The sequence below is a fragment of the Bradyrhizobium cosmicum genome (assembly GCF_032290525.1).
Classification (GTDB): domain Bacteria; phylum Pseudomonadota; class Alphaproteobacteria; order Rhizobiales; family Xanthobacteraceae; genus Bradyrhizobium; species Bradyrhizobium cosmicum_A.
In genome coordinates this window covers 167855-223033 of sequence record NZ_JASXTA010000015.1, presented here as the reverse complement: position 1 = coordinate 223033, position 55179 = coordinate 167855, and the positions used below count along the sequence as shown (strand labels likewise).

Annotated in this window: 54 protein-coding genes (1 of these 54 running past the window's edge); 26 read left to right on the top strand and 28 right to left on the bottom strand. The window is 64.9% G+C overall.

All coding sequences use genetic code 11. The annotated features are described in order from the left end of the window. Positions 1–102 precede the first annotated feature (102 nt). Positions 103–1968 (top strand): DNA helicase RecQ, encoded by a 1866-nt coding sequence (gene recQ / locus QSV46_RS26040; RefSeq protein WP_314958191.1) that lies wholly within the window; start codon positions 103–105, stop codon positions 1966–1968. Between the two features lie 211 nt (positions 1969–2179). Here recQ and QSV46_RS26035 read toward each other — a convergent pair whose 3' ends face one another. Next, positions 2180–3193, bottom strand: a complete 1014-nt coding sequence (locus QSV46_RS26035) for a 1-aminocyclopropane-1-carboxylate deaminase (protein WP_314958190.1) — start codon at positions 3191–3193, stop codon at positions 2180–2182. A gap of 164 nt (positions 3194–3357) precedes the next feature. On the opposite strand from QSV46_RS26035, the gene QSV46_RS26030 reads away from it, so the two are divergent. Together QSV46_RS26030 and QSV46_RS26025 are read left to right on the top strand one after the other, a co-directional pair. After that, positions 3358–3822, top strand: coding sequence for an Lrp/AsnC family transcriptional regulator (locus QSV46_RS26030; RefSeq protein ID WP_314958211.1), 465 nt, complete (start codon positions 3358–3360; stop codon positions 3820–3822). 81 nt (positions 3823–3903) lie between these two features. Beyond that, entirely contained in the window at positions 3904–4464 is a 561-nt protein-coding gene (locus tag QSV46_RS26025) for a carboxymuconolactone decarboxylase family protein (protein ID WP_314958188.1), read from the top strand. A 13-nt stretch (positions 4465–4477) separates the two neighbouring features. Here QSV46_RS26025 and QSV46_RS26020 read toward each other — a convergent pair whose 3' ends face one another. Further along, positions 4478–6061 carry a diguanylate cyclase gene (locus QSV46_RS26020; protein ID WP_314958186.1) on the bottom strand — a complete coding sequence of 528 codons (1584 nt, stop codon included), beginning with the start codon at positions 6059–6061 and terminating at the stop codon, positions 4478–4480. 504 nt (positions 6062–6565) lie between these two features. Between QSV46_RS26020 and QSV46_RS26015 the strand changes: the two genes are divergently transcribed. After that, on the top strand, positions 6566–6814 hold the full coding sequence (locus tag QSV46_RS26015) for a hypothetical protein (protein ID WP_314958185.1): 249 nt from the start codon (positions 6566–6568) through the stop codon (positions 6812–6814). A gap of 9 nt (positions 6815–6823) precedes the next feature. Here QSV46_RS26015 and QSV46_RS26010 read toward each other — a convergent pair whose 3' ends face one another. Beyond that, entirely contained in the window at positions 6824–7759 is a 936-nt protein-coding gene (locus QSV46_RS26010; RefSeq protein WP_314958183.1) for an alpha/beta hydrolase, read from the bottom strand. 119 nt (positions 7760–7878) lie between these two features. Between QSV46_RS26010 and QSV46_RS26005 the strand changes: the two genes are divergently transcribed. Beyond that, positions 7879–8766 carry a branched-chain amino acid aminotransferase gene (locus tag QSV46_RS26005; RefSeq protein ID WP_314958181.1) on the top strand — a complete coding sequence of 296 codons (888 nt, stop codon included), beginning with the start codon at positions 7879–7881 and terminating at the stop codon, positions 8764–8766. Between the two features lie 30 nt (positions 8767–8796). Here QSV46_RS26005 and QSV46_RS26000 read toward each other — a convergent pair whose 3' ends face one another. Together QSV46_RS26000 and phaR are read right to left on the bottom strand one after the other, a co-directional pair. Continuing rightward, positions 8797–9414: a class I SAM-dependent methyltransferase gene (locus QSV46_RS26000; protein WP_314958179.1), complete on the bottom strand. Its 618-nt coding sequence runs from the start codon at positions 9412–9414 to the stop codon at positions 8797–8799. A 119-nt stretch (positions 9415–9533) separates the two neighbouring features. Further along, positions 9534–10133, bottom strand: a complete 600-nt coding sequence (gene phaR, locus QSV46_RS25995) for a polyhydroxyalkanoate synthesis repressor PhaR (RefSeq protein WP_314958178.1) — start codon at positions 10131–10133, stop codon at positions 9534–9536. A gap of 303 nt (positions 10134–10436) precedes the next feature. Between phaR and QSV46_RS25990 the strand changes: the two genes are divergently transcribed. The 3 genes from QSV46_RS25990 to QSV46_RS25980 all read left to right on the top strand — a co-directional run bounded on the left by QSV46_RS25990 (position 10437) and on the right by QSV46_RS25980 (position 13561). Next, positions 10437–11615 (top strand): acetyl-CoA C-acetyltransferase, encoded by a 1179-nt coding sequence (locus QSV46_RS25990; protein ID WP_314958176.1) that lies wholly within the window; start codon positions 10437–10439, stop codon positions 11613–11615. Between the two features lie 237 nt (positions 11616–11852). After that, positions 11853–12578: an acetoacetyl-CoA reductase gene (phbB, locus tag QSV46_RS25985; protein WP_314958175.1), complete on the top strand. Its 726-nt coding sequence runs from the start codon at positions 11853–11855 to the stop codon at positions 12576–12578. Positions 12579–12691: 113 nt separating this feature from the next. Then, the gene (locus QSV46_RS25980) at positions 12692–13561 is read left to right on the top strand and encodes a DMT family transporter (protein ID WP_314958174.1); all 870 of its coding nucleotides are present in this window, start codon (positions 12692–12694) and stop codon (positions 13559–13561) included. A 7-nt stretch (positions 13562–13568) separates the two neighbouring features. Here QSV46_RS25980 and QSV46_RS25975 read toward each other — a convergent pair whose 3' ends face one another. Then, complete coding sequence (locus tag QSV46_RS25975; RefSeq protein WP_314958172.1) at positions 13569–13991, bottom strand: cupin domain-containing protein; 423 nt, start codon at positions 13989–13991, stop codon at positions 13569–13571. 23 nt (positions 13992–14014) lie between these two features. Beyond that, complete coding sequence (gloB, locus tag QSV46_RS25970; RefSeq protein ID WP_314958171.1) at positions 14015–14782, bottom strand: hydroxyacylglutathione hydrolase; 768 nt, start codon at positions 14780–14782, stop codon at positions 14015–14017. A 108-nt stretch (positions 14783–14890) separates the two neighbouring features. Here gloB and QSV46_RS25965 point away from each other — a divergent pair, with 108 nt between their 5' ends. After that, the gene (locus tag QSV46_RS25965; RefSeq protein WP_314958170.1) at positions 14891–15634 is read left to right on the top strand and encodes a class I SAM-dependent methyltransferase; all 744 of its coding nucleotides are present in this window, start codon (positions 14891–14893) and stop codon (positions 15632–15634) included. A 55-nt stretch (positions 15635–15689) separates the two neighbouring features. Here the strand turns inward: QSV46_RS25965 and QSV46_RS25960 are convergent, their stop codons facing one another. The 6 genes from QSV46_RS25960 to QSV46_RS25935 form a co-directional block, all read right to left on the bottom strand. Continuing rightward, the gene (locus QSV46_RS25960) at positions 15690–16484 is read right to left on the bottom strand and encodes a DUF4167 domain-containing protein (RefSeq protein WP_314958168.1); all 795 of its coding nucleotides are present in this window, start codon (positions 16482–16484) and stop codon (positions 15690–15692) included. A 191-nt stretch (positions 16485–16675) separates the two neighbouring features. Then, a complete protein-coding gene (locus QSV46_RS25955; RefSeq protein ID WP_314958166.1) occupies positions 16676–16852 on the bottom strand; it encodes a hypothetical protein in 177 nt (58 codons plus the stop codon). Between the two features lie 94 nt (positions 16853–16946). Next, the gene (prmC, locus tag QSV46_RS25950) at positions 16947–17828 is read right to left on the bottom strand and encodes a peptide chain release factor N(5)-glutamine methyltransferase (protein ID WP_314958164.1); all 882 of its coding nucleotides are present in this window, start codon (positions 17826–17828) and stop codon (positions 16947–16949) included. A 7-nt stretch (positions 17829–17835) separates the two neighbouring features. Beyond that, positions 17836–18921 carry a peptide chain release factor 1 gene (gene prfA, locus QSV46_RS25945; protein ID WP_314958163.1) on the bottom strand — a complete coding sequence of 362 codons (1086 nt, stop codon included), beginning with the start codon at positions 18919–18921 and terminating at the stop codon, positions 17836–17838. A 55-nt stretch (positions 18922–18976) separates the two neighbouring features. After that, entirely contained in the window at positions 18977–21244 is a 2268-nt protein-coding gene (gene ptsP / locus QSV46_RS25940) for a phosphoenolpyruvate--protein phosphotransferase (RefSeq protein ID WP_314958162.1), read from the bottom strand. A 282-nt stretch (positions 21245–21526) separates the two neighbouring features. Next, positions 21527–22783, bottom strand: a complete 1257-nt coding sequence (locus QSV46_RS25935) for an aspartate kinase (RefSeq protein ID WP_314958161.1) — start codon at positions 22781–22783, stop codon at positions 21527–21529. 152 nt (positions 22784–22935) lie between these two features. Here QSV46_RS25935 and QSV46_RS25930 point away from each other — a divergent pair, with 152 nt between their 5' ends. The 3 genes from QSV46_RS25930 (at position 22936) to QSV46_RS25920 (ending at position 25197) form a co-directional block, all read left to right on the top strand. Further along, complete coding sequence (locus QSV46_RS25930; protein ID WP_314958160.1) at positions 22936–23403, top strand: PH domain-containing protein; 468 nt, start codon at positions 22936–22938, stop codon at positions 23401–23403. Between the two features lie 14 nt (positions 23404–23417). Beyond that, positions 23418–24191 carry a bifunctional 2-polyprenyl-6-hydroxyphenol methylase/3-demethylubiquinol 3-O-methyltransferase UbiG gene (ubiG, locus tag QSV46_RS25925; protein ID WP_314958158.1) on the top strand — a complete coding sequence of 258 codons (774 nt, stop codon included), beginning with the start codon at positions 23418–23420 and terminating at the stop codon, positions 24189–24191. Between the two features lie 106 nt (positions 24192–24297). Next, a complete protein-coding gene (locus QSV46_RS25920) occupies positions 24298–25197 on the top strand; it encodes an EamA family transporter (RefSeq protein WP_314958156.1) in 900 nt (299 codons plus the stop codon). On the opposite strand, the gene QSV46_RS25915 is transcribed toward QSV46_RS25920, so the two are convergent. Genes QSV46_RS25915 through QSV46_RS25900 form a run of 4 tightly spaced genes read right to left on the bottom strand, consistent with a single transcriptional unit; the run spans position 25194 to position 27668 of the window. Continuing rightward, the gene (locus QSV46_RS25915) at positions 25194–25676 is read right to left on the bottom strand and encodes a DUF1178 family protein (protein WP_314958155.1); all 483 of its coding nucleotides are present in this window, start codon (positions 25674–25676) and stop codon (positions 25194–25196) included. The genes QSV46_RS25920 and QSV46_RS25915 overlap by 4 nt on opposite strands. Next, entirely contained in the window at positions 25673–26551 is an 879-nt protein-coding gene (locus tag QSV46_RS25910; protein ID WP_314958154.1) for a carbon-nitrogen hydrolase family protein, read from the bottom strand. Before QSV46_RS25910 ends, QSV46_RS25915 begins: the two co-directional genes overlap by 4 nt. Beyond that, positions 26548–26823, bottom strand: a complete 276-nt coding sequence (gene grxC, locus QSV46_RS25905) for a glutaredoxin 3 (protein WP_314958152.1) — start codon at positions 26821–26823, stop codon at positions 26548–26550. Before grxC ends, QSV46_RS25910 begins: the two co-directional genes overlap by 4 nt. A gap of 47 nt (positions 26824–26870) precedes the next feature. Beyond that, positions 26871–27668, bottom strand: coding sequence for a ComF family protein (locus QSV46_RS25900; protein WP_314958210.1), 798 nt, complete (start codon positions 27666–27668; stop codon positions 26871–26873). Between the two features lie 64 nt (positions 27669–27732). Between QSV46_RS25900 and QSV46_RS25895 the strand changes: the two genes are divergently transcribed. Then, positions 27733–28581, top strand: coding sequence for a methyltransferase domain-containing protein (locus QSV46_RS25895; RefSeq protein ID WP_314958151.1), 849 nt, complete (start codon positions 27733–27735; stop codon positions 28579–28581). A 126-nt stretch (positions 28582–28707) separates the two neighbouring features. Here the strand turns inward: QSV46_RS25895 and QSV46_RS25890 are convergent, their stop codons facing one another. The 3 genes from QSV46_RS25890 to QSV46_RS25880 form a co-directional block, all read right to left on the bottom strand. Beyond that, positions 28708–29118 carry a (deoxy)nucleoside triphosphate pyrophosphohydrolase gene (locus QSV46_RS25890; protein ID WP_014439228.1) on the bottom strand — a complete coding sequence of 137 codons (411 nt, stop codon included), beginning with the start codon at positions 29116–29118 and terminating at the stop codon, positions 28708–28710. Between the two features lie 3 nt (positions 29119–29121). After that, on the bottom strand, positions 29122–30363 hold the full coding sequence (gene argJ / locus QSV46_RS25885) for a bifunctional glutamate N-acetyltransferase/amino-acid acetyltransferase ArgJ (protein ID WP_314958148.1): 1242 nt from the start codon (positions 30361–30363) through the stop codon (positions 29122–29124). A gap of 130 nt (positions 30364–30493) precedes the next feature. Further along, positions 30494–31402 (bottom strand): peptidylprolyl isomerase, encoded by a 909-nt coding sequence (locus QSV46_RS25880; protein ID WP_314958146.1) that lies wholly within the window; start codon positions 31400–31402, stop codon positions 30494–30496. A gap of 354 nt (positions 31403–31756) precedes the next feature. Between QSV46_RS25880 and secA the strand changes: the two genes are divergently transcribed. Beyond that, positions 31757–34597, top strand: coding sequence for a preprotein translocase subunit SecA (gene secA / locus QSV46_RS25875; RefSeq protein ID WP_314958144.1), 2841 nt, complete (start codon positions 31757–31759; stop codon positions 34595–34597). Between the two features lie 217 nt (positions 34598–34814). On the opposite strand, the gene QSV46_RS25870 is transcribed toward secA, so the two are convergent. Next, complete coding sequence (locus QSV46_RS25870; protein ID WP_314958142.1) at positions 34815–35249, bottom strand: MarR family winged helix-turn-helix transcriptional regulator; 435 nt, start codon at positions 35247–35249, stop codon at positions 34815–34817. Between the two features lie 179 nt (positions 35250–35428). Between QSV46_RS25870 and QSV46_RS25865 the strand changes: the two genes are divergently transcribed. The 7 genes from QSV46_RS25865 to QSV46_RS25835 all read left to right on the top strand — a co-directional run bounded on the left by QSV46_RS25865 (position 35429) and on the right by QSV46_RS25835 (position 42967). Further along, complete coding sequence (locus QSV46_RS25865; protein ID WP_314958141.1) at positions 35429–36613, top strand: substrate-binding domain-containing protein; 1185 nt, start codon at positions 35429–35431, stop codon at positions 36611–36613. A gap of 165 nt (positions 36614–36778) precedes the next feature. Next, entirely contained in the window at positions 36779–38293 is a 1515-nt protein-coding gene (locus QSV46_RS25860) for an amidase (RefSeq protein ID WP_314958139.1), read from the top strand. Between the two features lie 72 nt (positions 38294–38365). Further along, positions 38366–39223: a branched-chain amino acid ABC transporter permease gene (locus QSV46_RS25855; RefSeq protein ID WP_314958138.1), complete on the top strand. Its 858-nt coding sequence runs from the start codon at positions 38366–38368 to the stop codon at positions 39221–39223. Positions 39224–39227: 4 nt separating this feature from the next. Further along, complete coding sequence (locus tag QSV46_RS25850; RefSeq protein ID WP_314958136.1) at positions 39228–40445, top strand: substrate-binding protein; 1218 nt, start codon at positions 39228–39230, stop codon at positions 40443–40445. Positions 40446–40451: 6 nt separating this feature from the next. Further along, entirely contained in the window at positions 40452–41558 is a 1107-nt protein-coding gene (locus QSV46_RS25845) for a branched-chain amino acid ABC transporter permease (protein ID WP_314958134.1), read from the top strand. Beyond that, positions 41548–42279 (top strand): ABC transporter ATP-binding protein, encoded by a 732-nt coding sequence (locus tag QSV46_RS25840; RefSeq protein WP_314958132.1) that lies wholly within the window; start codon positions 41548–41550, stop codon positions 42277–42279. The genes QSV46_RS25845 and QSV46_RS25840 overlap by 11 nt, the downstream gene beginning before the upstream one ends. Continuing rightward, positions 42272–42967, top strand: a complete 696-nt coding sequence (locus tag QSV46_RS25835) for an ABC transporter ATP-binding protein (RefSeq protein WP_314958131.1) — start codon at positions 42272–42274, stop codon at positions 42965–42967. Before QSV46_RS25840 ends, QSV46_RS25835 begins: the two co-directional genes overlap by 8 nt. Before the next feature lie 240 nt (positions 42968–43207). Here QSV46_RS25835 and QSV46_RS25830 read toward each other — a convergent pair whose 3' ends face one another. The 4 genes from QSV46_RS25830 to QSV46_RS25815 form a co-directional block, all read right to left on the bottom strand. Further along, the gene (locus QSV46_RS25830) at positions 43208–44722 is read right to left on the bottom strand and encodes a murein L,D-transpeptidase family protein (RefSeq protein WP_314958130.1); all 1515 of its coding nucleotides are present in this window, start codon (positions 44720–44722) and stop codon (positions 43208–43210) included. Positions 44723–45248: 526 nt separating this feature from the next. After that, positions 45249–46211: an acetyl-CoA carboxylase carboxyltransferase subunit alpha gene (locus QSV46_RS25825; protein ID WP_314958129.1), complete on the bottom strand. Its 963-nt coding sequence runs from the start codon at positions 46209–46211 to the stop codon at positions 45249–45251. 313 nt (positions 46212–46524) lie between these two features. Next, positions 46525–47481: a site-specific tyrosine recombinase XerD gene (gene xerD / locus QSV46_RS25820; RefSeq protein WP_314958128.1), complete on the bottom strand. Its 957-nt coding sequence runs from the start codon at positions 47479–47481 to the stop codon at positions 46525–46527. 17 nt (positions 47482–47498) lie between these two features. Further along, positions 47499–47645: a hypothetical protein gene (locus QSV46_RS25815; RefSeq protein WP_035669499.1), complete on the bottom strand. Its 147-nt coding sequence runs from the start codon at positions 47643–47645 to the stop codon at positions 47499–47501. Between the two features lie 172 nt (positions 47646–47817). Between QSV46_RS25815 and QSV46_RS25810 the strand changes: the two genes are divergently transcribed. The 3 genes from QSV46_RS25810 (at position 47818) to QSV46_RS25800 (ending at position 50988) form a co-directional block, all read left to right on the top strand. Continuing rightward, positions 47818–48429 (top strand): shikimate kinase, encoded by a 612-nt coding sequence (locus QSV46_RS25810; RefSeq protein ID WP_314958120.1) that lies wholly within the window; start codon positions 47818–47820, stop codon positions 48427–48429. Then, positions 48426–49568, top strand: a complete 1143-nt coding sequence (aroB, locus tag QSV46_RS25805) for a 3-dehydroquinate synthase (protein ID WP_314958118.1) — start codon at positions 48426–48428, stop codon at positions 49566–49568. The genes QSV46_RS25810 and aroB overlap by 4 nt, the downstream gene beginning before the upstream one ends. Positions 49569–49635: 67 nt before the next feature. Next, positions 49636–50988 carry a hemolysin family protein gene (locus QSV46_RS25800; RefSeq protein WP_314958116.1) on the top strand — a complete coding sequence of 451 codons (1353 nt, stop codon included), beginning with the start codon at positions 49636–49638 and terminating at the stop codon, positions 50986–50988. A 27-nt stretch (positions 50989–51015) separates the two neighbouring features. Here the strand turns inward: QSV46_RS25800 and QSV46_RS25795 are convergent, their stop codons facing one another. Then, positions 51016–51285: a BolA family protein gene (locus QSV46_RS25795; RefSeq protein ID WP_314958208.1), complete on the bottom strand. Its 270-nt coding sequence runs from the start codon at positions 51283–51285 to the stop codon at positions 51016–51018. A 104-nt stretch (positions 51286–51389) separates the two neighbouring features. Here QSV46_RS25795 and QSV46_RS25790 point away from each other — a divergent pair, with 104 nt between their 5' ends. After that, positions 51390–52022: a J domain-containing protein gene (locus QSV46_RS25790; protein ID WP_314958115.1), complete on the top strand. Its 633-nt coding sequence runs from the start codon at positions 51390–51392 to the stop codon at positions 52020–52022. Positions 52023–52117: 95 nt separating this feature from the next. Here the strand turns inward: QSV46_RS25790 and QSV46_RS25785 are convergent, their stop codons facing one another. Next, positions 52118–53164 (bottom strand): sensor histidine kinase, encoded by a 1047-nt coding sequence (locus QSV46_RS25785; RefSeq protein WP_314958114.1) that lies wholly within the window; start codon positions 53162–53164, stop codon positions 52118–52120. A gap of 170 nt (positions 53165–53334) precedes the next feature. Beyond that, positions 53335–54429 carry a citrate synthase/methylcitrate synthase gene (locus QSV46_RS25780; protein ID WP_314958112.1) on the bottom strand — a complete coding sequence of 365 codons (1095 nt, stop codon included), beginning with the start codon at positions 54427–54429 and terminating at the stop codon, positions 53335–53337. Between the two features lie 76 nt (positions 54430–54505). Here QSV46_RS25780 and QSV46_RS25775 point away from each other — a divergent pair, with 76 nt between their 5' ends. Further along, positions 54506–55179: the 5' portion of a citrate synthase family protein gene (locus QSV46_RS25775; RefSeq protein ID WP_314958110.1), read on the top strand. The gene runs 553 nt beyond the window's last position; 674 of the gene's 1227 nt are visible here — the first part of the coding sequence; its start codon is at positions 54506–54508; its stop codon lies off the right edge, out of view.

Here is a 55179-nt window from a genome sequence, read left to right as displayed (position 1 = left end):
GAGGGAGAGAAAGCAGCGGTGCAAGTCTCCAAACGGTCTTGCCACGCCCGCGCCAGCATGCGACTGGCCTTGTGACGAATCCCACAGCCCTCCGACACGCCCATGAATGCCCCTTCCACTGCCCCGCTGCCTGCGCCGGCCAACGGCCGCGACGCGCTGTCGGTGTTGCATTCGGTGTTCGGCCTGCCGGGGTTCCGCGGCGCTCAAGGTGAGATCATCCGGCACGTCACGGACGGCGGCAATTGCCTGGTCTTGATGCCGACCGGCGGCGGCAAGTCGTTGTGCTATCAACTGCCGTCACTGCTGCGCGAGGGCTGCGGCATCGTGGTGTCGCCGCTGATCGCGCTGATGCGCGACCAGGTCGCCGGCCTGATCGAGGCCGGCGTCAACGCCGCGGCGCTGAACTCGTCGCTGACACCCCAGGAAGCTTCCGACATCGAGCGCCGCCTGGTCGCCGGCGATCTCGATCTGCTCTATGTCGCGCCGGAACGCCTGGTCACACCGCGCTGCCTGTCGATGTTGGCGCAGGCCAAGGTGGCGCTGTTCGCCATCGACGAGGCCCATTGCGTCTCGCAATGGGGCCACGATTTCCGACCTGAATATGTCGGCCTTTCCATCATCGCCGAACGCTTTCCGAACGTGCCGCGCATCGCGCTGACCGCGACGGCCGACGAGCTGACGCGCAAGGAGATCGTCGAGCGGCTGAAGCTTGCGGACAGCCCGCAATTCGTCTCCAGCTTCGACCGCCCCAACATCCGCTACGAGATCGTCGACAAGCGCAACGCGGTGTCGCAGCTCAAGGAATTCATCCGGGAGCGTCATGCCGGCGATGCCGGCGTGGTCTATTGCCTGTCGCGCAACCGCGTCGAGGAAGTCGCCGCCGCGCTTGACGATGCCGGCATCGCCGCGCTGCCGTATCACGCCGGGCTCGACAGCAGCGTACGTTCGCGCAACCAGGACCGTTTCCTCAACGAGGACGGCATCGTCATCGTCGCGACCATCGCCTTCGGCATGGGCATCGACAAGCCCGACGTGCGCTTCGTTGCCCATCTCGACCTGCCCAAGAGCATCGAGGCCTACTACCAGGAGACGGGGCGAGCGGGACGCGACGGCAGGCCGTCCGCGGCGTGGATGGCTTATGGGCTCTCTGACATCGTGCAACAGCGCCGGATGATCGACGAGTCCAGCGGCTCCGAGGAGTTCAAACGCATCTCGATCCGGAAACTCGACGCTCTGGTCGGGCTCGCCGAGACGGCACAGTGCCGGCGCAAACGGCTGTTAGGCTATTTCGGCGAGAGTGCGCACGGCGAGACCTGCGGCAATTGCGACAACTGCCTGACGCCGCCAAAGATGCGCGACGGCAAGGTGCTGGCGCAAAAGCTGCTCTCCTGCACTTATCGCACCGGGCAGCGTTTCGGCGCGATGCACCTGATCGACGTGCTGATCGGACGGCTGACCGAGAAGGTGACGCAGTTCGGCCATGACAAGCTGTCGGTGTTCGGCATCGGGCGCGAGCTCAACGAGAAGCAGTGGCGTACCGTGCTTCGGCAGCTGGTCGCGATGGGCTATCTGCAGAGCGACAGCGAGGCCTATGGCGCACTGAAGCTGACGGATGCCGCGCGCGGCGTGTTGCGCGGCGAGACCGAGGTGTGGTTGCGCGAGGAAGCGCCGGGCACGCGTGTTCGCGCGAGCCGGACAAAGTCCCGTCGTGGTGATCTCGCGCCGGCGACGAATGCGCCGCAAGGCGATGTCGATCCCGAATTGCGCGCGCGGTTGCGGTCCTGGCGTTCGGACATCGCACGCGAGCGCGGCGTGCCGGCCTATGTGGTGCTGCACGATGCCACCATCGACGGTATCGTCCGGGCCTGGCCGACCACGCTGGATGAACTCCGCAACGTCCCCGGCATCGGCGACAAGAAGCTGGAGCATTACGGCGACGAGTTGTTGCGGATCGTACGGGCGCGGTAGGGCGGCGATCTTTCCACGCAGTCATCCCGGACAAGCGCAGCGAAGCGGAGCGCAGATCCGGGATCCATACCGTGTGATTTATCGATTACGATCGGTAGGAGTACCGAACGGCAAGTCTTCGCCGAACATCTCCCTGTGGCTATGGGTCCCGGATCTGCGCTTACGCTTGTCCGGGACGACAGCGGAGTGGAGGCGCGTGGTGCGGCCTACCTCAACCGTTCCGGAACGCATACCCATAGCCGTTGAGCGCCGGCGCGCCGCCGAGATGGGCATAGAGAATCTTTGCGCCCTTCTCGAAATGGCCCTTCTGGGTCAGGTCGATCAGGCCCTGCATCGATTTGCCTTCATAGACGGGGTCGGTGATCATGGCTTCGAGGCGGGCGGTCAGGCGGATCGCTTCCTTGGTTTCTTCCGACGGCACGCCGTAGGCGGGATAGGCGTAGTCCTCGATCAGGACGACATCGTCGGCGACGAGGTCCTTGCCGAGCTCGACGAGCTTGGCCGTGTTCTGCGCGATCGAGAGCACCTGCGCCTTGGTCTGCGCCGGCGTGAACGAGGCGTCGATGCCGATCACCCTGCGGGCGCGGCCGTCGGCGGCGAAGCCGACCAGCATGCCGGCGTGGGTCGAGCCGGTCACGGTGCAGACGATGATGTAATCGAACTTGAAGCCGAGCTCGGCTTCCTGCTTGCGCACTTCCTCGGCGAAACCGACATAGCCGAGCCCGCCATATTTGTGCACGGACGCACCGGCGGGGATCGCGTAGGGCTTGCCGCCCGCCGCCTTCACTTCCTCGATCGCCTGCTCCCAGCTCTTGCGGATGCCGATATCGAAGCCGTCGTCGACCAGGCGGACGTCGGCGCCCATGATGCGCGAGAGCATGATGTTGCCGACGCGGTCATAGACGGCATCCTCGTGCGGCACCCAGGCTTCCTGCACCAGGCGGCACTTCATGCCGATCTTGGCCGCGACGGCGGCGATCATGCGGGTGTGGTTGGACTGCACGCCGCCGATCGAGACCAGCGTGTCGGCGTTGGAGGCGATCGCATCGGGAATAATGTATTCGAGCTTGCGCAACTTGTTGCCGCCATAGGCGAGGCCGGAATTGCAGTCCTCGCGCTTGGCATAGATCTCGACATTGCCGCCGAGATGTTTTGACAGCCGCTCCAGCTTCTCGATGGGCGTCGGGCCAAAGGTCAGCGGATAGCGCGCGAATTTTTCCAGCATGGTCAGGTCATCCCGATTGGCGGTTGGTGTCCGGCACTTGGCTAGCATCGATGCGAAAAAATGTGCTCTCAAATATTGCGGGTATGCTGCGCGCTTTCTTGCGCTGATCGGGTCTATCTCTCATAATTCTTCCAATATTTGCCACGTGCATGAAAGTTTCTTCCATGGCCGCCCGGCTCGACCGCATCGACCTTAAGATATTGAGATTGCTTCAGAATAGCGGCCGACTCAGCAATGCTGAGCTGGCCGGAACGGTCGCTATCAGCCCTGCTACCTGCCACCGCCGCACCCAGCGCCTGTTCGAAGACGGGTTCATCGCCAGTGTGCGCGCGATGGTCGCCCCCAAGAAGGTGGCGAAGGGGACGCTGGTCATGGTCGGCGTCGTGCTGGATCGCTCGACGCCGGAGAGCTTTGCCATCTTCGAGCAGGCGATCACCAAACTGAAATTCGTGCTCGACTGCCACCTCGTCGCCGGCGACTTCGACTACTTCCTGAAGATCCGCGTCGGCGACATGGAGGATTTCAACCGCATCCATGGCGAGCAGCTGATCGCGCTGCCCGGCGTCCGCCAGACCCGCACCTTCTTCGTGATGAAGGAAGTCATCGACAACGCGCCGCTGGAGTTTTGAGCAAGTCCGTCACGGCAACTTCACTTGCCTTGCGAGCGCATGCAGGTGACGGTTGCGTCTTCTCAACGAGGAGATCCTGCCGTGCGCCTTCCCATTCTCGATCCGAAAGATCTGACCGAAGAACAGAAGCCGCTCTATGACGACATGCGAGCCGGCATCAAGGACCACTTCAAGGGCTTTGTGAACATGCGCGACGACGGCGCGCTGCTCGGGCCCTGGAATCCCTGGCTCCGCGAGCCGCGTTTCGGCAAGCCGGTATGGGAACTGGTCAAGGCGATCGCATCGAACCCGCTGCTGCCGGCGCCGGTGCGCGAGGTCGCGATCCTCGTCACCGGCTCGCATTTCCGCTCCGGCTACGAGCTCTACGCCCATGTGCTGGTGGCCGAGCAGCGCGGGCTCTCCGACGAGAAGCTCGCGACCATCGTGGCCGGACAGCGGCCGGTGGATCTCACCAAGCAGGAGGCCGTCGCCTACGACGTGGCCTCGGCGCTGGTGAGCGGCGGCGTGCTGCCTGAGCTGACCTATCGGGCGGCCGTGAAGGAGTTCGGCGAGCACGGCGCGGCCGAGCTGTCCTATCTCGTCGGCGTCTATTGCATGGTCTCTGTGACGCTCAATACCTTCGACGTGCCGGTGCCGGAATAGACGTACGGAGCGATCACTCCGCCGCCTTGTTCAGGGGCGGCGGGGGCGACCAGGCGACGCAGCGGTTGCGGCCTTCGGCTTTGGCCTGGTAGAGCGCGTGATCGGCCGCGCTCATCAAGGCGTCGATGCCGGACATGCTGACGCTTGCTTCCGCAATACCGATGCTCACGGTGACGCCGAACTGAACCTCAGTGGCGGCGATGTGCGAGTTCATCACGCGCTTGCGGATGCGCTCGGCCACCGTCCTGGCCCGCGACAGGCTGGTCTCGGGCAGCAGAATCGCAAACTCCTCGCCCCCGAGGCGGCCGACGATGTCCGATTTGCGCTTGCCATCGAGGCATGCGGCCGCCACCGCCCTGATCGCGGCGTCGCCGACCGCGTGGCCGTAGCGGTCGTTGACCGATTTGAAATGATCGATGTCGAGCATCAGGACAGAAACCGAGCGGTAATAGCGCTGGAAGCGGCTCCATTCCGCATCGAGAGAATCGAGGAAGTGGCGGCGATTGTAGAGGCCGGTGAGCGGATCGGTGGTCGCGAGCGTCTCCAGCATCGCGGCCTTTTGCGTCAGATCGGTGATGTCGACATAGGTCAGCATGCGACCGCCATTCGACATCGTGGTGCAGTGGGCCCTGATGCGCCGCCCATCCGGAGTCTGGAGGTCGCGCACATGATCTCCGGCCTTGACCTCGGCGACGCGTTTGACGGGAAACTTCGCCAGTTCGTTCATCGGCAGTCCCGGCGCGCTCGCGCGCTGCGCCCGGCTCACCAGGGATGCGTAGGTCGGGTGGCCGGCGGCCTCCTGCTCACTCACCTCCCAGAATCGCCGCATGCGCCGGTTCATGAAGCTGGCGTTGAGATCGCGGTCGAGCAACAGCACGCCGTCTTCGACGTTCTCGAGCGCGTCGCGCAGCAATTTCAGCTCGTCGGAATAGCGCACGATGTCGGTGACGGGCGTATAGGTCAGCATCCGTCCGCCGTCAGGCAGCGGCGTGCATTGCATGCGAACGACGTCGCCGCCGGTGCGGCGCAGGTCACGCGGTGAGGCGTCACCCGCCTGCACGTGACGCACGCGCTCGGCTACATAAGCCTCCAGCTCCGCGGGCGGAATTTCGTAGGCCAGCGTGTCGCGGCCATGATGCATCAGCGTCACGAAAGACGGATTGCTGTTGGCGACGTCGTCCGGCAACAGCCACATCCGCCGGAACGCGCGGTTGATCAACTGGGCACGAAGATTGGCATCCAGCAGCACGATGCCGAGCGGGACGAAATCGAGCGCCGCGCGCAGCGCGAGCATCTGTCCGCGCATCAGCTGGTCGGCACGCCGCTCCTGATCGTCCGCGGCCTTCGGCTCGACATGATCTTCCGCTCCGAGCGCAACGCCGACCTGACGGTCCGACCGCCAGAGCACACGGCAGGAGAGGATCTCCTGGCTTGCGAGCCGGAGCTGGAACTCGTCGGGCACGCCGACGCTGCTCTGCATCTCCAGCGTCGCGCCATCCTCGGTCATCCGGCGGACGACGCAATCGATGGTCGACTGACCGAAGTTGAAGATGATCTTGCCGGCGAGGAACGTTCGTTCCGATACCAAGCGGGGCATTCTCAACCTCCCAAGCGAAACTGGCTCAGTTTGCCGCAAGCTTATTTGCCGAGAGGTAAGGCGATGGGCGATTGCGCGAGAGGGCTAACAATTGGTTCACGCGTCAGGTGCCGCGTATGGCAGCACTGAAACGTGAAAACTCCTTCATGATCAATGACAGGCGATTGCGGCCGTTGCGCCAATATCCGTGAAAATGCGGAAGCCGCGCTTTACCGAACATCCACCACGACCCCAGTCAGTCGCGCACGGCGTAAAGCTGAGTCCGCAGCGTGACCTAGCGGGACGACAGCGCGCCCAAGCGATGCGAGTGGCTATGCCGGGACACGTGGCAATCCGACGCGCGGCGATTTGATGGCGGAACCAGCGCTAGGAATGTGGTCGTTCGCGTGGCCAGGTGCTATCGGCAAGCGATGGACTGCACGGATGTGCGCGGCTACTCTGCCGTGATCGCACTAACACGCTAACCGGCCAGAGTGCAGGCCGGACAATGGAAGGACATCAGCCATGAACACGTCACGCCGCATTCTGCTCACTGGTCTGGCTGGGCTCGCTGTTGCTCCGACTGCCGTGGCGGCTAGCGTGCCGTCGTCCGAGCCTGGCGACGTGACGGTCGCCGAAGAGAGCTTCGCGCGCACGATTGCAGCCGCCCATGCGCCCGACGTTACCTGCGCACGGCAGGCCGAACGCTATGCGGATGCGCATTGGCCCGAATATGTCGTGGCAGCGCGCGCAGTGCTCGGCGCAAGAGTGTGATCCGCGCGCTTATTTTTCCACCGCCCGCCTGACCTGTTCGCCGATCTGCGACAGTACGAGCTGCGCCTGCGGCAGGATCGCGCCCATGGCGTGGAAATTGTGGATCATGCCGTCGTGGCAGACGTGCTCGACCGCGACTCCGGCGGCGAGCAGCTTGCGTGCATAGGCATTGCCCTCGTCGCGCATCGGATCGAATTCAGCGGTGTGGATGATCGCGGTCGGCAGGCCCGCAAGTCGCGTCGCGCGGAGAGGCGAGATGCGGGGATCGGCGGCGTCGATGCCGTCGGGCAGGTAGTCGGAAAGATCCGCTTCGATGGTGACGCGGTCGATCAGGTGGCCTTCGGCGAATTCCTCGCGCGAGGGTGAGGTCTCTTCGAAATCCAGCACCGGACAGATCAGGCACTGCGCGACGATGGAAAGCCCGGCACGGCGCGCCGCCTCCTGGCACACGATCGCAGCCAGCGTGGCGCCGGCGGAGTCGCCGCCGACCACGAGACGTTCGGCGTCGATGCCGAGGGAGGAAGCTTCGCGCGCCACCCATTCGGTGGCCGCAATCGCGTCGTCCACGGCGGCCGGATATTTGTGCTCGGGTGCCAGCCGGTAGTCGACCGAGACCAGCCGGCAGCCGGTCGCATGCGCCAGCGCCGCTGCGATGCGGTCATGCGTGGCGATGCTGCCGGCGACCAAGCCACCGCCGTGAAAGAAGATAAAGCCCGGAACACGTTCGTCGGCGGACGCGGTCGAATAGAGCCGATAGGACAGTTCGCCGCCGGGCCCGGGCAGCATGCCGTCGGAGACCGTCACGTCCGGCGCATCAGCGCGCGCGAACTGCATCAGCTTCGCCAGCGACTGTCGCCGCGCCTCCACGCTTGGCCGGCTTCGCGCCTGCGGCGCGGCCGCCGCCATCATGGTCAACAAACGCTTTGCGAGCGGATCGAGCGGCATATTGCTTCCTTCTCCCTTGCAGGGAAGGATAACCCACCCTTATCTCCGCAGGGAATCATTTAGAACTTGCGACCAATAGTGGCGCCCTATTGCGGCGTCACGCCCAAGGGAGGCCGGTCATGGCCGAGATCAGGAAGCCGATCGAATATTCGCCGAGCTGGACCTTCTTCGAAGGCAAGTGGCACGACGGCAACGTGCCGATCATGGGCCCGCGCACGCATGCGGCCTGGCTCGGATCGGTCGTGTTCGACGGCGCGCGTGCGTTCGAAGGCGTCGCGCCCGATCTCGATCGTCACGTTGGCCGCGCCAATCAATCGGCGATCAGTTTTGGCCTGAAGCCGGTGGTTGACGCCGGCACCTGGCTCACGCTTGCAAGGGAAGGCATCGCCCGCTTCGCGGCGAATGCCGAGCTCTATGTCCGTCCGATGTACTGGGCGCAGAACGGCTCGGGCGGCGGCGTGCTGTTCGACCCTGAAACCACCAATTGGTGCCTGTGCATCTATGAGGCGCCGATGCCGAAGCCCGTCGGCAACGCGATCACGCTGTCGCCGTTCCGCAGGCCCACGGCCGAATGCGCGCCGGTCGAAGCCAAGGCCGCCTGCCTCTATCCGAACAATTCGCGCGCGCTCGCGGAAGCCGTCTCGCGCGGCTACCAGAACGCGCTGATGCTCGACATGCTCGGCAACGTCGCCGAGTTTGGCAATTCCAACGTGTTCATGGCCAGGGATGGCGTGGTCTATACGCCGGTGCCGAACGGCACATTCCTGAACGGCATCACCCGTCAGCGCGTGATCAGCCTGCTTCGCGGCGACGGCGTCACCGTGGTCGAGAAGACGCTGCGCTACGCCGACTTCCTCGCCGCCGACGAGATTTTTTCAACCGGCAATTTCGCGAAGGTCGCGCCCGTGATCCGCATCGACGAGCGCGAGCTCAAGCCGGGACCGTTCTACACCAAGGCGCGAAACCTTTATTGGGACTTCGCGCATACGGTGAAGCTGGCGGCTTAAGCAGGCGCATACGCGCCAAGGACTCCGCTGTCAGCCGCGCCGCTTGAACCGGCTGAACTGAAACGCCTGCGTCGAATCCCACGGTGTGTGATGGGTCTCGCTGCGCGTTTCGACCAGTTCGAAGTCTGTCCCGAGCTCCGCGGCCAGGCTGGCGCTGTCGTGGCGCTGCACGGGCAAGCCGCTGCACCTCTCCGGACCATCGAGCGCGAACGTCGCGATGACGACGTGGCCGCCGGGCACAATTGCCGACCGCAGCCGCGCGACGTAAGCGGCCCTGTCGCCGGAATCAGTCAGGAAGTGAAACGCCGCGCGATCGTGCCAGACATCATATGCCTTTGCTGGGCGCCATGTCGTGGCATCGGCAACAATCCAGTCGACCTTTGATGCGGCCACGCCGATACGCTTCTTCGCAGCGTCAAGCGCATTGGCGGAGAGGTCCAGCACGGCGAGGTCGCGATATCCGTCCTGCAACAGCGCGTCCGCCAGCCGCGAAGCTCCGCCGCCGATGTCGATGATGGCGGCGCCACGATCCGGGTTGGCGGCGCGGATCATATCGAGTGAGATCGTGGGGCTGTCCTGAAACCAGCTCACCTCGGCCTCGCCCTTGGTGGCGTAGACGTTCTGCCAGTGCGTGGTGCGGTCAGGCATGTGCGATCAGACATGGCGGCTCCGGCCTTGGCCGGGTGGCAGCGCGCAAACCGCGATGCCGCAATCAATCGTTGGTTCGTGCCGCCGCCGCATGCGGACGCGCCGGCATGAAAAAGGAGCTACTCGTCCTTCTTCGACATGCGCTCGAGACGTTCCTGCATGTCCTTCATCTGCTGGCGCAAATCGTCAATGTTGGCATCTTTCGCCGGCTCCGCGCTCGCATCAGCCTCAGGCTCCGGCGTCGCTGCTGTTGGGCGGCCCGGCGTGGGGACAAATGGCTTGAACATCGAGAAGGTCTGCTGGAACAACTCCATGTTGCGGCGGACCTGTTCTTCCAACGGAGCAAACGGCGTGCCGGACAGCGTGTTGGCGATTTGCTTGCGGAACTTCTCCTGCTCCTGGGTCAGCGTCGCGATCGACTGCTCCAGATATTTCGGCACCACCATCTGCATGCTGTCGCCGTAGAAACGGATCAGCTGGCGCAGGAACGTGGTCGGCAACAGGTTCTGGCCGGCCTTGTTCTCCTGCTCGAAGATGATCTGGGCGAGCACGGAGCGGGTGATGTCGTCGCCGGTCTTGGCGTCGTAGACTAGGAAGTCCTCGCCATCCTTGACCATGGCGGCGAGGTCCTCGAGCGTGACGTAGGTGCTCGTTCCGGTGTTATAGAGCCGGCGGTTCGCGTATTTCTTGATGGTGGTGGGTTGGTCTGATTTCGCCATGGGCTCTCACTTGCAAGCGCGGAGAACGGGAACCCGGCGGGCTATGCCGCAGGGCGGGAAGAGTACGCAACGCAACAAAATAAGCATTTTCAAAGGGGTCACGCTACCGTTTTGTGCGGCACGGTTAATCGGACAGCAAAAACCTGCTTGCGAAAGCGCCAAGAACGCTATTTTGAATGCGCTGCGGCATGAATTCGGTCGCCGGCCGATTGACATGCCTCAACGACGTTAACAGGATGTCATTCGAGACTGGCGAGCTTTTCCCCAGCCCCGCTTGCCCCCTTTCAACCCCAGGAGATGCCCATGTCAGACGATGTCGTCATCGTCAGCGCCGCCCGCACCCCGGTCGGAAGCTTCAACGGAGCGTTCGCGACCCTTCCCGCCCACGATCTTGGCGCGATCGCCATCAAGGCCGCGTTGGAGCGCGGTGGCATCGAGCCCGGCCGGGTCTCGGAGGTCATTATGGGCCAGATCCTGACCGCCGCTCAGGGCCAGAATCCCGCCCGCCAGGCCTCGATCGCCGCCGGCATTCCGGTGGAGAGTCCCGCCTGGGGCGTCAACCAGCTTTGCGGCTCGGGCCTTCGCACTGTCGCGCTCGGCTACCAGGCGCTGCTCAACGGCGATTCCGAGATCGTGGTTGCCGGCGGCCAGGAATCCATGAGCATGGCCCCGCACGCCCAGTATCTGCGCGGCGGCGTCAAGATGGGCGCGGTCGAGTTCATCGACACCATGATCAAGGACGGCCTGTGGGACGCCTTCAACGGCTACCACATGGGCAACACCGCCGAGAACGTCGCGCGGCAATGGCAGATCACCCGCGCCCAGCAGGACGAATTCGCCGTCGCCTCGCAGCAGAAGGCCGAGGCCGCGCAGAAAGCCGGCAAGTTCAACGACGAGATCGTTCCTGTGACCATCAAGGGCCGCAAGGGTGACGTGGTCGTCAGCGCTGACGAATATCCGCGCCATGGCGCAACCCTCGATGCGATGGCGAAGCTTCGTCCCGCCTTCGAGAAGGAAGGCACGGTCACCGCGGGTTCGGCCTCGGGCATCAATGACGGCGCCGCCGCCGTAGTGCTGATGACCGCCAAGCAGGCCGCCAAGGAAGGCAAGAAGCCGCTGGCGCGCATCGTGTCCTGGGCGCAGGCCGGCGTCGATCCGAAGATCATGGGCTCGGGCCCGATCCCGGCTTCGCGCGCGGCGCTGAAGAAGGCCGGCTGGAATGTCGGCGACCTCGACCTGATCGAGGCCAACGAAGCCTTCGCGGCGCAGGCCTGCGCCGTCAACAAGGATCTCGGTTGGGACACCTCCAAGGTCAACGTCAATGGCGGTGCGATCGCGATCGGCCATCCAGTCGGCGCCTCCGGCGCGCGCGTGCTGGTGACCTTGCTGCACGAAATGCAGAAGCGCGATTCGAAGAAGGGCCTTGCCACGCTGTGCATCGGCGGCGGCATGGGGATCGCGATGTGTCTGGCGCGCGACTGAGCTTACACTTAGCTGACGGGTGCGCTGCACACGTCGGTGAGTGCGTTGCACGCGACTAAAAAAAGGCAGCGGTTGCAAATCAAATATTCTTCGCAACCGCGCTGGCCTCGACTAAATACAAACGCCCGGCTCAACGCCGGGCGTTTTGTTCTTGATGTCCGTCAAACCAACCGCATAATCCACCATTAAAAACGATCACTCAGAAACGTCCGAAGAGTCCAAGGGAAGGAATACGATATGGCACGTGTTGCATTGGTGACGGGTGGTACGCGGGGCATCGGAGCTGCGATCAGCAAGGCTCTGAAGGAAGCCGGCTACAAGGTCGCGGCGAGCTATGCCGGCAACGATGCGGCGGCAGAGAAGTTCAAGGCCGAGACCGGCATCGCCGTCTACAAATGGGACGTCAGCAATTTCGATGCTTGCGCGGAAGGCGTCAAGAAGGTCGAGGCCGATCTCGGTCCCGTCGAGGTGCTCGTCAACAATGCCGGCATCACCCGCGACACCGCCTTCCACAAGATGACGCTGGAACAGTGGAATGCCGTGATCAACACCAATCTCGGCTCGCTGTTCAACATGACGCGCCAGGTGATCGAAGGCATGCGCGCGCGCAAGTTCGGACGCGTGATCTCAATCTCGTCGATCAACGGCCAGAAGGGGCAGTTCGGCCAGGTCAACTATTCCGCGGCAAAGGCTGGCGACATCGGCTTCACCAAGGCGCTGGCGATCGAGAACGCCAAGGGCGGAATCACCGTCAACGCAATCGCGCCGGGCTATATCAATACCGAAATGGTGCAGGCGGTGCCGAAAGACGTTCTGGAGAAGAGCGTGATTCCGCAGATCCCGGTGAACCGCCTCGGCGAGCCCGAGGAAATCGCGCGCGCGGTCGTGTTCCTGGCGGCTGACGAGGCCGGCTTCATCACGGGCTCGACGCTGACCATCAATGGCGGCCAGTATCACGCCTGACAGAGCGCGAACCGTTTCGGCCAAAAGCCTGTAGCTTCAGGCACGACAAGGCGATAGTGAAGACAATATGCCCGGCCTCGTGCCGGGCATAAGCGTCCTCAGAGCTTTTTTCGATGACCCCGCGCACAGCCACACTGATCGGACTGACCGCGATCCTGATGTGGTCACTGCTTTCCGTGATGACGGTGGCGACCGGAAAGATTCCGGCGTTCCAGCTCGCCGCGATGACCTTTGCGATCGGCGGTCTCGTTGGCCTGCTCACCTGGATCGGCCGCGGCGATGTGGCGAGGAGCCTGCGCCAGCCGCTCGCCGTCTGGGTCGTCGGCGTGGGCGGTCTGTTCGGCTATCACGCGCTGTATTTCCTGGCGCTGCGCTTTGCGCCGCCGGCCGAAGCCGGCCTTCTGAATTACATGTGGCCGCTGCTGATCGTGCTGTTCTCGTCGTTCCTGCCGGGCGAGCGGCTGGCCATGCATCACATCGTCGGCGCGGTGCTCGGTCTCGTCGGCACCGTGCTGCTGTTCGCCGGCAATACCACCGGGTTTGCGCCGGGCCAGATGCCCGGCTTGGTCGCGGCTTTCATCGCGGCGTTCGTCTGGGCGACCTATTCGGTGCTGTCGCGCCGATTGAAGGCGGTGCCGACTGACGCTGTCGCGGGCTTCTGCCTCGCCACGGCGTTGCTCGCAGCGTTGATGCATGGTGTACTCGAAACCACGGTGTGGCCGGAAACCGCGCTGCAATGGCTGTCCGTCATCGCCCTCGGCATCGGCCCCGTCGGTGCTGCGTTCTACGCTTGGGACATCGGCATGAAGCGGGGCGACATCCGCGTGCTCGGCGCGGCCTCCTACGCGACGCCGCTGCTGTCGACCGGCTTCCTCATCGCCGCAGGCTTTGCAAAAGCCAGCGCCAATATCGCCATCGCCGCCATCCTGATCGCCGGCGGCGGCCTGATCGCGGCCAAGGACATGGTGCTGCGGAAGCGGTGACTGTGGCCTACGGTTCCCAGCCCTGCGGCGCAAGCTCGAATCTTGCGAACTCGAAAGCCGGTGCCACGGTGCAGCCGACGAGCGTCCATTCGCCGGTGGTCTCCGCCATCTGCCACGCGTCCGCCGGCACGATCGCCTGCGGCCGTTCGCCGCTCACAAGGTCGGTGCCGAGGCGCACCTGGTGCTGGGAGCAGCCGTGATGAGCGATGCGCAGTGTCAGCGGGCTGCCGGCATAGTAGTGCCAGGTCTCGACAGCATCGATGCGATGCCAGTGCGAGCGCTCGCCGCGTGCGAGCAGGAAATAGATCGAGGTGGAGCGCGAGCGTCCGTTGAGGTCCGTGGTCTGATCGCGGAACGTCTCGCGGTAGTGCCCGCCCTCGGGATGCGGACGGAGTTCGAGGCGCGCGATGATCTCGGCTGCGGTCGGCATCGGTCCCCGTCAGGATTTGTGCTTCAGGACTTGTTCTTGCGCTCGCGCAGCTCGCCGAACACCGTGGCGGCATCCGCACCCTTCATGTGCAGCCTGGCTGCGACCGAGGGCTCGTCGGCGCGCAGGAACACGTTTGCCCGCTTCTCATCACCAAGCAGGGAGGGAATGGTCGGCTTGTTCTCGGCCCGCAGCTTGGCAACCTCCACCGCGCGCGCCTGGAGGGCTGCGTTGTCCGGATCGACCGTGAGCGCGAACTTGACGTTGGAGGCCGTGTATTCGTGGCCGCAATAGAGCTTGAAATCGTCGGGGAGCGCCCGCAGCTTCAGGAGCGAATCCCACATCATCGGATAGGTGCCCTCGAACACGCGGCCGCAGCCGATCGAGAACAGCGTGTCGGCCGCGAACAGCGTCTTCTCGGTGTCGAACACGTAGGAGATGTGGTCGAGCGTGTGGCCGGGCGTCTCCAGCACGCGCGCCAGCAGGGTTCCGACCTTGACCACGTCGGCATTGGCGACGCGCAGGTCGACGTTGGCGATCTCAGTGGTCTTGTCATGCGGCGCGACGACGCGGCAATTGTATTTCTGCTTGAGTTCGGCGACTCCGCCGACATGATCGCCGTGATGATGGGTGATCAGGATGTCGGTGAGCTGCCAGCCCTCACGCTCCAGGGCCTTGACGATGGGGCCGGCCTCCGGCGCGTCGATCGACGCCGTTGCCTTGGTTTCCACATCGTGGATCAGATAACCGAAATTATCGTTTAAACAGCTGAAAGTACGAATTTCGGCGGCCATGACATCTCCATCGCGCTCAGCCCGGCCAGACAAATATGGCGTTAACGTTGCGCAGGCAATGCAATATTCCGCGCGCGGCGGCCGCCTTGTGCATGTTACATTGCCGTCATGACCATCGACGTCGTCGACCTGCGCGAGTTCTACTCCCGTCGCCTCGGGATTGTGGCGCGGCAGATGATCAATCGCGGCATCAGGGAACGCTGGCCGGACGCCAAGGGCCAGCGTGTGCTCGGCATCGGCTATCCCACGCCCTATCTCGGCCTGTTCCGCGAGGACGCGGAGCGCTGCATCGCCTTCATGCCGTCAGCGCAGGGTGTCTTGAAATGGCCGACGGGACGGCCCGCGCTGGCCTCGCTGGTCGATGAATTTTCGCTGCCGGTTCCTGACGCCGCCGTCGACCGTATCCTGCTGATCCATGCGCTTGAGATGTCGGACGATCCGGCCGCGCTGCTCCGCGAGGTATGGCGGGTGCTGTCGCCCTCCGGCCGCGTGATCGCGGTGATTCCGAACCGGCGCGGGGTGTGGACCCGCACCGACAGCACACCGTTCGGCCACGGCCGGCCCTATTCGCGCTCGCAGATCACCGACCTGTTGCGCCAGACCTGGTTCACGCCGACCGCCTGGGGCGAGGCGCTGTTCATGCCGCCCTATGCCGGCGGCTGGGTGCTGAAATCGGCGCAGATGTGGGAGCGCGCCGGCGCGGCGTTGTCGCTGCCCTTTGCCGGCGTGCATATCGTCGAGGCGACGAAGCAGGTCTATCGCGCGATTCCCGCCAAGCGCGAGCGTGCGCGACTGATTCCGGCGCTGACGAAGCCCGTGCTGGTGCCGTCTTCGACGGTGACGCGCAGCTGAAAGCAAATCGTCCCGGCGAGGCCGGGACGATTGCAGTTCATAAATCAGAAGAGGCTTACTCGCCGGGTGCGACTTCGTCGCTGGAGCCGGCTGGAGCTGCTTCGCGCTCGGGACGCGGGCCGTGCGGACGCCGGCGCCGCCGCGGAAAGCGCTCGCCACCAGCGGCGCCTTCGAAGCCAGGCTGGCCGCCATTCGCGCCACCACTCACTTGCGGCTGTGCGCCGGTGATGAAGGAGGGCAGGCGATCGACGCTGCCGGCATCGGCGACGACGGGCTGCGGCTGGTTCAGCGGCAACGGCTGGGGCTGGGGCTGATACTGCGGCTGCTGACGGTGCTCGCGTTCGCGGTGCTCGCGCGGTTGCTGGTTGTCGCGCTGAAAGGGCTGGTTCTCGCGCGGCTGATGATCACGCTGGTGGTGATCGCGTTGGCCGTCGCGGTCGCGCATGAAGGGCTGCTGCGGCGGCTGCGGCACGAAGCCCGGCTCCTGGCCGAAATTCGAGAAGTTCTCGCCGTCGTCCTCGCTGTCGTCGCCGCTGCTGCTGCCGATCGGCTCGTCACCGCGCGGTTGCTGGTTCTGGCGGAACTGTTCCTGGGCCGCCGCGATCAGGCGGAAATAGTGCTCGGCGTGCTGGTAGTAGTTCTCGGCTGCGACCGGATCTCCCGACGATCGCGCATCGCGCGCGAGCTGAAGATATTTCTCGGCGATATGCGAAGCCGTGCCGCGGATCTTGATGTCGGGTCCGTTGGACTCGTACACCCGGGTCATCGGATTCTGGCCGCGCCGGTTGTTGTTGTTATTATTATTGTTGTTGCGGTTGCGCATCCGCTGCTTGTTCTGACCGTTTCTCATATCCTGCCTTTAATTCCAGCCCTAAAGGTTGCACGCATGACTGATTGCTAGGAGTGACCCGATGACAGCGGCTCCCATCTCTCGCGCGCGCCGCGCGCAAGATCGGCCTGAACCCTGCCGATGTTCGTCGATCGTCGCGTTCAACAAAGACGCGTTCCCCACCCGCCAGCATTCATTGCCAGCGAACCCATTCATATCGCCTGCCGAAACAAGCCCAGCTTTGTTGCGTAAGTGTTCAAGCGCAATATCAGGCTTTCGTTCACGTTGCGGTCGGTAAGCAGCGCAGCTTCAATCGCCATCGCGCTCAACAGGACCTGCGGCTTGGAACCTTCATCAGTAACGCTCTCGCCCGAGAGCCCGGCTTTCACCCGTAGATCTACGGGGCCGGTACCGATCTGTTGACCGGAAGGTAATCGTTCCCAAGCGATATTCCAAGAGGTTTTTTGCAGCCCAATCCGGCTTTTATGGGGGCATTTTTCGGGCCGAAACCGCCCGCGGAATGCCCGCCAGATCGGCCTTGGGCGGCCTGTCCACCAATAACGCGGCAGCGGTCATCAAGGTTTCAATATCTCCGGCCTGACCCCGTCCGGCCTCGACGATCAGCGTCCCGCCGGGAGCCAGCCGTTCGGCCGCCTGCGGGATCAAAGCGCGATAGGCGTCATAGCCGTCATTGCCGCCGTCGAGCGCCAAATGCGGATCGTGCTCGCGCACCTCGATGCTCAATTTCGGAATTTCCCCCGAGGGGATATAGGGCGGGTTCGAGACGATCAGATCGAACGGGCCGCGAAGCGCGGAGGCATAGGAACAGGCGACGAAGGCGGCTCGGCCGGAAAGGCCGAGGACTGCGGCATTGCTTTGGGCGGTATCGAGCGCGGAGAGGCTGAGATCGGTGCCGACGCCGAAGGCGCCGGGAATTTCGTGCAGCAGTGCGAGCAGGATCGCGCCGGATCCAGTTCCGATGTCGGCGATGCGCGGCGGATGCGAGAATTGCTGTTCGCGAAAGATTTCGAGCGCGCGCTCGACTACGGTTTCGGTGTCGGGACGCGGGACCAGCGTTGCCTCCGACAGGCGAAACGGCAGGCCCCAGAATTCCCGCGTGCCGAGAATGCGCGCCACCGGCTCGCCGGCGATGCGGCGCCCGGCATGCTGCGCGAGCCGCGCCGCTTCGATCTCGGTCAGTGGGCGGGTGGCCTGTGCCATCAGGCCGGTGAGATCGAGGCCGAGTGTTGCTCCAAGCAGGATGCGGGCGTCGAGCTCGGCTTCGTCGAGCTGCGCCGATCTCAGCTGCGCAGCCAGCGTCCGCCGTGCGCTCTCGATCGATTGTCCGGCGAAGGGATTTTTCACGCGGGCGTCACGCCGCCACGCCTTGCGCGGCGAGCTGCGCAGCCTGGTGCTCGGTGGTCAATGCGTCGATCAGCTCGCCGAGCGCTTCCCCGGCGATCACCTGCGGCAGCTTGTAGAGCGTCAGATTGATGCGATGATCGGTGACGCGGCCTTGCGGGAAATTATAGGTGCGGATGCGCTCGCTGCGGTCGCCGGAGCCGACCTTCTCCTTGCGCTCGGCGGAGCGGGCGGCATCGACGCGCTGCTGTTCGGCATCGTAGATGCGCGAGCGCAGGATGTTCATGGCGGAAGCGCGGTTCTTGTGCTGCGAGCGGCTGTCCTGCATCATCACCACGATGCCGGTCGGGATGTGGGTGATGCGGATCGCCGATTCCGTCTTGTTGACGTGCTGGCCGCCGGCGCCCTGCGCGCGCATGGTCTCGATCCGCAGATCGTCGTTCTTGATCTCGACGTCGACCTCCTCGACCTCCGGCATCACGGCGACCGTCGCCGCGGAGGTGTGGATGCGCCCCTGCGTCTCGGTGTCGGGCACGCGCTGCACGCGGTGCACGCCGGATTCGAATTTCAGTTTCGAGAACGCGCCGCGGCCCTGTACTTCAGCGATGATTTCCTTGTAGCCGCCGACCGTGCCTTCGCTCGCCGAGATCACCTCGACCTTCCAGCCCTGCAAGCTGGCGAAGCGCTCGTACATCCGGAACAGATCCCCGGCGAACAGCGAGGCCTCGTCGCCGCCGGTGCCGGCGCGGATTTCCAGCACCACGTTACGGTCGTCCATGGCATCCTTGGGCAGCAGCGCGACGCGAATCTTCTGAACCAGCTCTTCGATTCTCGGCGTCAGCTCGTCGCGCTCGGCTTCCGCCATCCCGCGCATCTCGGCATCCGTCGCGGGATCGGCGATCAGCGCCTCGGTGTCGGCGAGTTCTTTGACCGCGGACCGGTAGGCCTTCACCGCCTCGATCAGCGGCGTGATCTCGGCGAGCTCGCGCGTAACCTGCACATAGCGCTCGGAGGAAAGCTGTCCCAGCGATTCGGCCTCGAGCGAGGCATGGTGCGCGAGCAGGATGTCCAGTTTGGTTTCGGGGAGTGACGACATCGGTTCAGTCTCAAATGGAAAAGAGGCGAGGCGGCGGGAAGCAGCGACAGCCCCGCTACAATGCCAGGCCTTCGGCCTCGGCAAATTCCGTCAGCTTCTGCCGGATCGAGACGCTGCCGCTTGGCGCGTCCAGCAGCGGGCCGAGCATCGCTTCGGCCTTCTTGGCGTCGAGATCGATCACCATCGCCTTGACCGGGCCGAGCGCGGTCGCCGACAGCGACAGCGAGCGGTAGCCCATCGCGATCAGCGCCAGCGCGCCGATCGGCTTCGAGGCCATCTCGCCGCACAGCGAGAGCGACTTGTTCGCGGACTGCGCCTTGCGCGCGATGTCGCGCAGCGCGCGCAGGATCGGCGCCGACATGGTGTCGAAGCGCTCCGAGACCTTGGCATTGCCGCGGTCGACCGCGAACAGGAACTGGAACAGATCGTTGGAGCCGACCGAGATGAAGTCGACCTTCTTCAGGAGTTCGTCGAGCTGGTAGAGCAGCGCCGGCACCTCGACCATGGTGCCGATGTCGATGCGCTCCGGCAGGGTGTGGCCGTGCTGGCGCAGGTAAGTGAGCTCGCGCTCGACCAGCGCCTTGGCGGAATCGAATTCGGCGACCTCCGAGATCATCGGGAACATGATGCGCAGCGCGCGGCCGCCGCCGGCGCGCAGCAGCGCGCGGATCTGGCCGCGGAGCAGGCCGGGACGGTCGAGCCCGAGCCGGATCGCGCGCCAGCCGAGCGCGGGATTCTCCTCGATCACCGCTTCCATATAGGGCAGCGCCTTGTCGCCGCCGATATCGAGCGTGCGGAAGGTGACGGGCTTGGCGCCGGCGGCATCCAGCACGGTGCGATAGAGCGCGAGCTGGTCGCTGGTGCGCGGCAGGCTCTGGCCGACCATGAATTGCAGCTCGGTGCGGAACAGGCCGATGCCGGCGCTGCCGGTGTCTTCGATATGCGGCAGGTCGATGGCGAGACCTGCGTTGATCATCAGCTCGACCTTCTGGCCGTCCCTGGTGACGCAGGGAAGGTCGCGCAGCGCCAGATATTGCGCCTGGCGTCGGGCGCGGAAGCGTACCCGCTCGGCGAAGGCGGCCTCGACTTCCTGCGAGGGCCGCACGTAGATCGAGCCCGAGGTGCCGTCGACGATGATGGCATCGCCGGGGTCGGCGATGCCGGGCGCGTTCGGGACTTCGCCGACCGCGGGAATGCCGAGCGCGCGCGCCACGATCGAGACGTGCGAGTTGGCGGTGCCTTCCTCCAGCACGATGCCGCGCAGGCGCTTGCGGTCGTAGTCGAGCAGCGCCGCCGGGCCCATCGCGCGCGCGATGACGATGGCGTTGTCGGGCAATTGCTCGCGCGAAGGCGCGTGGTCCTGGCCGACCAGCTGCCGCATCAGGCGGTAGCCGAGATCCTCCAGATCGTGCAGCCGGTCGCGCAGATAAGGATCGGTCGAGCGCAGCATGCGCGCGCGGGTGTCGGATTGCACGCGCTCGACGGCTGCCTCCGCCGTGAGGCCGGTGGCGACCGCCTCGTGCAGCTTGTGCGACCAGCCCTGGTCGTTGGCGAACATGCGGTAGGCTTCCAGCACCTCGCGGTGCTCGCCACCCTCGGCGACGTCGCCACGCTCCAGCATGCGGTCGAGATCGGCGCGCAATTTGGCGAGCGCAGTGTCGAGCCGCTTGATTTCCTTCGGCAGATCCTCGGCGATGTAGTCCTTGATGACGACGCGAGGCTCGTGCAGCACGACGTGGCCGAGCGCGATGCCCTCCGACAGGATGGCGCCGACCTTCTGCGCGGAATGGCGCGCGGCAGGCTCCAGGCCCGGCTGGGCGAGCGCGGACAATTCGCCGGAGGCGATCAGCTCGGCGATCACCATGGCGGTGGTTTGCAGCGCCTCGAGCTCCTCCTCGACATAGTTGCGCTTGGCGCGGTTCTGCACCACCAGCACGCCAAGCGTGTTGCCGGCGCGCAGGATCGGCACGCCGAGGAAGGAGTGATAGATTTCTTCGCCGGTCTCGGGGCGGAACGAGAAGGCCGGATGGCTTTGCGCATCGCTCAGATTGAGCGGGGTCGCCTCGCTGGCGACGAGACCGACTAGGCCCTCATGGGCGCTCAGCACGGTGTGGTGCACCGCCTCGCGGTTGAGGCCTTCGGTGGCATAGAGCTCGAGCGTGTTGTCGACGCGCAGCACATAGACCGAGCACACCTCGGCCACCATGTTGGCGGCGATCAGCACCACGATCTTGTCCAGCCGCTCCTGGGCCGAGACCTGCTCCGCCATGGTTTCGCGGAGCCGTCTCAACAAGACGCGGGGACCTCCCGACGCGCTCCGCATGAACCGTCAATCTCCCTCGTCTGCCGGGGCCGGAAGGGCCCGCAGCGGCTCGCCCAGAAATCCAGAAAAACAACTAATTTTGCTCATCCGGCACCGGCCCTAGTGATCGCCGGAGCCGTCACCTGAGCCGAATCAGCACCGCCTCAACTGGGGCACAGTTTGTGGCAGCCCACCCTGTTCGCCGTATAGCGAATTGGGGCTTGTTTTGCCAAGCAAAACACCTGCCAAACGCGAAGGTGTGTACACCTTCCCGTTTGCTGCGACCGCTAAGAGAAAATTAGTCTAAGCCTGATCGAGGCCGTAGAGCGTGTGCAGGGTGCGCACCGCAAGCTCAGTATAGGCGGTGTCGATCAAGACCGAGAATTTGATCTCGGAAGTTGTAATGGCCCGGATATTGATATTCCGCCCCGCAAGGGCCGAGAACGCCTGGGCGGCGACGCCGGCATGGCTGCGCATCCCGCTGCCGATCACCGAGATCTTGGCGACGTCGGTGGCGGTGTCGAGCCGGTGGTAGCCGATCGTGGTCTTGGCGGCGGTGATCGTGTCCTTGGCGCGGGTGTAGTCGGCGGCCGGCACCGTGAAGGTGAGGTCGGTGGTCTTGCCGTCCTCCGAGACGTTCTGCACGATCATGTCGACGTTGATGTTGGCATCCGCCAGCGGGCCGAAGATCGACGCCGCGACACCGGGCTTATCCTCGATCTGGCGCACCGAGATCTGGGCCTCGTCTTTCGAAAAGGCGATGCCGGTGACGACGTGGCTTTCCATGATCTCCTCCTCGCTGCAGATCAGCGTGCCGGGCGGCTGGTTGGCATGCGGGTCGATATCCTCGGGCTTGTCAAAGCTCGATCGCACGAAGATCGGCATATTGTGGACCATGCCGAGTTCCACCGAGCGGACCTGGAGCACTTTTGCGCCCTGGGAGGCCAGTTCCAGCATGTCTTCGAACGCGATCTTGTCGAGCCGCTTGGCCTTCGGCACGATTCGCGGATCGGTAGTGTAGACGCCATCCACGTCGGTGTAGATGTCGCAGCGGTCCGCCTTGACCGCGGCGGCGATCGCCACGGCCGAGGTGTCGGAGCCGCCACGGCCGAGCGTGGTGATGCGGTTGGTTTCGGGATTGATGCCCTGGAAGCCGGCGACGACCGCGACTTCTTTCCGCTCCTTGAAGCGGTTGATGATCTCGCTGCCGTCGATGTCCTCGATCCGGGCCGAGGCATGGGCGTCGCTGGTCTTGATCGGGATCTGCCAGCCCTGCCAGGAGCGGGCTTGGATGCCCATGCCCTGGAGCACGATGGCCAGCAGCCCCGACGTCACCTGTTCGCCGGAGGCGACGACAGCGTCGTATTCGCGCGCGTCGTGCATTGGCGAAGCCTCGGTGCACCAGGCCACCAGCTCGTTGGTCTTGCCGGACATCGCCGAGACGACCACGGCCACTTCGTGGCCGGCATCGACCTCACGCTTCACATGGCGTGCGACGTTGCGGATACGTTCGATATTGGCGACGGATGTGCCGCCGAATTTCATCACGAGGCGGCTCATGACGACGCGTGCATTCCCTCATAAGGATCAGTATGGTGGCCCGCACTGGACGGGCCTCGCGGACACCGACCGCGCGTATACATAGCGGCGGGGCCGGGGGCAAGCGGGTTCCTGCGGGGGCAGGGTGCGGGGGTAGTGGGTTAACCGAGATCATGGCGCGTTATATCGACGAGATCCTGCAGCCCGGCGAGAAGGTGCTGTATTCGACCAATGCGCACTGGATCTTCTATTTTCCGGCCATCCTCGCCTGGATCGTGGCCCTGGTCCTGTTCGTCTTGTCTCGGCAAACCACCGTCGAGGGGCTCGTCCTGCTCTGTCTGGTTGCGGCCGGCTTGGTGGCTCTGGCGGCCCTGTTCTGGACCCTAAACGGCTGGTTCCATCGCTTCACCACGGAAACCGACGTCACCAACCTCAGGGTCGTGCACAAGACCGGGTTCATCAAGCGCCGCACCTTTGAAATGGCGCTGGACAAGGTCGAGAGCGTCGACGTCGATCAGACCATTCTTGGACGTATTCTCAACTACGGCGATGTGACGATTCGCGGCGTCGGCGAGGGGATCGAGACGATCAAGACCATCGCCTCGCCGCTCGCCTTCCGTAGTTCGATCACCACGCGGTAGGACCGCGCGTAACCATGAGCATGCAGCAAAATACTTCCCTCTCCGCAACCGCCCGGCCGGGTTCGACCGTCGACGCCGCCGAGATCGCGAAATTCTCGAAGCTTTCAGCCGAATGGTGGGACCCCCACGGCAAGATGGCGCCGCTGCACCGGATCAATCCGCTGCGGCTCGGCTACATCCGCGACGCCGCCTGCCGCAAGTTCGAGCGCAATGTGCGCAGCCTCAACTGTCTCGGCGGCCTGCGCGTGCTCGACATCGGCTGCGGCGCCGGCCTGCTCTGCGAGCCGCTGTCGCGGCTGGGGGCGCAGGTCATCGGCGTCGATCCCTCGGTGAGCAACATCGCCGCCGCAAAGCTGCATGCCGACAAGAGCCATCTTGCGATCGACTACCGCTGCACCACGGTCGAGGAGATCGACCCGCGCGAGCGTTTCGACATCGTGCTGGCGATGGAGGTGGTCGAGCACGTCATCGATGTCGGCGTTTTCCTGAAGCGCTGCGCGGCGATGCTGAAGCCGAACGGGTTGATGGTGGTCTCCACGCTGAACCGGAACTGGAAAAGCTTTGCGCTCGCCATCGTCGGCGCCGAATACGTGCTGCGCTGGCTGCCGCGCGGTACCCACGAGTGGAATAAGTTCGTCACCCCCGACGAGCTGACGAAGTATCTCCTCGACAACCGCCTCGTCATCACCGAGCAGACCGGCGTCGTCTACAGCCCGTTCGCCGACAAATGGACGCTCTCGTCAGACATGGACGTCAACTACATGGTGGTGGCGGAAGGGATGGTGTGAGGGGTCTGAATAGGGCGCGAGCATCGCTCCCATGACGTGGGCGTGATTGACCTGCCTCGCCGCTGGCGGCAGGTTGGCCACAGTTCCCCTCCCACCGCCCCGGCTCATGCTCACCGTCACCAGCCTCTGGATTCCCTTCACGATCATTGCCGCGCTCGGCCAGGTCGCGCGCAATGCGATGCAGCGGTCGTTGACGAAGCCGCTCGGGACCTGGGGCGCCACCAATATCCGCTTCCTGTTCGGATTCCCGTTCTCGCTGCTGTTCCTGGGCGTGGTGCTGGTCACGACGGGCGATCATCTCGGCATGCCGCCGAGCGTGTTCTGGCCGTGGCTGCTGCTGGGGGCGCTCAGCCAGATCGTCGCGACCGGCCTGATGCTGCTCGCCATGAACGACCGCTCCTTCGTGGTGACGACGGCGTACCTGAAGACCGAGGCGATCCAGACGGCGATCTTCGGGTTCGTCTTCCTCGGCGATCATCTGACCTGGCTGAAGGTGCTGGCGATCGTGATCGCGACAATCGGCGTCGTCATCACGGCGCTGCGGCCTGGCGGCGAGAAGAGCTTTGCCGAGCTGAAGCCGACCATCACCGGCCTCGTCGCCGCGGCGGCGTTCGCGCTGTCCGCGGTCGGCTTTCGCGGCGCCATCATCAACGTGCCGGGCGTATCCTTCGTGACCGCCGCCTCGTTCACGCTGGTGCTCGGCCTGTTCGTGCAGACGCTGATCCTGACGGTCTATCTGCTCTGGCGCGCGCCGAAAGTTCTGAAGGGCATTCTCGCGATGTGGCGGCCCTCGATGCTCGCTGGCTTCATGGGCGCGTTCGCCTCGCAGTTCTGGTTCCTGGCGTTCGCGCTGACGGCCGCCGCCAATGTCCGCACGCTCGCTTTGGTCGAGGTGCTGTTCGCACAGGCCGTGGCGTATTACTCGTTCAAGCAGCCGATCGCCCCGCGCGAGTTGGCAGGCATCGTGCTGATCGTGGTCGGCGTGGCGGTGCTGGTGGGAGCCTAATTCCGGTCTTCCGGCAGCGTCGGCAGCGGCGACACCTCGATGCCTTCGTCGATCAGCGACTTCGCCTCATCGGGCGAGGCCTCGCCGTAAATCGGCCGATGCTCCTTGTCGCCGTAATGCATCGCGCGGGCTTCGTTGGCAAAGCGCTCACCGACATTGTCGGCGTTCTTCACGATGTGGTCGCGGAGCTCCTTAAGCTTGGCGCGAAGCTCGCGCTCCTGCGCCATCAGGAGTGAAGTTGGTCCGGACGGCGTCGCCTCGGGCGCTGGCGTAGCGGCCGGCTCCGGCGGCGGCGTGGCGCGTCCGCGTCCCTTCTTGCCGACGATGCGGGGCGCCATGATCGCCTTGTCGACCTTGGCCGAGCCACAGACCGGACAGGTCACCAGCTTGCGCTTCACCTGCGAATCGTAAGCCGACGAACTCTGAAACCAGCTCTCGAATGCGTGGTTCCGGTCGCAGTGGAGCGCATAGCGGATCATGCCGATCCCCGCACGAGGTGCAGGTGATCCGGCCCCGCCTTGGGGTCGGCGACGCCGAAGCGGCGGCCGTGCTGGAGCGAGGGGATCGCCCGGCGCGCCGTCTCGACCCTGGCCGGGTCGATTTTTGCCATGATGATGCCGGGTTCGACATCGCCCTCGGCGAGGACCTCGCCCCAGGGATCGATGATCAGCGAATGGCCGTAGGTCTCGCGCTTGTTCTCATGCAGGCCGGCCTGCGCCGCGGCGAAGATGAAGCAGCCGGTCTCGATCGCGCGCGAGCGCAGCAGGATATGCCAATGCGCCTCGCCGGTCTTGCGGGTGAAGGCCGACGGCACGGTAATGAAGTATGCGCCGCTCTCTGCGAGCGCGCGGTAGAGCGCGGGAAAGCGCACGTCATAGCAGATCGTCAGCCCGACCCGGCCCCAAGGCAGGTCGGAGATCACGGCGGTTTCGCCCGGCTGGTAATTGGCGGATTCGCGATAGCTCTCGCCGTCCGGCAGCTCGATGTCGAACATGTGGATCTTGTCGTAGCTCGCGAGCACATTGCCCTCGGGCCCGATCAGGAAGGAGCGGTTGACCGCCTTCTCGTCCGAGAAGCGCAGTGCCAGCGAGCCGACATGGATGTGGATCTTCAGTTCCGCCGCGAGCGCGCGGTACGCCTTGAGCGAGGTGTCGTCCTCTTCGCTCTGCAGATGCTCGAACAGCGCCTTGCGGTTGAGCTGCATCATGTTGCTGACTTCGGGCGTCTGCACGTAGTCGGCGCCGTTGGATGCAGCCTGCCGGATCAGCTTGCTGGCCTGCGCGAGGCTCGGCTCCGGGAGCAGGCCGGTGCGCATCTGCACCATGGCGGCGGTGAAGGTCCTGTTGTCGCTCATGTCACCGCCTTCACGCTTCCGAGCAGGCCGTCGAGCTTGTCTTCGCGATCGAGCGCGTAGAGGTCGTCGCAGCCTCCAATATGGGTTCCGCCGATCCAGATCTGCGGGAAGGTCGAGCCTTCGCCGGCGCGGTCGTACATGTCGTCGCGCCAGGACGGATTCTTGGCGACGTCGAACTCCGTGTAGGTCGCCTTCTTGCGGGTCAGCAGCGATTTGGCCGCGGAACAATAGCCGCAGCCCGGCCTGGTGTAGATCTCGACAGCAGCGGTCATGTCGTCTGGCGCTCTCATGTCATGAATTCATTGAATTATATGGGACTTCACCTGGTATCCACAACCCGGGCGAAGACCAGCACGTCGACCTGGGCAGCTTTGGCGCGCAGCAAGGCACGGGCGCAGGCATCCAGCGTCGCACCCGAGGTGAGGACGTCGTCGACCAGGACAATGCGGCGGCCCTGGATCTCGGCCTGACGGTCGGGGGATACCTGGAATGCGCCCTGCACATTGGTGGCGCGCTGCGCCCGCGACAGGCCGATCTGCTGCTCGGTGGCGCGCACCCGGCGCAGCACCTCGCCCCGCACCTTGACCCCGCTCTGCCGCTCGATGATTCGCGCCAGCGCGCCGGACTGGTTGTAGCGACGGCGCCAGGCCCGCCGCCAATGCAGGGGCACCGGCACCAGCATGTCGGCGCCAGCGAGCAGCTCGCCGCCCGCCCGCGCCATCCAGCGCCCCATGGCCGGGGCGAGATCAGTGCGGTCCTGGTATTTGAGCGCATGCACCAGCGTCCGCGCGACGTCGTCATAGCGCACCGCCGCGCGGGCCCGCTGGTAGGCCGGCGGGCTCGCGATCGCTTCCATCGACAGCATGTCGGGGCCGGGGTCATAGACGAAGGGAATGCCAAGCCGCGGGCAATAGGGCCGTTCGATGAACGACAGCCGCGCCCAGCAGGGAGCGCACACGCCCTCGCCATCGACCGGCTCGCGGCAGGACACGCACAAGGTCGGCAGCGCGATGTCGAGCGCGAGCCGTGCCGCGCGCGACACGACGTGGCGGCCAGCCGTCCAAGCGGCACGCAGCGGTGCGGCGATGGAGCGGGAGGAGGCGGTGTTGGCGTCCATGGGGGAAGGGTAGCGCCGCACGCACCGGATTGCCAGAACCGCCGGGATCGGCGTAACCAGCGGCATGGCCCAGGCCCCGCAAACTCCGCCCGCCCTGTTTGATCGTGCGCTGCTGCATGCGCGGCAGCGGCGCGCGCAGGCGCAGGGCGAGGTCACCTTTCTGCTCGATCGGGTGGCCGAGGACATGTCCGACCGGCTGGCGGCCGTGACGCGGGAGTTTCACGCGCCGGCTGATCTCTGGACCCCCGGTGAAGGTCTCGCGGAGCTGCGCACGCGGCTTCCTTCCATCGCGCGGGTCGCGCTCGATGCGGCAGGTGCGGAGAAACTGCCCTTTGCGCCGGAAAGCCTCGATCTCGTCGTCTCGGCGCTGGCGCTGCAATTCGTCAACGACCTGCCCGGCGTGTTCGCGCAAATCCGCCGTGCGCTGAGGCCGGACGGGCTGTTGCTCGCCGCCATGATCGGTGGTGATAGCCTGACCGAGCTGCGCCAGGCCTTTGCCGCGGCGGAAGCCGAATGCGAGGGCGGCGTGTCGCCGCGCGTGGCGCCGTTTGCCGATTTGCGCGACATCGGCGCGCTGTTGCAGCGGGCGGGCTTTGCGCTGCCGGTCACCGACGTCGACCGCGTCGTGGTGCGCTATTCCAATGCATTCGCGCTGATGCAGGATCTCCGCCGCATGGGCGCGGCCAATGTGCTGATCGAGCGGCGCCGCACGCCGAGCCGGCGCGCGACGCTGCTGCGCATGGCTGAAATCTACGCCGAGCGCTTTGCCGACGCCGATGGCCGCATTCGTGCGACGTTCGATATCATCTGGCTGTCCGGCTGGGCCCCGCACGCAAGCCAGCAGCAGCCGCTCAAGCCGGGGTCGGCGAAAGCGAGTCTCGCGGAGGCGGTGAAGAAGGCGGGGAAAGAGTGACGTGTGTCCCGGACGCGCTGCAGCGTTACGCTGCTGCGCTGAGCCGGGACCCAGCTCTGTGGCTTCTGGGCCCCGGCTCTGCAGCGCACCGCAAGAGCGCTGCGCTGCGTCCGGGGCACGCGCAGCTCACATCAGCAAATCAATCAAATGCGGGATCAGCGGAATATCCGCTGGCGGCATCGGATAATCGCGCAGCTTGTTGGCGCGGACCCAGGCCAGGGTCTGGCCTTCGCGCGGCGTGACCTGACCCTCCCAGCGGCGGCAGATGTAGAGCGGCATCAGGAGGTGGAAGGTCTCGTAGCCGTAGCTCGCAAAGGTCAGCGGGGCCAGGCACGGCTCGGCGACGGTGATGCCGAGCTCTTCATGCAACTCGCGGATCAGGCTCTGCTCCGGCCGCTCGCCGGGCTCACACTTGCCCCCGGGAAATTCCCACAGGCCGGCCAACGTCTTGCCCTCCGGACGCTGCGCGATCAGGACGCGCTTGTCGGCGTCGACCAGCGCGCAGGCCACAACAAGGGTTAGCTTGAGGTCGGCCATGACCTACGACCTGTAATCCCCGTTGATCGCCACGTACTCCTTGGTGAGGTCGCAGGTCAGCACGCGGTCGCGGCCCTTGCCGAGACCGAGCGAGACCTTGATCGCGATCTCGGGCGCCTTCATCGCTTCCGACACCTGGGCCTCGTCATAGGACGGATCGCGCGCGCCGCTCTTGGCGACGCGGATGCCGTTGAAGGAGATCGACAGTTTGTCGCGGTCGGCCGGCTCGCCGGCCTTGCCGACCGCCATCACCACGCGACCCCAATTGGCGTCCTCGCCGGCGATCGCGGTCTTGACCAGCGGCGAGTTGGCGATCGACATCGCGATCTTGCGTGCCGAGGCCTTGGTCTTGGCGCCCTCGACCGTGATCTCGACCAGCTTGCGCGCGCCTTCGCCGTCGCGGGCGACCTGCTCGGAGAGATTGACGAGCACCTGGTTGAACGCCTTGACGAAGGCCTTCAGGCGCGGATCGCTGGCCCGGCTGACCTTCGGCGCGCCGTGTTCGGCGGCAGCGCCCGTCGCGAAGGCCAGCAGCGTGTCCGAGGTCGAGGTATCGCCGTCAATCGTCACCGCGTTAAAGGTGTCCTCGACGCCGGCCTTGAGCAGGGCCTGGAGTGCCGCCGGCGCGATCGGCGCGTCGGTGAAGATGAAGGACAGCATCGTCGCCATGTCGGGCGCGATCATGCCGGCGCCCTTGGCCATGCCGTTGATGGTGACCTTGGCCTTGCCCAGCCTGACGGTTGCCGTCGCGACCTTCGGGAAGGTGTCGGTGGTCATGATCGCCTTGGCGGCGGTGAGATAATCGCCGGGCTCGGCGGTCTCGGCCAGCCGTCCCAGCACGCCGTCGAACTTGGTCGCGTCCAGCGGCTCGCCGATCACGCCGGTCGAGGCCAGGAAGATCTCGCTTTCGCTGCATCCGACGGCCTTGGCCGCGATCTTCGCGGTCAGTGCGGTGGAGGCGCGGCCGGTCTTGCCGGTGAAGGCGTTGGCGTTGCCGGAATTGACCACCAGCGCACGCGCCTTGCCGCCCTTCAATTTTGCACGGCACCATTCGACCGGCGCGGACGGGCACTTCGATTTTGTGAAGACGCCGGCGACCGCGGTGCCCTTGTCCATCACCGCCAGCAGCACGTCGGTGCGGTTCTTGTAGCGGATGCCGGCCTCGGCCGTCGCAAGACGGATGCCTAAAATGGTGGGCATATCGGGAACGTGTTTCGGGGCGAGCGGGGAGATGGAGGAAGACATCGCGGGGCGCCTTGGTGAGGTCTGGACATGCAGATGCCCGGCCCCTTTATGCGAAGACGCGCTTCGCGCTTAGGGCCGGGCATCACAAAGGCTTAGATACTCTTGGCGTCAGCGAAGTGACAGCGAATTCTTACTTCTTCGCCGGCGGCGCCATCTTGCTGTCGGACGGCTTGGCCGCGTCCGCCGGCTTGGCATCCGCTGCCGGCTGGTCCAGCCGCTCGACCTTGGCCTCCGTGCGCAGCTTGGCGACGTAGTCGGCCTGGGCCTTGCGGGTGACGTACTGCTCGATCTGGGCCTTGACCTGCTCGAAGTCCGGCGCCTTGCGGCTGCGCTTTTCCTCGACCTTGATGATGTGCCAGCCGAACTGCGACTTCACGGGGTCGGAAATCTTGCCCGGCTCGAGCGCGAAGGCCACCGTCGAGAATTCCGGCACCATCTGTTCCTTGGTGAAGAAGCCGAGATCGCCGCCGTCGGCGGAGCCCGGATCCTTGGACTTCTTCTTGGCGAGCTCGGCGAAATCGGCGCCCTTGTCGAGTTCGGCCTTCACCGCCTTGGCCTCGTCCTCGGTCTCCACCAGGATGTGGCGGGCGTGCACTTCCTGCTCGCCGGTGATCTGCTTGGAGGCCTCCTCATAGACCTTCTTCATGGCATCGGGGGTGGTGGCGGCCTTGCCCTCGCTGGCGAGCAGGCTGTCCATCAGCAGGCGGTTGCGGGCGAACGCCAGGCGCTTCTTGAATTCCTCGCCGTCGGCGATCTTCTTGTCCTCGGCGGCCTTGCCGACGATCTTCATGTCGATCAGGAAGGACAGGACGTTCTCGTCCTTGGTCGCCGGGTCCATCTGGGCGAGGCTCGGCCCGAGTTCCTCCTCGGCCATGGCGACGTCGCTCTTCTTGATTTCCACGCCATTGACCTTCGCCAGCACCGGATCGTCGGCAGCCCGGCCGGGACCCGCGATCAGCGCCAGCGCAAGGCAGCCCACGAGGGCGGTGGCGAGGCCGAAGCGCAGGCCGGTTTTGGTTACCGGGAACGAGGTGGTCATGGAAAATCCTTTTGTTGAAGCAGGGGGCTGCTCGAAGCGGGCGGACACTCGCCCAATTCAGGGGGGCTTGGCAACGCGAAAAGTCTGTCAAAATGATGAATTAGCCGCAATGCGGCCGCCGTTGACAAGGCCCTGACCGGGCCATATCTCTGCCCGGTCGCGACCATGGCGATGGCGTTTATTTTGCTGCGTTTTTGGCCGTTGAACCCAGACTTGTCCAATTCCCACCCATATGGCGGATGACCCCCGCAGTCCGGGCTCTGACGCCGTCAGGCGTCACGGTGAGTTGAATAGGCAGGCGGGTGACAACTTCTTGGCTGCACCGCGGTTGAATCGCGAACACAGGAACTAGGCATGATCGGCGCGCTCGCCCGCAAGTTTTTCGGCTCCGCCAACGACCGGCGGGTGAAGGGATATCAGTCCCGCGTCAACGCGATCAACGCGCTGGAGGCAGAGGTCTCGAAACTCTCCGACGAGGCGCTCAAGGCCCGCACCGCCGAGTTCAGGAAGCAGCTCGCCGAAGGCAAGACGCTCGACGACCTGCTAGTCCCGGCCTTCGCCACCGTGCGCGAGGCCGCCAAGCGCACGCTCGGCCAGCGCCATTTCGACGTCCAGCTGATCGGCGGCATGGTGCTGCACGAGGGCGACATCGCCGAGATGAAGACCGGCGAAGGCAAGACGCTGGTCGCAACGCTCGCGGTCTACCTCAACGCGCTCGCCGGCAAGGGCGTCCACGTCGTCACCGTCAACGATTACCTCGCCCGCCGCGACTCCGCCTGGATGGGCCAGATCTACGGCTTCCTCGGCCTCACCACCGGCGTGATCGTCCACGGCCTCGACGATGCCGAGCGCAAGGCGGCCTATGCCTGCGACATCACCTACGGCACCAACAACGAATACGGCTTCGACTATCTGCGCGACAACATGAAGTACCGGCTCGAGGACATGGTCCAGCGGCCGCACTTCTATGCCATCGTCGACGAGGTCGACTCGATCCTGATCGACGAAGCGCGCACGCCGCTGATCATCTCCGGCCCGCTCGACGACCGCTCGGACTTCTACAACACCATCGACTCGTTCCTGCCCAGGCTCGACAAGAGCGACTACGACGTCGACGAGAAGCAGCGCACGGTGACGCTGACCGAAGCTGGCATGGAGAAGATCGAGACCCTGCTGCGCGATGCCGGCCAGCTCAAGGGCGAGTCGCTCTACGACGTCGAGAACGTCTCCGTCGTGCACCACATCAACCAGGCGCTGCGCGCCCACACCCTGTTCACGCGTGACAAGGACTACATCGTCCGCGACGACGAGGTCGTGATCATCGACGAGTTCACCGGCCGCATGATGGCGGGCCGGCGCTATTCCGAAGGTCTGCACCAGGCGCTGGAAGCCAAGGAGCACGTCCAGGTCCAGCCGGAAAACCAGACGCTGGCCTCGATCACCTTCCAGAACTATTTCCGGATGTACGAAAAGCTCGCCGGCATGACCGGTACGGCGCTGACGGAAGCCGACGAACTGTTCGACATCTACAAGCTCGAGGTCGTCGAAATACCGACCAATCTGCCGGTCGCCCGTCTGGACGAGGACGACGAGGTCTATCGCACCCAGAACGAGAAATACGCCGCGATCCTGGCCGAGATCGAGCGCGCCAATGCGCGGCTGCAGCCGGTGCTGGTCGGCACCGCCTCGATCGAAAAATCGGAAGTGATCGCCGAATACCTCAAGAAGCACGGCTACCGGCAGATCGATTTCGGCAACGAGAACTCGATGCAGAAGCTGTATGCGGCGGCGCGCGCCAACAAGCCGGCCAAGCTGTTCGCGGTGCTGAACGCGCGCTTCCACGAGCAGGAAGCCTACATCGTCGCCGAGGCCGGCGTGCCCGGCGCGATCACGATCGCGACCAACATGGCGGGACGCGGCACCGACATCAAACTCGGCGGCTCGCTCGAGATGCGCATCCAGCAGGAGACTGCCGGCATCGAGGACGAGGCCGAGAAGGCGAAGAAGATCGAGCAGATCAAGGCCGACATCGAGCATTTCCGCGAGATCGTGCTGAAGGCCGAGGAAGAGATCGAGATCGAGCCGGCCAAGGGTTCCAAGCCAGCCAAGACCGTGAAGAAGCCCGGCGGCCTCTACATCATGGGTTCCGAGCGCCACGAATCCCGCCGCATCGACAACCAGCTCCGCGGCCGTTCCGGCCGTCAGGGTGACCCCGGCCGCTCGAAGTTCTTCCTGTCGCTGGAAGACGATCTGATGCGTATCTTCGGCTCGGATCGTCTCGACAGCATGCTGCAGCGTCTCGGCCTGAAGGAAGGCGAGGCGATCATCCATCCCTGGATCAACAAGGCGCTCGAGAAGGCGCAGCAGAAGGTCGAGGCACGCAACTTCGACATCCGCAAGAACCTCTTGAAGTTCGACAACGTCCAGAACGACCAGCGCAAGGTGATCTTCGACCAGCGCATCGATCTGATGAAGGACGAGAGCGTCGCCGAGACCGTCTCCGACATGCGCCACGCCTTCATCGACGACCTCGTCGCCAAGCACGTGCCCGAGCACGCCTATGCCGAGCAGTGGGACGTCGCCGGCCTGAAGGAAGAGCTTAAGCGCGTGCTCGATCTCGACCTGCCGGTCGAGGACTGGGCCAAGGAAGAGGGCATCGCCGACGAGGAGCTGCTGACCCGCATCGAGACCCGCGCCGACGAGCACATGGCGGCCAAGGTCGCGCAATGGGGTCCCGATGTGATGCGTTACGTCGAGAAGACCATCCTCTTGCAGACGCTCGACCATCTCTGGCGCGAGCACCTGATCATGCTCGACCATCTGCGCCAGGTCATCGGCCTGCGCGGTTACGGCCAGCGCGATCCGCTGCAGGAGTACAAGACCGAGGCCTTCAATCTCTTCCAGGAGATGAGCGCTCATCTGCGCGAGGCCGTCACGGCGCAGCTGATGCGGGTCGAGATCGTCCCGCCGGAGCAGGAAGCCCCGGTGCTGCCGCCGATGGAAGCGCACAAGTTCGACCCGAACACCGGCGAGGACGAGATGGCGCTCGCCAGCGTCACGCTAGGAGCGCAGGCCACCGAGGCGGCGCTGCGCGATCCCAAGAACCCGGCATCCTGGGGCAAGATCGGCCGCAACGAGGACTGCCCCTGCGGCTCGGGCAAGAAGTACAAGCACTGCCACGGGCGGTATGCTTAAGGTCTGAATGTGAGGCGCGACGCCGGCGCCTCACTCTCCGCAGTCGTCGCCCGGTTTAGCCGGGCAACCCAGTTCGCCGCGGCTTCTCGGTTCAATCACATCAGTCTCTGGAATACTGGATCGCCCGATTAAATCGGGCGATGACAGCGAGTATGTGGCACGCACCGCGCTTCGATTGTCCGGGATGACGTATTGAGAGAGCGCGCTGAACCACCACTCAATTCGAGCTATCGATCAAGCTCTCCAGCAGCCGCTTCAGCTCGCTCGTCGATTTGTCGCCGTAGCTTTCCAGGATGTGCTCCTCCTGATCCACCGCGAGCGAGTTGAGCTTCTTGCACAGCACCTTGCCGCGGTCGGAGATGAACATCAAAACCTTGCGGCGGTCGTTCGGGTCCTGCACGCGATAGACCAGCGTGTCGGAGACCATGCGGTCGATCATCTTGGTCAGCGTCGGATGGTTGAGCAGCACGGCGTCGGCAAGCTCGCCCATCGAATGGCCGTAGCCGTCCGACAGCACCTTCAGGGTGCGCCACTGCTCGACGGGAACGCCTTCCTTGCTCAGGCGGAGTTCCAGCTGCCGGTTGATCTCCCGGTTGGCCTGCGCGAGCAGATAAGCGAGATGTTCGGTGATTGGAGCGTTCGGTTTTGCCACGGCTAAGACTTCGTCTTGACCCAATTGAGTGAATGTCTTGCAATCAATGCTGCATCTATATGCACTTCAATTGTTGAATATTCAATATTTTCAAAATAGGATCATTGCCTAACAAAAGGGCGGAAGCCGCGGCCGCCTGCTCAATGTGCTTTCAGGTCTGGTGCCAGACAGGAGTTGGCGTGCGCGCGACGGTAAACTTCCCGGCTCACGGCGGTCCGGCGTTGCCGCCGTCCCTGCTGTTCAGGAATCTGTCGTCGTCGGCGGACGACTTCGATCTGTCCCCGGTTGACGCGCATTTCATGAGGCGCCGCGGTGCGCGCAACAAGCTGCGCATCGGCAATTTCCTCACCTTCACCGGCTCGCCCGGAATCTGGGGCCCGACCTCCACCAACAGCGCGATGCTGGCGGTCGCCGAGATCAACAAGCGCGGCGGCATTCTGGGGCGCGAGCTGGAGCTGTCGATCTATGATTCCGGCGGCCCGATCGACGAGGTGGTGCGCCGCGCCGAGCAGGCGATCGCCTTCGACGAGATCGACCTCATCATGGGCTCGCATATCAGCGCGGTCCGCGTCGCGCTGCGCAAGGTCACCGGCAACCGCATCCCCTACATCTACACGCCGGTCTATGAGGGCGGCGAGCGCACCCCGGGTGTGATGGCGATCGGCGAGACGCCGCGCTGGCAGAGCCGCCCCGCCATTCACTGGCTGGCGGATGTGAAGAAGGCGGCGCGCTGGTACCTGATCGGCAGCGACTATGTTTGGCCGTGGCAGTCGCATCGTTCGGTCAAGCGCTACATCAAGGAGGCCGGCGGTCAGGTCGTCGGCGAGGAATTCGTCCCCGTCGGTGAGGACAATCACGAGCCGCATCTGGCCCGCATCCGCGCCGCCAAGCCTGACGTCGTGCTGATCTCGCTGATCGGCACCGACAGCATCACCTTCAACCGCGCCTTCGCGGAAGCCGGCCTTGGCCCCTCCACGCTGCGGCTGGCGGGCGCGATGGACGAGACCGTGCTGCTCGGCATCGGCGCCGACAACACCGAGAACCTGTTCTGCGCCTCCGGCTATTTCAACGGTATGGTCTCGCGCGCCAATGACGAGTTTCTTGGCGCCTATTATTCCATGTTTGGCCCGCATGCGCCGCCGGTCGGCTCCGTCGGCCAGTCGAACTATGAGGGGCTGCGCTTCCTGGAGTCCGTCGCCAATCGCGCCGGCTCGCTGGCCTTTCGTCCGCTGCTGAAGGCCGCGCGCAACACCGTCTATTCGGCGGGCCGCGGTCCCGTCACCATCCGCGACGGCCGCGCCGAGATGCCGATGTATCTCGCCGAAGCGGACGGTCTCGACTTCAGGCTCGTCAAGACGCTCTGACATCCGGCTGCTGATCCGCCGCAGTCGATTTGTGAAATAATACTTGAAAAGGAAAATATTTCCGTCTGTAATATCGACGTGAAGCCGCTTGGCCCGCGCTGTGCAGGCGCGGGCCAAGCGGCTTCCGTCCAACGCCAGGGATCAAGAAGCCTCAAGGAGAGCGCCGTGACAGTTGTCCTTCCAACGCCTGCCCAATTGCGCAGCGTCGCCGACCAGTGCGGTCTCGCACTCACCGACGACGATGTCGCCTCGTTCCGCGGCCTGATGCAGGGCTCGATCGAGGCCTACAATCTCGTCGGCGCGATGCCGGACGAGGTCCCGGAGGTCAAATATCCGCGCACGCCGGGCTATCGGCCGTCTCCGGAAGAAAACCCCCGCAACGCCTGGTACCGCAAGTCGACGGTGAAGGGCGCTGCCAGCGGCAAGCTCAAGGGCAAGACGGTCGCGCTGAAAGACAACATCATGCTGGCCGGCGTGCCCATGATGAACGGCTCGGCGACGCTCGAGGGCTACGTCCCCGATTTCGACGCCACCATCGTCACCCGCATGCTCGATGCCGGCGCCGAGATCGCCGGCAAGGTCCATTGCGAATCCTTCTGCATGTCCGGCGGCAGCCACACCGGTGCGGTCGGGGCGGTGCATAATCCGCACAAGATGGGCTATTCGGCCGGCGGCTCGTCCTCGGGCTCAGGCGTCGTCGTCGCGCTCGGCGAGGTCGATATGGCGATCGGCGGCGACCAGGGCGGTTCGATCCGCATGCCGTCCTCGTTCTGCGGCACCTACGGCATGAAGCCGACCTGGGGCCTCGTGCCCTATACCGGCATCATGCCGATCGAGATCTTCGTCGATCATACCGGCCCGATGACGGCGACGGTGGCCGACAACGCGCTGCTGCTCGAAGTGCTCGCCGGTGACGACGGCTACGATCCGCGCATCAAGTCGCCCCAGGTCGAGGATTACACCAAGGCGCTCGGCCAGGGCGTCAAGGGCATGAAGATCGGCATCCTCAAGGAAGGTTTTGAGCAGGCGAACGCCGAGGCTGCTGTCAACGAAAGCGTGCGCGAGGCCGCAAAACGCTTCAAGGATCTCGGCGCCACCGTCGAGACGGTCTCGATCCCGATGCATCTCATGGGACCCGCGATCTGGACGCCGATCGGCACCGAGGGCATGACCCAGACCATGATGTATGGCGATGGTTATGGCCTGTCCCGCGGCGATCTCTATTCGACCTCGCTGATGGACTTCCATCGCGGCTGGCGCCGGCAGGCGGACTCGCTGTCCGAGACCACAAAGCTGTTCCTGCTGCTCGGCACCTACATCAACAACAATTTTGGTCCGCGGTACTACGGCAAGGCGCTCAACGTCTCGCGCCGCCTCACAGCGGCCTACGACAAGGCCTTCAAGGACTACGACCTGCTGCTGCTGCCGACCACGCCGATGAAGGCGACCAAGCTGCCGGAGCCGACTGCGAGCCGCGAGGACTACGTCGCCCGCGCGCTGGAGATGATCTCGAACACCGCGCCGTTCGACATCACCCACCATCCCGCGATGTCGCTGCCCTGCGGCATGGTCGACGGCCTGCCCGTCGGCCTGATGCTGGTCGGCCGCATGTTCGAGGAATCCACCATCTACCGCGCCGCCCATGCTTTCGAGCAGATCGGCGACTGGAAGACGATGTGAGCGAGGCTTTGATGCAGACGGACGGAACGCCAGAGCGTTTTCGAGCCATCGGAACGGGAGAGGCTCTGGCGCATGGCTAACGCGTTCGTCGCGGCGTTCGAGATCCTGAGCTTCGGCGCGATCATCGTCCTGATCGTGCTGGGGCTCGGGATCATCGCCAGCATGATGGGCATCTTCAACTTCGCGCAGGGCGAGTTCGTCCTGCTCGGAGCCTACATCACCTATCTCGCCTACGCCAAGGGCATGCCGATCTGGGCCGGCATGGTCGCTGCGCCCTTCGTGGTCGGCGCGCTCGGCTTCGTGCTGGAGGCGCTGATCATCCGCCGCTTCTACGCCGCGCCGATCGTCGCCATGCTCGGCACCTATGCGCTCGGTCTCATCATCCGCGAATCCGTTCGCGGCCTGATCGGAGGCTTCTATCTCACCGTGCCGGAGCCGATCGGCGGCTCCATCGACATCGGCGCCATGCACATCTCGGCCTGGCGCTTCACCATCATCGTCATCACGCTGCTGGTGATGGCGGGCTGCTATCTCCTGCTGTCACGCACGAGCTTTGGCCTGCGCATGCGCGCCACGCTGGAAAATCCGTCGCTGGCGCGGGCTTCGGGCATTTCCACGCCGTTGATGTACGGTGCCACCTTCGCGTTCGGCTCCGCGCTCGCCGGGCTCGCCGGCGCGCTGATCGTGCCCGTGTTCAGCCTCTATGCCGATCTCGGCCTGCGCTTCCTGATCCAGGGCTTTGTCGCGGTGATGGTCGGCGGCGTCGGCTCGTTCATCGGACCGGTCGCGGGCGCCGGCGTCATCGGCACGCTCAGCGCCGCGCTGCCATGGGTGATGGCGCCCGTCGTCGCCGATGTTCTCGTTTTCGTTCTCGCCATCGTCTTCATCAAGTTCCGGCCACAGGGCCTCATCGCTGGAAAAGGGGTTTAGTCACATGTTGGATCGTGCTCAGCTTACGCGTCGCCGCTTCCTCTCCAATTTCGCCTTTGCGTCCGGCGCGGTCGCGACCGGCATCGGCAGCTGGGTGATCCCGGCCCCCTGGGCCAATGCAGCGGAGGGTCCGATCAAGGTCGGCATCGCCACCGACCTCACCGGTCCGATCGCCTATGCCGGCAATGCCGACGCCAACGTCGCCAAGATGGTGATCAAGGAGATCAACACCGCCGGCGGCTTGCTCGGCCGCCCGCTCGAGCTCTACATCGAGGACACCGCATCCAACGAATCCGTCGCCGTCGGCAACGTGCGCAAGCTGATCCAGCGCGACAAGGTCGACATGGTGCTGGGCGGCATCACCTCGTCGATGCGCAACGCGATCAAGGACCCGATCGTGGCGCGCGGCAAGACGCTCTACATCTATCCGCAGCTCTATGAAGGCAAGGAGTGCACGCCCTACCTGTTCTGCACCGGGCCGACGCCGGCGCAGCAATGCGACGAATTCATTCCCTGGCTGATCAAGAACGGCGGCAAGAAATTCGCGCTGCCGAGCGCCAACTATGTCTGGCCGCACACGCTCAACGTCTACGCCCGCAAGGTGATCGAGCAGAACGGCGGCGAGGTCGTGTTCGAGGAGTATTATCCGCTCGACCAGGTCGACTTCTCCTCGACGGTCAACCGCATCATCTCCAACAAGGTCGACGTCGTCTTCAACACCGTCATTCCGCCCGGCGTCGGCCCGTTCTTCAAGCAGCTCTATGAAGCCGGCTTCCTCAAGAACGGCGGGCGTCTGGCCTGCGTCTACTACGATGAGAACACGCTCAACATAAATCAGGCGAGCGAGATCGAAGGCCTCGCCAGCTGTCTCGACTATTTCAAGGTGTTGACCAAGGAGAACCCGTTCGACGCCAAGATCCAGGCGGCCTACGAGAAAGATTTTCCGGGCAACTTCCTGTTTGCCGCCGGCAGCGCCGCGACCGGCACCTATCGTGGCCTCAAGCTCTGGGAAGCCGCCGTCAAGGAAGCCGGCAAGATCGATCGCGAGTCGGTCGCCGCCGCGCTCGATCACGCCAAGATCGCGGAGGGCCCGGGTGGACCTGCCGAGATGGTGCCGGGCAAGCGTCATTGCAAGATGAAGATGTACACCGCGGTCGCCAAGGGCGGGAACTACGAGATCGTCGGGCGCAGCAACGGGCTCGTCGACCCCAAGGAATGCTAAATTCGAATGCCGAAGTCGATGGGCGCAGTGAAGCAGGCCGTCCCCGCCGAAATCGGCGGGGAGGCGGACGTTGCGATGGCCAATAGTACCACGGGACAGGCCACGGCCACGGCAGGACGAAAGATCCTGCCGATCGTGGAGGGCGTCGTGCTCGTCGCAGCGCTGCTCGCGCCGCTGGTGCTGCAGGACTATCTCACGGTGTTCGCGACCCGCGTGATCATCCTCGCGCTGTTCGCGCTGTCGTTCGATCTGGTCTGGGGCTATGCCGGCATCATGAGCTTTGGCCAGGCCCTGTTCTTCGGCTCGGCCGGCTATGGCGTCGCGCTGCTCGCGCGCGACCTCGACATCACCAATATCTTTCTGGTGCTGCCGGCGGGGACACTGATCGGCCTGACCTTCGCGCTGCTGCTCGGCGGCTTCCTGCTGCTGGGCCGGCATCCCTCCAGCGTGGTCTTCGTGTCGCTGGGCACGCTCACCGGCTCCTACGCCGCCGATCGCCTGGCGCGCGGCTGGTACTATCTCGGCGGCCAGAACGGCATCCCCTCGATCGCGCCGATGTCGCTTGGCTCTTACGAGTTCACTGAAGGGCCTTCCTTCTACTACCTCGTGCTCGGCATCCTCGTCGTGGTCTATCTGCTGTGCCGCTTCCTGGTCCGCTCACAGTTTGGCCTTGCGCTCGCGGGCTTGCGCGAGAACGAGCAGCGCATCGCCTTCTTCGGCTACAAGGCGCAGCATCTGAAAGCGATCATCTTCGCGATCGGCGGGGCGGTCGCGGGCCTTGCCGGCAGCCTTTATGCCTTTCACGAAGGTTTCGTCTGGCCCAACATGGTCGGCGTCGTTGTCTCGACCCAGGTCGTGCTTTACGTCTTGTTCGGCGGCTCCGGCACGCTGATCGGCGCCGTCATCGGTGCCGTCATCGTCGAGGGCGTCAGCTTCTGGCTCTCGGACAATTACCGCGACATCTGGCCGATCATTCTGGGCTTGCTGCTGCTGCTCGTGATCCTGTTCCGGCCACTCGGCCTGATCAGTTTTGTCCTTGGCGAGCGCGAGCGCGTCGGCAGCTTCGGTGCCAAGGCCAAGGAGAGCAAAGAGGAGAAGCGCAATGCTCCTTGAAGCCGCTGGCATCAAGAAGGTCTTCGGCAAGCTCACGGCGCTCGACGGCGCCGCGCTCACCGTCGGCGAGAACGAGTTTCACGGTCTGATAGGCCCGAACGGCTCCGGCAAGAGCACGCTGATGAAGTGCATTGCCGGCGCGGAGGTGCCGACGCAAGGCAAGGTGAGCTTCATCAACACCGATATCACGGCGTTCACGCCGACCGAGCGTGCCCGGGCCGGCATGAGCCTGAAATTCCAGATCACCAGCGTGCTGCCGACGTTGACGCTGTACGACAACATCCTGCTCGCGCTGCAGGCGCAGTCCTCGCTGTTCGATCTGGTGTTGTCGCGCACCCGCAGGCTCCTGCACGACCAGGTCATGACCATGCTCGCCCAGTTTCGCCTTGCCGATCGTGCCTTCGATGCCGCCGCGGCGCTGTCGCATGGCCAACAGCAATGGCTGGAGATCGCGATGGCGCTCGCGGGCAAACCCAGACTTCTGTTGCTCGACGAGCCGACCGGCGGCATGAGCCTGGAGGAGCGCCGCGTCACCGGCGAATTGCTGCAGCCGATCAAGCGGCATTGCTCGCTCGTCATTGTCGAGCACGATCTCGATTTCATCCGCGACATCTGCGATCGCCTCACCGTGCTCGACCAGGGCAAGGTGCTGGCGTCCGGCACGGTATCGGAAATCCAGGCCAACAAAGCCGTCCAGGAGATTTATCTGCGCCGTGCCTGAATTTTTGGACATCAAGCATCTCGACGCGGGCTATGGCCGCAGCCAGGTCCTGTTCGACGTCACCCTCGGCATCCCCTGGCGCGGCGGCGTCGCCGTGCTCGGGCGCAACGGCGCGGGCAAGACCACGCTGATGAAGACGATCGTCGGCGAGCTGCCGGCGTGGAAGGGCGAGGTCGCCTTCGACGGCCGCGACATCAGCCGCCGCGCCACCCAGGAGCGCGTCCGCGCCGGCATCGGCTATGTGCCGCAGGAGCATTCGGTGTTCGCGCGCCTGTCGGTGCGCGACAATCTCGCGGTCGGCTCGCTCGCGAGCCGGAAGGCCGATGCCGTCGACCACGTCCTGGCCATCTTCCCGAAGCTCGGCCAGCGCCTCGATCAGCCCGCCGGCACCCTCTCCGGCGGCGAACGCAAGATGCTCGCGATCGGCCGCGCCATGCTCGGCGATCCCAAGCTATTGCTGCTGGACGAGCCGACCGAAGGCGTCTGGATCGGCGTGATCGAGGAGATCACCGAACGCCTGATCGAGCTCGCCAAGAACATCGCCGTCATCATCGTCGAGCAGCACCTCGACCTGGCGCTGCGCGTCGCGGACTACGCGTATGTGCTGGATCGCGGAAGAGTCGCGCTGCAGGGGCAGGCGGGGGATGTGCGGGGTAACCCGGAACTGCTGCGGTATCTGGCGCCGTAGTTACGGCGTGCTGCGAATTCGAGACCATCTCTCACACCGCGCGCCTGTGTCAGTTCCGTCATTCTGAGGTGCGAGCCGCGCGGTGCAAATGCAGCGCGTAGCGAGCCTCGAAGGATGAACGGCCGAGCTGCCAGCCGGGCCGTCGCCCTTCGAGGGCCGCTGAAGAAGCGGCCACCTCAGGGTGACGGGGAAGGATGGTCGATAGAGGAAACGATCGAGACCGAAATACGAACGGTCTCTTTACTTCACCGCCCCAAACCGGCTCTCGAACGAGTTCGACTGCACCACCGGCGCGGCTCCCATGAACTGGGTCGCCTCACCCGCACCATCGGACACCGACGGTTTCAGCGCCGGGCGCGTCGCGGCGAGGCGGGTGTCGGGCTGCTGCTGCTTCGGCGGCTCCGCGGGCTTGGCCGCGGCGACTGCCGGCTTTGGCGCGTCCTTTGCTGCTTCCTTGGCCGTATCGCGGCCGGGCACGAAGCGGGTCACCGCGGCCTTCAGCCGCGACGCTGCGGTCGGCGGCGTCGTGGTCGTGGCAGCCGGAGCGACAGACGCTGTGGCCTGCGGCGGTGGCGTGGTCGCCGTGGTGTCGGCGGTGCCCATGCCCATCTTGCGACCGAGGTTGGAGAAGAAGCCGCCGCTGGATTTCTCGGCCGGCGCGGCCGCAGCGACGCGCGTGTTGGTCGCAGCCGCGCTGACGGCGACGACCGGCTCTTCCTGCGGCGCGACTGCTGCCACATCGAGGTTCGGCTTGGGCGGATTGACGTGGCCGGGGATGGTGCCCGGCGCCTTCGCCATCGCCAGCATCTGCAAGGTGGTGCCTTCGGCGCCTTCCGACAGGCCGGTCGATCCCTCCGGAATCTTGGCGGCAAAGATCTTGTTCATGCCACCGTCGATGCCGGTGTTCATGCGCGCCACCGGCGTGCCGCGCGAAACCAGCTTGTTGTATTCGGCCTGGTCGCGCTGGTCCTTCTCGCGCACGGCGCTGGCGATCTCGTCAGGGATCACATAGGCCGGACACTTTGCCGAGGCGTCGAACACCGGATCGCGCTTCGCATCGGGCGGCTTGGCCGCGTCGAAGACGTATTTCTTCTCGCAGAAATCGACCTTCGGCTCCTGCCGCGTCACCTCGAAATGATCATAGCCTTCCTTGATCATCTTCCAGAACGGCATGTTCGGATTGTTCCGGTGCTTGGCCATGTTCACCGGCGTCATCTTGAACGGATAGGCCTGCAGCTGGAACGCCTTCTGGCCGCCGAAGAAGGACTCGCGCCCGAGCGAGTAGATCTCCGCGATCTGCTCGTCCGTCATCGCGTAGCAGCCGCGCGAGGAGCAATCGCCATGCACCATGAGCTGCGAGCCGGTGCGACCCAAAGCCTTGTCGAACGCGTTCGGGTAGCCGGTGTTGAACGAGAGATAGTACGCGGACTGCGGATTCATCTGGCCCGGATTGATCGAGTAGAATCCTTCCGGCGCCTGGCGGTCGCCTTCGCGCACCTTCGGTCCGAGATCGCCCGACCAACGGCAGATCGGATAGGTCTTGAGCAGCGCGAACTTGCCGCCTCGGGTCTGCTTCCAGACCTCGAGCTCGGCCTCCTGCTTGAACAGGCGGACCAGGATCGGCGATTGCAGGTCCATGTCCTTCTCGACCATCGCGGCGAGAAGCTTCGGCGGCACCGGCTGGTTGGCCTTGGCGTTGGTCGCGAGCGAAACCTGGTCGGTATCGCAGCCGGCCAGCAGAACACTGGCCGTCATCAGCGCAACCGAAGCCAAGAGCGCGCGAGCAAGCGAGCTAGTGATCAAGACGAACCCCACACCGTGCCGGGCAGAGAGCGCGAACCCCAATTGTTTTGAAGCATGATCCGACCGGAGACCCCGGGCCCGTCACGACGGGTTTTTCGCAACCACGCTCCAGCGCTTATGCCCTGAAGCCATTGATTAAAATTCTAACCTCTGGGTCATGTGGTCGCAACCCGAGCGGGGATCACGAGCCCGTTGGCCCAGTGGCATGGTCAACGAACACTAAATGGACGCGACTTTGGGCCTTACTTAGACTTTCCGGCCCAACCGGAACAGAGATCGCTGATTTGGGCAAAAAAAGGGTTAACGCGAGGTTACCGGGGGCGGTCTCTCGTGCCCCGGACGCAGCGCAGCGCTCCTTCAGCGGTGCGCTGCCGAGCCGGGGCCCATGCTTGAGGCGACCCGCGGAGCGTGCTGGGTCCCGGCTCTGCGCAGCAGCGTTTCACGCTGCAACGCGTCCGGGACAAGAAAACCAGGCGAATCAGGCCAGTTTCCGGCCGATATCGAGGAATTTCTGCCGCCGTTGCTTGCGGATGGCGTCGCCGTCGAGGCCCCTGAGTTCGTCGAAGGCCTTGGCGATGGCATCGCCCGTGGTGGCGATCATGGCGGCGGGATCGCGATGGGCGCCGCCGACCGGCTCTTTCAGGATGCTGTCGATCACCCCGAAGCGCAGCATGTCCTGGGCGGTGATCTTCATGTTGTTGGCGGCTTCCTGCGCCTTGCTGCCGTCGCGCCAGAGGATGGAGGAGGCGGCCTCGGGCGAGATCACGCTGTAGATCGCGTGCTCCATCATCAAGACCTTGTTGGCGGTGGTGATGGCGATGGCGCCGCCCGACATGCCCTCGCCGGTGATGATGGCGACGTTCGGCACGGTCAGCGCCAGGCAGGCGTCGGTCGAGCGCGCGATCGCCTCGGCCTGGCCACGCTCCTCGGCGCCGATGCCGGGATAGGCGCCGGCGGAATCGGCGAGCGACAGCACCGGCAAGCCGAACCGCTCGGCCATCTCCATCAGCCGCACGCATTTGCGGTAGCCCTCGGGCCGCGCCATGCCGAAATTGTGCTTGATGCGGCTCTCGGTGGAATCGCCCTTCTCCTGGCCCATCACGCAGATCGGCTCACCGCGGAAGCGGCCGAAGCCGGCGACCAGTGCCTCGTCCTCGCCGAACTTGCGGTCGCCGGCGAGCGGGGTGAATTCGGTGATCAGGCCCTTGATGAAGTCGTTGAAATGCGGTCGCTGCGGATGCCGCGCCACCAGAGTCTTCTGCCATGGCGTCAGGTTCAGGTAGAGGTCGGCCAGGGCCTGCGCCGCCTTGTCCTCGATCCGTCCGATCTCTTCGGCGATGTCACTGCCGGAGGCCGCAAGCGTGCGCAATTCGTCGAGCTTGGAATCGAGCTCGGCGACGGGCTTTTCGAAATCGAGATAGCTGCGCATCTGGTCTGGCATCAACTCAATATAGGGAGAACGGGGCGAGGCGGCGAAGCGGATTTGGACCTGCGGAAAGAAGTGTAGATTTGTCAATGAGTTGGCTTGTGCACTCATAGTGAGCCCGCCAAATCATGCGTGAGGCCACGGCTCTTTCTGCGGAGATGTGGCCGAAGTCAAGGCGGTTTCATCCTCGTCCGGGCTGAGCTCTCGTGTCCCGGACGCGCTGCAGCGCTCTTATAGCGCTGCTGCGCAGAGCCGGGACCCGGCAAGTGGCATGGGCCCCGGCTCAGCAGCGCATCGTTTCACGCTGAGCTGCGTCCGGGCACGAGACCTACTTCTCCGCCAGCGGATGCAGGTCACGCACCAGGCTCTTCAGCCGCTCCTCGACCACATGGGTGTAGATCTGTGTCGTCGAGATGTCGGTGTGGCCGAGCAGGGTCTGGACGATGCGCAAATCCGCGCCGTTGTGCAGCAGGTGGCTGGCGAAGGCGTGGCGCAGCACGTGCGGGGAGACCAGCCGGGCCTGCAGCCCCGATGCGACCGCGAGCTCCTTGAGGTCGCGGGCGAAATGCTGCCGCGTCAGGTGCCCGCTCTCGCCGAACGAGGGGAACAGCCATTTCGAGGCGGCGACGTTGCTCTTCTTCTCGCCCTTGGCAGCGTCCGTCGCCGCGAGATAATCCGCCATCGCCTGCCGCGAGGCCTCGTTGAGCGGCACCAGGCGCTCCTTGTTGCCCTTGCCGCGCACCACGATCATGCGGGCGTCGCGCTTGGCCGCCGTGCGCGGCAGCGCCACCAGCTCGGAGACGCGCAGGCCCGTGGCGTAGAGCACCTCGAGCAGGCAATAGAGCCGCAAGGCGCGCAGCCGTTTCGAGGGCGGAGCATCCTCCGACTCGCTCAATTCCTTGGCGCGGCGAAGCATGCGGTCGACATCCGCGGTCGACAGCACTTTCGGCAGGCCGCGGCCGCGCTTGGGGCCGGACAGGATCGCGGCGGGATCGTCGGTCCGGATCCGCTCGTTCAGGAGAAAGCGGTAGAGATGCCGCATCGCCGACAGCCGCCGCGCGACGCTGGTGGATTTGAAGCCGCGGGTGTCGAGATCGGCGAGGTAGTCGCGCAGCGTCTGCGTGTCGGCGTCCGCAAATGTATGGCCGACGCGGCCCAGAAACTCCGAGAAATCGGTGAGGTCGCGGCGGTAGGCATCGAGCGTGTTGGGTCCGGCGCCCTGTTCCGCCGCGAGCATGTCGAGGAACAGGCCGGTGAGCTTCATGTCTGAGGGCTTGGTGCGCATGCCCTGGAGCCTAGCTGCTATTTCTTGAGAAACTTGTCAGGCGGAATCGTCACCGTCATTTCCCGCGGCTTCGGATTGACGAAGTTCGCCAGCGCGAAGACCACGCCATAGACGATGCCGGCGATCACGGCGACGACCGTCAGGAAGCGGAACAGGCTGGGCATCGGGCAAGGTCTCGGAAGAGGGTCGCGAACAGGCAAATTAACCAATGAAATCATCCAACATGTTCGCCGTTTCGTGGCAAGAGTCCTCTGGCGAGGCCCCCTTCGGGGTCGTATAGGTGGCCAAAGCATGCCGCCTTTGGCGGCAGATTGAGCGAGACCCAGAGCGAGATCCATGTCTGACGCCGCCTTGCCGATCCAGGCTTCCCCTGAGGCCGACATCCTGTCGGCGCTCGGGGCGCGCTCGATCGTGCTCGTCGGCATGATGGGGGTGGGCAAATCCACCATCGGCCGCCGCATCGCGGCCCGGCTCAAGCTGCCCTTCGTCGATGCCGATACCGAGATCGAGGCGGCGGCCGGCATGACCATACCCGAGATCTTCGAGCGCCACGGCGAGCCGCATTTCCGCGACGGCGAGGCCCGGGTGATCGCGCGCCTGCTCGACGGCGGTCCGGTGGTGCTGGCGACGGGCGGCGGCGCCTTCATGCGCGAAGAGACGCGCACGCGCATCGCGGCGAAGGCGATCTCGATCTGGCTCAAGGCGGACCACGACGTCATCATGCGCCGCGTGCGCCGGCGCGCCGATCGGCCGCTGCTGCAGACCCCCGATCCCGAGGGAACCGTGACGCGCCTGCTCACCGAGCGCGAACCGGTCTACAGCCATGCCGCCCTCACCATCGCTTCGCGCGACGTGCCGCACGACAGGATCGTCGAGGAATGTATCGAGGCGCTGCGCGCCCATCTCTGCGGCGAACCACCTGCCGACATTGCGAGTGCCGTACGATGACCGCGCCTTTGAAACATTCCGATCCCGTCAAGGTCGACGTCGCGCTCGGCGACCGCGCCTATGACATCGTCATCGGCCGCGGCGTGCTGGCCTCGCTCGGCGAACGCGTCGCGCGCTTGCGCCCCGGCGTGCGCACCGCGATCGTGACGGATCGTACGGTGGCCAAGCACTGGCTCGAGCCGGCTGAAGCATCACTCGCAGCCAGCGGCATTCCGACCGCGCGCGTCGTGGTCGAGGAAGGCGAGATCTCGAAAACCTATGCCGGCCTGGAGAAGGTCAGCGAAGCGCTGATCGCCGCCAGGATCGAGCGCAACGATCTCGTCATCGCGCTCGGCGGCGGCGTGGTCGGCGATCTCGCCGGCTTTGCCGCGGCGATCCTGCGCCGCGGCGTCGATTTCGTGCAGGTGCCGACCTCGCTGCTGGCGCAGGTCGATTCCTCCGTCGGCGGCAAGACCGGCATCAACTCGCCGCAGGGCAAGAATCTGCTCGGTGCCTTCCACCAGCCGGTGCTCGTCATTGCCGACACCGCCGTGCTCGACACGCTGTCGCCGCGGCAATTCCGCGCCGGCTATGCCGAGGTCGCCAAATACGGTGTGCTCGGCGACGAGGCTTTCTTCACCTGGCTCGAGAATAACCATTCCGACATCTTCAAGGGCGGCTCGGCCCGCGAGCATGCGATCGCGACCTCCTGCCGCGCCAAGGCCGGCGTGGTCTCGCGTGACGAGCGCGAGACCGGCGAGCGTGCGCTGCTCAATCTCGGCCACACCTTCGGTCACGCGCTGGAAGCCGCGACTGGCTTCTCCGACCGCCTGTTCCACGGCGAGGGCGTTTCCATCGGCATGACGCTGGCGGCGCAGTTCTCGGCCAGGCTCGGCATGATCGGCGAGACCGATGCGGCGCGTATCGAGCGGCACCTCGTCGAAGCCGGCTTGCCGACCCGCTTGCAGGACATCGCGGGCTTTGCGCAGGAGGGGCTGGCGGACGCCGACGCGCTGATGGCCTTGATGGCGCAGGACAAGAAGGTCAAGCGCGGCAAGCTCACCTTCATCCTGCTGGAGGCGGTGGGGCGCGCGGTCATCGCGAAGGACGTCGAGCCGTCGCTGGTGCGTGATTTCCTGACGTCGCGATTGCGGCAGTGATGGCAGGATCGTCTGGACGCGCCGGCCGCGGAGCGGCGTGCCGGGTTGAGACGGTCGCGAGGCAAACATGAATTCGATCACGATCAATCTGCTGCTCGCGACTCTCCTGCTCGCGGCCAATGCATTTTACGTCGCTGCCGAATTTGCGCTGGTGAAGAGCCGCGGCTTTCGCGTCAAGGCGATGGTCGAGCAGAACCGCTTCGGTGCGCGCCTGCTGCAGCGGATGATGGGGAACATCGAAGCTTACCTCGCATGCTGCCAACTCGGCATCACCATGGCTTCCCTTGGCTTGGGCTGGATCGGCGAGCCGACCGTCTCTGCGCTGCTGAGCCCGATTCTCCGTCCGCTCGGATTATCCGAGGCCACGCTGCACTTCACCTCGTTCGTGGCCGGTTTCCTGGTGTTCTCCTCGCTGCATATCATCATCGGCGAGCAGGTGCCGAAGACGCTGGCGATCAGGGAGCCGACGCCGGTATCGCAGTGGATCGCGTACCCCCTCTATGTTTCCTACCTGGTGTTCTATCCGATGAGCTGGTGCCTCAACACAGCCTCGAGCGCGATCCTGCGTCTGATCGGTGTCCAGGAGTTTTCACAGCATGAGATCCTGACGGATTCCGAGATCGAGGGTCTCGTCGAGGAATCGGCCGTACACGGCAAGATCGAGAGTGGCGAGGCCGAGTACATTCACAACGTGTTCCGCCTCGGCGACCTGACCGTCTCGGACGTGATGGTTCACCGCACCTCGATGGTGATGATCAACGCCGACCTGCCGCCCGAGGAACTGGTGCGCGAGGTGCTGGCGACTGAATATACGCGCATTCCGCTCTGGCGCGACAAGCCGGAGAACATCATCGGCATTCTGCATGCCAAGGATCTGTTGCGTGCGATCCGCGCGTCCGAGGGCGATACCTCGCGCATCGACGTCTCCACCATCGCGCTGCCGCCCTGGTTCGTGCCGGAGATGCGCCCGGTCTCCGAGCAGTTGAAGGCATTCCGGCGTCGGAAAACCCATTTCGCGCTCGTCGTCGACGAGTACGGCGAAGTTGAAGGCCTGGTGACGCTGGAAGACGTGTTGGAGGAGATCGTCGGCGACATCTCCGACGAGCACGACGTCGTCGTTGCCGGCGTTCGCACCCAGCCGGACGGCTCGGTCGTGGTCGACGGTTCGGTGCCGATCCGCGACCTCAATCGCGCCATGGACTGGCATCTGCCCGACGAAGAGGCAACGACGGTCGCCGGCCTCGTCATTCACGAGGCGCGCTCGATCCCCGACCGGGGCCAGAGTTTCACCTTCCACGGCTTCCGCTTCCGCGTGCTCCGCCGCGAACGCAACCGCATCACCGCGCTCCGTATTTCACCGGTGCCGCGCGAGGCGGAAATGGACGAGGCGAAGCCGCGGCGGGCCGGGACGTCGTTTTGACGCTTACCGTCCCCTCGGTCAGCGAAGTCATGCTTCCCCCGGCGCCTGCGCGTGGATCGCCAGCGCGTGCACGCTGCCGGAGAGTTCCGCGGCCAGCGCCGAATTTATCATGCGGTGGCGATCGACCCGGCTCTTCCCTTTGAAGGCGGCAGACACGATATAGACGCGAAAGTGCGTCTCGCCGCTTGGCCGATGGCCGGAATGGCCCTCATGCAAATGTGACTCGTCGACGACCTGCAGGCTTTCCGGCGTGAAAGCTTCCTGCAACTTGTTGCTGATAGTGTCTCTCATAGCCATGTGTGCCATTAAAGCGTGCGGCCGCTCTCCGTCAATTGCCGGGTAGTCAGCTAATTGCAATGTCAAGACTTGAAGGTTTTTGCATTGCGTAGTCAAAGTCAGCCATGCCGATCGATTCATCAAAGTTCTTCGACTCCATCCGCGTGAAGCCGCGGGGCAAGCAGCCGGAAGTGAAGCCGCGCGACACCGCGGTCGGCTGCGAATGGGCCGGATGCCAGAACAAGGGCGCCCACCGCGCGCCGAAGGGCCGCGAGAACCAGCGCGAGTACTGGCACTTCTGTCTGAACCACGTGCGCGAGTACAACCAGAACTACAATTTCTTCTCCGGCATGAATGCCGACGCCGTCGCGCGCTACCAGAAGGATGCGCTGACCGGCCACCGTCCGACCTGGAAGATGGGCGCCAATGGCGGCAAGAAGGGCGCGGAAGCCGAGATCGACATGGCGTCCGATCCATTCAGCATGTTCAGTGAGATCAACGGCCGCGCCAACTGGCGAAAGGGTCCGGAGGCCGAGCCCAAGGCCGAAACGCGCAAGGTGATGAATGCCGAGCGCAAGGCGCTGCAGGTCATGGGCCTCGGCCCCAGTGCCACGCTCGCCGACGTCAAGAGCAAGTACAAGGCGCTGGTGAAGCAGCACCACCCCGACGCCAATGGCGGCGACCGCTCCACCGAAGACCGCCTGATCGAGATCATCAAGGCGTATAATTATCTGAAGACGGTGGTGCGGGAAGCCTGAAGCGCGACGAGATCAAGAGGATCGTCATCGCACTTAGGTTATCGTTTGAGCATGATCTTTGCGGAAAGCCGCTGGGCACCTTCCGGGATCATGCTTCAGGCAGCAATCTCCGGGAAGGACAGTTCGCACTTTAGTCCTTCCGGCCGCCACTGCCGGGTGACCCGTCCGCGCAAGGTCTGGATGATGCCGTCGACGGCGCCGATTCCAAAGCCCTTGCGCGTTGGCGGCTCGTTGACCCCAGGACCGCCGCTCTCCGACCAGTGCAGCACCAGAGGCTCTGCACCATTGGTTTCCCAGCGGATATCCAACCCGCCCGAAGGTGTCGACAGCGCGCCGTATTTGGCGGCGTTGGTCGCCAGCTCATGCAGCGCGACTGCGATCGACTGGGCCAGGGTAGGCGGCAGATGGACGTCGTCGCCGGCAATTCTGATCCGCTCGCCGTCCCGGCCTGCGTAGGGCCGGAGCTCCTCTTCCACGATGGTCTTCAGATTGGCGCCGGTCCAGCGCGAAGCCGAGAACAGCCGCTGCACGTTGGCAAGCGCGCTGAGCCGGCCCGCAAACGCGGCCTGGAACTCTTCCGCGGTATCCGCCTTCGTCAGCCGCAGCATGGCCTGAGCCACTGCGAGCAAATTGTTGGCCCGATGATCAACCTCGGACGTCAGCAGCATCATCCGCTGCTCGGCCTGCTTGCGCGCGGTGATGTCGACCAGCATGTTCACCGCACCGACCAGTCGGCCGCGCTCGTCGCGCAGCGGCGTCGGATACGGCATGAAGCAGATCCGGGAGCCGTCCGGCCGTTCGGCAACGGCCTCGACGTCGCGCACCGGCCGGTTCTGCTTGAGTGCGATGGCCATGGGGCATTCGTCGTGGGGGAGCGGCGTGCCGTCGGGCAAATAGAGCTTCCAGGTCACGCACCACATCTCGCCGATCTTTGGCGTGCGCCCGGCAAAATCGATGCAGGCGCGATTGAAGAAAGTGATGCGGCCCTCTGCGTCGGTCGTGTAGATCGCGGCGGGCAACGCCTGGAGCAAGTCTCGGAACCGTCGTTCAGAATCCCCGTCGGCTCCGCTGCGGCTGGCAGCATACCGGGTCGCGATCTCGCCAATCCTGGCCTCGTCCGATTGTCCAAACAAGTCCAGCATTGTGTTCCTGATCCGCGGGGGCGGATAGGTAAGTCCCGAGCCGCGCAACGGTTCCAACGTGCTCGTCTCGGATCGTGCCGACCGCCCCGTCACAGCGTCGTCCCAGCCTCATGCGCAATTGCGCAGGAGGCCAGAGGATATGGTGTTTGGCCGCTCAATCGGACTGCGCATCATTCCGTCGGCATTGCCCCCACATAGGACGAGCTCGGCCGGATCAGCCGCCCGGTCCGTTGCTGCTCGCGCGCATGCGCGGTCCAGCCGGCCGAACGTGCCACCGCGAAGACCGGCGTGAACGCCTGCCGTGGGATCGCGAGCGCATCGAGCAGGATCGCCGTGAAGAACTCGACATTGGTCTCCAGCGGCCGGTCCGGATTCTTCTTGCGCAGCGCGCTGCGGATGTAGGCCTCGACCTCGCCGGCGAACGGCAAATCGGCGCCGTTGGACGCCAGCGCCTCGATCGCCGTCTTGAGCACGTCGGCGCGCGGATCGCGCACGCGATAGACGCGGTGGCCGAAACCCATCATCCGCTCGCCGCGCGCCAGCGCTGCGTCCACCCAGGGCTGGATGCGCTCGCGCGAGCCGATCGCATCGAGCATTTCCAGCACCGGCTCGGGCGCGCCGCCGTGCAGCGGACCCGTGAGCGCGCAGTAGCCCGCGGTGACCGCGGCAAACAGATCGGCTTGCGTCGAGGCGACCACGCGCGCGGTGAAGGTCGAGGCGTTCATGCCATGGTCGCTGGCGGTGACGAGATAGGCGTCCAGCGCGGTGGCTTCGCGCGTTGCAGGCGTGCGTCCGTGCAGCATGCGCAGCGTATCGGCAGCGTGGCTCACGCTCGGGTCGGGCGCGACGGGGTCGAGCCCTTTAGCGCGCCGGACCAGCGCACCCGCGATCACCGGAAACGCGCCGACGATGGTCGCCTCATGCGCAAGGTCGGGCTCGCCGCGAAGTCCCGCGACCGCCGCGCGGAACCCGGCGACGATGCCCATGCCGTGTGTCGCCGGCAGCAGCTCCGGCAACCGCGCAAAGGCGCGCTCGCGCGCCGCACCGAGGCTCGCCCGCACATCGGCTTCGCTCAAGCTGGTCTTGTTGGCGCCGTTCCAGAGCCGGGCGGTGACGCCCTCGAAGCTCGATTTGGCGGCGAGGGTCCCGACATGTTCGCCGGCGATGATCAGCTCGCCGCGCTCGCCGTCGACATGGCTCAGCACGGTCTCGGCCGCGGGAACGCCGTCCAGCCCGATCTGGCTTTTGGTGAGGTGGATGTTCATGGCCCAAATCTCCTGTTCAGGGGCGGAAAGGTCGGGCCTCTCGACAGATTGATCAATCTTGATTACATAAATCAATATGAAAAATTCCGAGGGGCTCTACCTCTCTGCCCGGGAGGCCGCCGCCGAGCTCGCGATCTCGCCGGCGACGCTCTACGCCTATGTCAGCCGCGGCCTGATCCGCTCCGAGCCGACGCCGGATTCGCGCAAGAACCGCTATCGCGCCGAGGACGTCCGCGCCCTGAAGGAGCGCCGGGTGCCGTCGCCGGAGCCGCGCGGCCTGCGCAGCTTCGATGCCGACCTGCCGGTGATGGACACGGAGATCTCGACCATCACCGAGGACGGCGCGATCTACCGTGGCGTGAATTGCGTCGATCTCGCCGAGAGCGACACGCTGGAGCACACCGCGACGTTGCTCTGGGACGTCTCCGATGTCGATCCGTTCGATCAGGACAATCAGCCCCAGATATCCGACGAGATGCGCGCGATCGGTGAGGCCGCGCGCCGCGCCGCGCCGATCGACCGGGCCATCGCCGTGCTGGCGCTCGCATCGAGCGCCGACCCGCGCGCCTTCACCCGTGCGCATGACGGACGTGCGATGGTCGGTGCGCGCATCGTCCGGCTCCTGGTCGCGACGATGCTCAACTCGGAGCCGTCGCCCTCACCGCTGCACCAGCAGATCGCGAAGGCCTGGGCGCCCGACAACAAGCATGCGCCCGACCTGATCCGCCGCGTGCTGGTGCTGCTCGCCGA

Excerpts from the sequence above, each read along its gene's own strand:
- phaR (WP_314958178.1), bottom strand. The coding sequence starts at position 10,133 with ATGGCGAAATCAGACCAACCCACCACCATCAAGAAATACGCGAACCGC.
- QSV46_RS25855 (WP_314958138.1), top strand. The coding sequence starts at position 38,366 with ATGGCTAACGCGTTCGTCGCGGCGTTCGAGATCCTGAGCTTCGGCGCG.
- QSV46_RS25930 (WP_314958160.1), top strand. The coding sequence starts at position 22,936 with ATGGCGCGTTATATCGACGAGATCCTGCAGCCCGGCGAGAAGGTGCTG.
- QSV46_RS25785 (WP_314958114.1), bottom strand. The coding sequence starts at position 53,164 with ATGCTGGACTTGTTTGGACAATCGGACGAGGCCAGGATTGGCGAGATC.
- QSV46_RS26020 (WP_314958186.1), bottom strand. The coding sequence starts at position 6,061 with ATGCCCCGCTTGGTATCGGAACGAACGTTCCTCGCCGGCAAGATCATC.
- QSV46_RS25815 (WP_035669499.1), bottom strand. The coding sequence starts at position 47,645 with ATGCCCAGCCTGTTCCGCTTCCTGACGGTCGTCGCCGTGATCGCCGGC.
- QSV46_RS26005 (WP_314958181.1), top strand. The coding sequence starts at position 7,879 with ATGGCCGAGATCAGGAAGCCGATCGAATATTCGCCGAGCTGGACCTTC.
- QSV46_RS25960 (WP_314958168.1), bottom strand. The coding sequence starts at position 16,484 with ATGAGAAACGGTCAGAACAAGCAGCGGATGCGCAACCGCAACAACAAT.
- QSV46_RS26035 (WP_314958190.1), bottom strand. The coding sequence starts at position 3,193 with ATGCTGGAAAAATTCGCGCGCTATCCGCTGACCTTTGGCCCGACGCCC.
- QSV46_RS25850 (WP_314958136.1), top strand. The coding sequence starts at position 39,228 with ATGTTGGATCGTGCTCAGCTTACGCGTCGCCGCTTCCTCTCCAATTTC.
- QSV46_RS25990 (WP_314958176.1), top strand. The coding sequence starts at position 10,437 with ATGTCAGACGATGTCGTCATCGTCAGCGCCGCCCGCACCCCGGTCGGA.
- gloB (WP_314958171.1), bottom strand. The coding sequence starts at position 14,782 with ATGGCCGCCGAAATTCGTACTTTCAGCTGTTTAAACGATAATTTCGGT.
- grxC (WP_314958152.1), bottom strand. The coding sequence starts at position 26,823 with ATGACCGCTGCTGTCGAGATCTACACCAGGCCGGGCTGCGGCTATTGT.
- QSV46_RS25780 (WP_314958112.1), bottom strand. The coding sequence starts at position 54,429 with ATGAACATCCACCTCACCAAAAGCCAGATCGGGCTGGACGGCGTTCCC.
- QSV46_RS25790 (WP_314958115.1), top strand. The coding sequence starts at position 51,390 with ATGCCGATCGATTCATCAAAGTTCTTCGACTCCATCCGCGTGAAGCCG.
- QSV46_RS25975 (WP_314958172.1), bottom strand. The coding sequence starts at position 13,991 with ATGCCGACCGCAGCCGAGATCATCGCGCGCCTCGAACTCCGTCCGCAT.
- QSV46_RS25910 (WP_314958154.1), bottom strand. The coding sequence starts at position 26,551 with ATGAGCGACAACAGGACCTTCACCGCCGCCATGGTGCAGATGCGCACC.
- QSV46_RS25890 (WP_014439228.1), bottom strand. The coding sequence starts at position 29,118 with ATGGCCGACCTCAAGCTAACCCTTGTTGTGGCCTGCGCGCTGGTCGAC.
- QSV46_RS25825 (WP_314958129.1), bottom strand. The coding sequence starts at position 46,211 with ATGCCAGACCAGATGCGCAGCTATCTCGATTTCGAAAAGCCCGTCGCC.
- QSV46_RS25795 (WP_314958208.1), bottom strand. The coding sequence starts at position 51,285 with ATGGCTATGAGAGACACTATCAGCAACAAGTTGCAGGAAGCTTTCACG.
- ptsP (WP_314958162.1), bottom strand. The coding sequence starts at position 21,244 with ATGCGGAGCGCGTCGGGAGGTCCCCGCGTCTTGTTGAGACGGCTCCGC.
- argJ (WP_314958148.1), bottom strand. The coding sequence starts at position 30,363 with ATGTCTTCCTCCATCTCCCCGCTCGCCCCGAAACACGTTCCCGATATG.
- QSV46_RS25840 (WP_314958132.1), top strand. The coding sequence starts at position 41,548 with ATGCTCCTTGAAGCCGCTGGCATCAAGAAGGTCTTCGGCAAGCTCACG.
- phbB (WP_314958175.1), top strand. The coding sequence starts at position 11,853 with ATGGCACGTGTTGCATTGGTGACGGGTGGTACGCGGGGCATCGGAGCT.
- QSV46_RS26000 (WP_314958179.1), bottom strand. The coding sequence starts at position 9,414 with ATGCCTGACCGCACCACGCACTGGCAGAACGTCTACGCCACCAAGGGC.
- aroB (WP_314958118.1), top strand. The coding sequence starts at position 48,426 with ATGACCGCGCCTTTGAAACATTCCGATCCCGTCAAGGTCGACGTCGCG.
- QSV46_RS26015 (WP_314958185.1), top strand. The coding sequence starts at position 6,566 with ATGAACACGTCACGCCGCATTCTGCTCACTGGTCTGGCTGGGCTCGCT.
- QSV46_RS25920 (WP_314958156.1), top strand. The coding sequence starts at position 24,298 with ATGCTCACCGTCACCAGCCTCTGGATTCCCTTCACGATCATTGCCGCG.
- QSV46_RS25935 (WP_314958161.1), bottom strand. The coding sequence starts at position 22,783 with ATGAGCCGCCTCGTGATGAAATTCGGCGGCACATCCGTCGCCAATATC.
- xerD (WP_314958128.1), bottom strand. The coding sequence starts at position 47,481 with ATGCGCACCAAGCCCTCAGACATGAAGCTCACCGGCCTGTTCCTCGAC.
- QSV46_RS25900 (WP_314958210.1), bottom strand. The coding sequence starts at position 27,668 with ATGGACGCCAACACCGCCTCCTCCCGCTCCATCGCCGCACCGCTGCGT.
- ubiG (WP_314958158.1), top strand. The coding sequence starts at position 23,418 with ATGAGCATGCAGCAAAATACTTCCCTCTCCGCAACCGCCCGGCCGGGT.
- prfA (WP_314958163.1), bottom strand. The coding sequence starts at position 18,921 with ATGTCGTCACTCCCCGAAACCAAACTGGACATCCTGCTCGCGCACCAT.
- QSV46_RS25880 (WP_314958146.1), bottom strand. The coding sequence starts at position 31,402 with ATGACCACCTCGTTCCCGGTAACCAAAACCGGCCTGCGCTTCGGCCTC.
- QSV46_RS25980 (WP_314958174.1), top strand. The coding sequence starts at position 12,692 with ATGACCCCGCGCACAGCCACACTGATCGGACTGACCGCGATCCTGATG.
- QSV46_RS25965 (WP_314958170.1), top strand. The coding sequence starts at position 14,891 with ATGACCATCGACGTCGTCGACCTGCGCGAGTTCTACTCCCGTCGCCTC.
- QSV46_RS25845 (WP_314958134.1), top strand. The coding sequence starts at position 40,452 with ATGCCGAAGTCGATGGGCGCAGTGAAGCAGGCCGTCCCCGCCGAAATC.
- QSV46_RS25915 (WP_314958155.1), bottom strand. The coding sequence starts at position 25,676 with ATGATCCGCTATGCGCTCCACTGCGACCGGAACCACGCATTCGAGAGC.
- QSV46_RS25800 (WP_314958116.1), top strand. The coding sequence starts at position 49,636 with ATGAATTCGATCACGATCAATCTGCTGCTCGCGACTCTCCTGCTCGCG.
- secA (WP_314958144.1), top strand. The coding sequence starts at position 31,757 with ATGATCGGCGCGCTCGCCCGCAAGTTTTTCGGCTCCGCCAACGACCGG.
- QSV46_RS25830 (WP_314958130.1), bottom strand. The coding sequence starts at position 44,722 with ATGACGGCCAGTGTTCTGCTGGCCGGCTGCGATACCGACCAGGTTTCG.
- QSV46_RS26010 (WP_314958183.1), bottom strand. The coding sequence starts at position 7,759 with ATGCCGCTCGATCCGCTCGCAAAGCGTTTGTTGACCATGATGGCGGCG.
- QSV46_RS26030 (WP_314958211.1), top strand. The coding sequence starts at position 3,358 with ATGGCCGCCCGGCTCGACCGCATCGACCTTAAGATATTGAGATTGCTT.
- QSV46_RS25895 (WP_314958151.1), top strand. The coding sequence starts at position 27,733 with ATGGCCCAGGCCCCGCAAACTCCGCCCGCCCTGTTTGATCGTGCGCTG.
- recQ (WP_314958191.1), top strand. The coding sequence starts at position 103 with ATGAATGCCCCTTCCACTGCCCCGCTGCCTGCGCCGGCCAACGGCCGC.
- QSV46_RS25810 (WP_314958120.1), top strand. The coding sequence starts at position 47,818 with ATGTCTGACGCCGCCTTGCCGATCCAGGCTTCCCCTGAGGCCGACATC.